A 56,764-nucleotide genomic window follows, 5' to 3' on the forward strand; every position below is an offset into this window, starting at 1 on the left:
CGGGTTCGCGTCGCAGACCTCGGAGACACCCGTCCGGCCCGAGTACACCTGGGCCAGCAGTGAGCGCCGCCGGAGCGCGTAATCCACCACTTGTCGCTGCAGTCGCACGCCCACCAGAGTACGTCGCCATCCCGAGCAGTGATACGCAACCGAAACCGTGGCGGTCGGGCCCGGGCACTCGACGGTGATTTCTGCGCCAAACCGACACCGGACTTCTACGATCATCCCCGTGGCGAAATGGCTCGGGGCACCGCTGGCCGGCGGGGTGACCACGACTACCCGCGCCAAGGACACCGATCGCCAAGACACCTGCACGGTCCTCGATGACGCGCTGGCCGACGGTGAGCTCTCCGCCGAGGAGCACCGGGAGAGGGTCAGCGCGGCCACCAAGGCGGTGACGTTGGGCGACTTGCGTGCCCTGGTGAGCGACCTGCAAACCAACTCCGGGCGGCAGTTGCCGGCGCTTGACTCGCGCCACAAGGTGCCCCAAGTCGGCGGGTGGGGAGTGCTGGCCGCCGCATTCGTCGTGTCCGTGCTGTTGGGCATGGGGATCGGGTGGGGCCTGTACGGCAACACCCGCTCGCCGCTGGACTTCACCGCCGACCCGGGAGCCAAGCCCGACGGAGTCAGCGCCGTGGTGTTGACGCCGCCCACCCAGCTGCACTCGGTCGGCGGGCTCACCGGACTGCTCGAACAGATGCGCAAACGATTCGGCGAGACCATGGGCTACCGGTTGGTGATCTACCCGACCTACGCGTCGCTGGACCGGCCGGACCCTTCGGACGACCGCCGGGTGCTGGCCTATACCTACCGCGGCGGCTGGGGCGATCCGACCAGCTCGGCCAAGAGTTCTTCGGACGGCCCAGTCCCGGTCGACCTGAGCAAGTTCGACGTCACGAAGACCGTCGGCATCATGCGCGGCGCCCCGCAGACGCTGCGCATGAAGCCCTCCGACGTGAAGACCACGTACTTGATCGTCGAGCCGGCAACCGACCCGACCACGCCGGGGGCCCTCACGCTGTCGCTGTATGTCTCCAGCGATTACGGCGGCGGCTACATCTCCTTCACCGGCGACGGCACCGTCAAGCAGATGAGCCTGCCGACGTAAAGACCGGTCCCCCCGGCGCACATTTCACACCCCTGCACTGTGACGAACTGCAAACCAACAGCCGGTGGTGTTGTGGCTAATATATCGAGACGATACGATTGCGCGAGGCGTCGGACCGTCGTAACCAGCCACGCAAAACTCTCAGGGAGGTGATTCGATTGCTGGAGCTTGCCATCCTCGGTCTCCTGATCGAATCGCCCATGCACGGCTACGAGTTGCGCAAACGGCTGACCGGTCTACTCGGCGCGTTCCGGGCGTTTTCCTACGGTTCGCTCTACCCGGCCCTGCGCCGCATGCAGGCCGACGGGTTGATCGCCGAGGACGCCGCCCCGGCCGGGACGCCGGTCCGGCGGGCCCGGCGCGTCTACCAGCTGACCGACGAAGGCCGCCGGCGCTTCGGTGAGCTGGTGGCCGACACCGGTCCCCACAACTACACCGACGACGGCTTCGGGGTACACCTGGCGTTCTTCAACCGGACTCCGGCAGAGGCGCGCATGCGCATTCTGGAAGGCCGCCGCCGTCAGGTCGAGGAACGGCGGGAAGGTCTGCGCGAAGCAGTTGCGCGGGCCAGTAGCTCGTTCGACCGCTACACCCGTCAGCTTCATCAATTGGGGCTCGAGTCCAGTGAGCGCGAAGTCAAATGGCTCAACGAGCTCATCGCTGCGGAGCGGGCGATGCCCGGCCTCTCCGAGCAAACGTAACCCCCTGCACGAACCCAGCATCCCAGTCAGAGGTCAGAGGTTAGGAGAACGCCCTTATGAGTGAGAACCAACCGCCGAAGGCGGCAGAAGCGCAGTCGGAGGTACGAGTCGCCATTGTCGGCGTCGGTAACTGCGCGTCTTCGCTGGTTCAGGGCGTGCAGTACTACTACGACGCCGACCCGAACAGCACCGTGCCCGGCTTGATGCACGTGAAGTTCGGCCAGTACCACGTCCGCGACGTGAAGTTCGTCGCCGCGTTCGACGTGGACGCCAAGAAGGTCGGCTTCGACCTGTCCGAGGCGATCTTCGCGTCGGAGAACAACACCATCAAGATCGCCGACGTGCCGCCCCTCAACGTGACGGTGCAGCGCGGCCCGACGCTGGACGGCATCGGCAAGTACTACGCCGACACCATCGAGGTCTCCGACGTCGAGGCAGTCGATGTGGTCCAGGCGCTGCGCGAGGCCAACGTCGACGTTTTGGTCTCCTACCTGCCGGTCGGCTCCGAAGAGGCCGACAAGTTCTACGCCCAGTGCGCCATCGACGCGGGCGTGGCGTTCGTCAACGCCCTGCCGGTGTTCATCGCCTCGGACCCGGTGTGGGCCAAGAAGTTCGCCGACGCCGGCGTGCCCATCGTCGGTGACGACATCAAGAGCCAGGTCGGCGCGACCATCACCCACCGCGTGATGGCCAAGCTGTTCGAAGACCGCGGCGTGCAGCTGGACCGCACCATGCAGCTCAACGTCGGCGGCAACATGGACTTCCTCAACATGCTCGAACGCGAGCGGCTGGAGTCCAAGAAGATCTCCAAGACGCAGGCCGTGACCTCCAACCTGCAGCGCGAGTTCAAGACCAAGGACGTGCACATCGGCCCCTCCGATCACGTCGGCTGGCTCGACGACCGCAAGTGGGCCTACGTGCGGCTGGAGGGCCGCGCCTTCGGCGACGTGCCGCTGAACCTCGAGTACAAGCTCGAGGTGTGGGACTCGCCGAACTCCGCGGGCGTCATCATCGATGCGGTGCGTGCCGCCAAGATCGCCAAGGACCGCGGCATCGGCGGCCCGGTGATCCCGGCGTCGGCGTACCTGATGAAGAGCCCGCCGCAGCAGCTGCCCGACGACATCGCGCGCGCCCAGCTCGAAGAATTCATCATCGAGGGCTGAGCCCCTCCACGCACCACCGTGTCGCGAGCGTAACGCCACGGCGATTTTCATCTCGAGAATCCGCCACAGCGTTACGCTCGCGGCCGTTGGGACCAAATCATCGACACGATGCTGTGCAGGTGCTTAGCATCATGTCTCGATGACCGTTCAGCCCGCGGCTTTCCTCCGCACGACGCTTCCCCTCGACCTGTCCCGGCTCGCGGAACTCGACAGCGGCCGGTATCACTCCATCTGGCTGCCCGATCACATGGTCAGCTTCTGGCCCGACTCGATCTGGACGCCCGAGTTCACCGACCTGGCCACGGCTTCCCCGTCACCGCACCGCCACCTGGACGGACTCGCGGTGGCGGCCGCGGCGGCCGTGCTGACCGAACGGGTCCCCCTGGTCAGCGCGGTCGTCGATACCGTGCGCCGCCATCCCGCGCTGCTCGCCCAAACCGCGCTGACCATCGATCACCTGGCCAAGGGGCGCTTCATCCTCGGGTTGGGCAGCGGCGAGAGCGAGAACACGCTGCCCTACGGCTTCGACTTCTCGCGTTCGGTCAGCCGGTTCGAGGAAGCGCTGGCGGTGATCCAGCTGCTGTGGCGCAGTGACGGGCCGGTCGACTTCGACGGCCAGTTCTACCAGCTCCACCACGCCCGATTGGACACCGAACCCTATGGGGGCCGGGTACCGCCGATCTGGATCGGCGCCAGCGGCCCGCGGATGCTCGACATCGCGGGCCGGTACGCCGATGGCTGGTGGCCGGCGGGTGCCTGGACTCCCGACCACTACGCCCAGATGCTCGCCGCGGTGCGAAGCTCCGCCGAACGCGCCGGCCGCGACCCCCTGGCGATCACGCCCTGCTTCATCCAGGTCTGCCTGATCGGTGCGGACGACGAGGCCCTCGCCGAGATCCTGCAGGCTCCCCTGGTCAAGGCCTTCCTGCTACAGGTCTCGGCAAAAACGTTGCACGACTTCGGCTTCGAACACCCCATGGGCGAGGGCTGGCGGGGATTCCAAGACATCGACCCGGCCGTACTCACCCGGGAGCGAATCCTGGAATTTCTGGACAACGCGCGGCCCGAGATGGTGCTGGCCGTCGTGCCGCATGGCACACCGAAAGAGGTCGCCAAGATCGTCAAGACCTACGTGGACGCGGGCCTGCGCGTGCCGAAAATACTCGACTACGGCGCCATGGCCGGGTTGAAATACGCACAGGCTTCGGCCGCGAATGTCCTTGCGGCCGAGGATGAGCTGGTGCGCCTCTGCGGAGGCCCGTCGTGACTGCACGTCTGGACGCCGCAGAGATGCTCGCCGCCGCCGAGGCCGAAACCGGGTTGCGCGACTACGGCGACCCCACCCTGCCGGAACGCTTCGCCGTGGCCGTCGACCACCTCAACGGCCTGGGCATGGATGCCGACGGCCGTTTCGAGGCCGCGCAGGTGTGTCGCTGGCTGCTGACGTCGCGCCTGGAGCTCATCGAGGACCGCAACCGCTACCCGATCGGCGCCGAAGTGATCGAGTCGCCGATGTTCGTCACCGGCGAACCACGCTCGGGGACAACGCTTATGCACGCCCTGATGTCGGTTGACCCGAACGCCCGCGCACTGCGCTTCTGGGAGGTGATGTACCCGTCACCGCCGCCGGGCCTGGCCGCGCCCGATGACGACCGCCGGGCGCGGGCCGACGCCGACTGGCGTGAGATCAACGCCAAGATGCCGAAATGGCTGCACAGTCACCCTTACAACGACATGCTGGGCGACGGGCTGCCCGAAGACGAACGAACCTGGGCGTTCGACTTTCGGGTGATGACCCCCACCGCGTGGTGGCGGGTGCCCATGCAGTCGCTGGTCGGCGGACTGGCCACCGACCCGGCCGCACAATACCGGTTACACAAGGCCATGCTGCAACAACTGCAGTACGCCCGCCCGCGAAAGTACTGGGTGCTGAAGGGTTTCCACGGATTCCGCCTCAAGGAGATGTTCGACACCTACCCCGACGCCACCCTGGTCTGGCTGCACCGCGACCCGGTTCAGGTCGCCGCATCGCGCACCATGATGATGGCCGACATCGCCGAGGGCATGGTCGGTCCCGTCGACCTGCACGCCTTGGCCAAGATGCACCTGGAGCTGACCCGCGCCAGCGTCGCCAACACGATGAGCAACCCCTGGGTCGACGACCCGCGCATCCTGCACATCCGGTACACCGATTTCATTGCCGATCAGATTGCGACGGTGCAGCGCTACTACGCATTCGCCGGACGTCGGGTCACACCCGAAGCCGAATCCGCCATGCGCGACTACCTGGCCCACAACCGCGGCGACCGATACGGCAAATTCCGCTACTCCACGCAACTGCTGACCGACATCGGCGAAGACCTCGATGCGCTGCACGCCGAATTCCGGCCCTTCCGTGAGCGATTCGGCGTCCAGATCGAGAACCGCGGCTGACATGGCGGCGACGCACAAACGGCTGTCGGTGCACAGCGTCACCTTCTACGGCGAGCCGCTGACCACGCTGGAGGCCCACTGGGCGGCGCTGGGAGTGTCGCGGCTGAGCATCCTGGACAGCCAGGTCCTTGATCCGCAACTTCCAAAGCTTCTGCAGCGCAACGACTATACGGTTGAGGCGGTCTGCCACATCTTCGGTGATGGCCGGCTGGACACCCGCGCAGAGGTGGCGCGCGACGCGCTGCTGACGGTGATCGACGCCGCGGCCGCGGTAGGGGCGCGCGTGATCTACATGTTGACCGGGGGTCGGGGCGCACTGGCCTGGCAGCACGCCGCCGATCGCTTCTGCGCCATGATCGCACCCTGCGTGGAGCACGCGAAGCAGGCGGGCGTGGCGCTGGCGATCGAGAACGCGTCGAGCCTCTACGCCGACATTCATCTCGCCCACACCCTGCGCGATACCGTCGCCCTGGCCGAGATGAGCGGGCTCGGCGTCTGCATCGAGCTGTTCCACTGCTGGGCGGAGGGCGATTTCGAGGCAATGGTGCAGCGGGCATTGCCACGAACCGAGCTCATCCAGCTCAGCGACTACGTGCTGGGCGACCGCGCGCTGCCGGGTCGCGCGGTGCCGGGCGACGGCGCGATTCCAATCGAAGCGTTCGTCGCCCAGGCGCTGGCCGGCGGCTATGCACATGGATTCGACCTGGAACTGATCGGTCCCCGCATCGAAGCGCAGGGCCGCCTGCAGTCCGCGCGACGAGCGTGCGACGTCATCGGGGCGATGCTGCAGAGATTGGGTGCGTGACAATGGGTTTCGGCGAAGGCTCCGACGACGCGGCGCTGCAATCGGCGTGGACCGATTTCTGCGCCCGGCTGCAACGCGCGGGCGAACAGGTCTTCAAAGACGCCAACCCCGCCGCCGCGCTGCAGCGCGTTGACGCCTACCGGTTCCTCACGCAGAACCTCGGCCAGGCCTTCGATCTGGCCCTCGAAACCCGCGACACCGGTTACCCGGTGCTGCACACCTTCTGCGGCCCGACCCGCAAGCTCGGCGGCGACTGCGCCGACTTCACCTATCAACAAGCCTGGATCGACGGGCAGTCGACCTATCGGCTGACCGGCACCCGCGGCACCTCGCGGTTTTTCAACGTCACCGTCCAAGGGCGGCGCACACCCGGCCCGGGCGTCTTGCACGAACCGTTCGGCGACACCCCACAGGCCAACCTGCTCGGCCATCAACTCGACGTCGGCGCCGACGGGCGATTCGAGCTGTACATCGGCGGCCCGGAGCGCGGGCCGAACTGGCTGCCGACCACGCCGGAGTCACGAAAGTTATTCATCCGGCAGGGTTTTGACCGCTGGGATGAGTCGCCGGCGCAGCTTCGCATCGAACGCGTCGACATGGACTCCCCTAAGCCGTTGCCCACGCCCGCCGACATGGTCGAGGCGATGAGCTGGGCCGGTGATTTCGTCACCGGCCTGATGTCCGATTGGCCCGAGTTCCCGTTCAAATACGGGGGTGTCGATGCCGAGCACCCGAACGCCTTCCCGCGTGTCGGAGCGACCGACGCCGACAGCAAGCGCGGGCGCGCCGCCGCCAACATGTATTGGGAGCTGGCGCCCGACGAGGCGCTGATCGTCGAATTCGCTGCGCACGACGGGCTGTGGATGTTCACCAACATGGGCGTCTTCTTCAACAGCATGGATTACCTATACCGGCCGGTGAGCTATACGCCGAGCCGCACCAAGATCGACCACGACGGCCGGATCCGGCTGGTTATGGCTCACCGTGATCCCGGCGTGCACAACTGGCTGGACACCCAGGGCTTCGAGCGCGGCAACCTGACCTACCGGCACATGCTCGAGGGCGAGCCCGCCGTGCTGGACACCCGGGTGGTCAAGCACGCCGACCTGCTCGGCGCCCTGCCCGTGGACACCGCCATGGTGGGCGCATCGCAGCGCGCCGCCGCGATGTGGGAACGCTTCCACGGCATTCGCCGCCGTTACGTCCTCTAGCCCGGTGGTGGCGGCCCGCCCCTAGACGCCGGGTCTAGGGTCAAAGATCGTGACCGAGATCTCCGAAGACGAACTGGCCGGGCTTTCCGAATTCTCGCTGCTGTCCGAAAACGCCGAGCAGGCCGGGGTCTCCGGCCCGCTGCCCGACGGCGAGCGGGTCGAGTCCGGCACGGGCGAAGCCAGGATCAGCGCACTGCGCTGGGGCAGCACCGCCCCGCGGATCGTGTTTCTGCACGGCGGTGGGCAGAACGCGCACACCTGGGACACCATCATCGTCGGCCTCGGCGAGCCCGCCCTGGCGGTCGACCTGCCCGGCCACGGCCACTCCGCCTGGCGCGAGGACGGCGACTACTCCCCGCAGCGCAACGCCGACGCCCTGCTGCCGATCCTGCGCGAGCATGCGGCCTCCGCCGACCTCGTCGTCGGCATGTCGCTGGGCGGGCTGACGGCGATCCGGGTGGGCGCGGTGGCGCCCGAGCTGGTCGATGAGCTTGTGCTGATCGACGTCACTCCGTCGGCGCTGCAACGGCATTCCGAGATGACCAAGGAGCAGCAGGGCACCGTGGCGCTGATGCACGGAGAACGCGAGTTCCCCAGCTTCCAGGCCATGCTCGACTTGACGGTCGCCGCCGCGCCGCACCGCGAGGTGAAGGCGCTGCGCCGCGGCGTCTTTCACAACTCGCGCAAGCTGGACAACGGCAACTGGACGTGGCGCTACGACGCCATCCGCACCTTCCCCGATTTCGCCGGGCTGTGGGACGATGTCGACGCCTTGTCCGCGCCCGTGACGTTGGTGCGCGGTGGCTCATCGGGATTCGTCAGCGACGAGGACGCGGCCGAACTTGCCCGTCGCGCAAGGCATTTCCGCTCGACGCACGTCGTGGAGAATTCGGGCCACTCCGTGCAGAGTGACCAGCCGCGCGCGCTGATCGACATCCTGCGTGGGGTGCTCGACGCGCGCTGAGCCTACGGTGGTCCCATGACCTCTGAGTTCGGAATCCGCATCGGTGTCCAGCTACAGCCGCAACACGCTCCCCAGTACGGCCAGATCCGCGACGCGGTGCGCCGCTGCGAGGACATCGGCGTCGACATCGCCTTCAACTGGGACCACTTCTTTCCGCTCTACGGCGACCCCGACGGCGCACACTTCGAATGCTGGACGATGCTCGGCGCCTGGGCCGAGCAGACCTCGCGCATTCAGATCGGCGCGCTGGTGACCTGCAACTCCTATCGGAATCCGGAGCTGCTGGCCGATATGGCCCGCACCGTCGACCACATTTCCGACGGCCGGCTCATCCTGGGTATCGGTTCGGGTTGGAAACAAAGGGACTACGACGAGTACGGCTACGAATTCGGCACCGCGGGCAGCCGCCTGGACGACCTGGCGACCGCACTGCCCCGGATCCGAAGTCGGCTGACCAAACTGAACCCGGCTCCCACCCGCGACATCCCGATCCTCATCGGCGGTAAGGGCCCGCGGAAGACCCTGCGGATGGTCGCGGAGTACGGCGACATCTGGCACGGCTTCACCACCGTCGACACCTACCCGGCGGCGGCCGCCGTGCTGGAAGAGCATTGCGCGGCCGTCGGGCGCGACCCGTCCACCATCGAGAGGTCGGCCGGCGTCGAGGACAACAGCGGAGTTCGTCGCGGCGAGGGCCTCGACGGGTTGATCGCCAACGCCGAAGGCCTCACCGCGCTGGGGGTCACGCTGCTGACCGTGGGCGTCAACGGCCCGGACTACGACCTGACCGCCGCCGAAGCGCTATGCAAGTGGCGCAATAGTCGTTAAACCGGCCGCGCCGCGTTCGCCCCAGGTTCATTGGCCAAACACCGAAACACGCGCGGCAATTCATGAGAAACTCTCACCGCCAGATGGTCAAACCCGGTGGGAAAGAGACGCAACAAAACGATGCCGAAGAAATACGGGGTCAAAGAAAAGGACCTGGTTGTTTCGCACATTCTCCACCTGTTGTTGACCGGAAAGCTGCGCAGCGGGGACCGCGTCGACCGCAACGAAATTGCACTGGGCCTCGGCGTGAGCCGGGTGCCCATTCAAGAGGCGTTGGTCCAACTCGAACACGACGGCATTGTGTCCACGCGTTACCACCGAGGCGCCTTCGTCGAGAGGTTCGATGAAGCCACCGTCCTCGAGCATCACGAGCTCGACGGGCTGCTCAATGGGATTGCCTCCGCACGCGCGGCCACCAATCCCACGCCGCGGATCATCGGACAGCTGGATTCGCTCATGCGCTCGCTGCGCACCGCCAAGGATTCGCGCGCCTTCACCGACATCGCGGCCGAGTATCGGCGCACCGTCAACGACGAGTACGCCGGACCGCGTCTGCACGCCACCATCCGCGCCTCACAGAACCTCATCCCCCGCCTCTTTTGGACCACCTATCAGGGCGGGCGCGACGAGATGCTGCCGTTCTACGAGGATGAGACCTCGGCAATACACCGACGTGACCCCGAAGCCGCGCGGGCGGCGTGCGTCGACCGTTCCTACCTGATGGCCCAGACCATGCTCGCCGAACTGTACCGGCGGCGGGTCTTCACACCACCCGACGATGTCAGCCGGGTCGTCGCCGGGCCACTGCAGGTAATCGCCGACGCCGACACGATCTGCGGCGAAGCGTCGCTGGCGCTGTAGAACCGACGCTGACCGGGCCGCGTCGCCGTTCAATCGTTACGGTGACACTGATGAGTTTGCGCGTGGTCCGGCACACCAAGCGCCGCGGAAGGGCCTTCGCCCTGGCCGCGACAATTCTCATGGTTTGCGGGCTCGCGCTGGCCGGACCGATGACGCCCGCTGCCGCGGACTGGAATCAATGCGCGCCGGCCGGGGTGGAGAGCGCCCGGGCCCTGCCCAAGGACGTGACCGACAACCCGACCACCGGTGAGGACGACCGCGACACGACGGCGTCGGTCGAGCCACTCGGCGCGGTCGACGCCGGCGCCTTGGGCCTCGGGGTGCCGGGAGTACTGACGGTCGGCACGCTGTCGGACGCCCCACCCAACATCTGCATCAACCCCACCGGCGAGTTCAGCGGCTTCGACAACCAACTGCTGCGCGCCATCGCCGACAAGCTGGGTCTGCAGGTCCGCTTCGTCAGCACCGACTTCTCCGCGCTGCTGGCCCAGGTGGCGTCGCGGCGCTTCGACGTCGGTTCGGCAGCGGTGAAAGCCACCGACGCCCGGCGGCGCACGGTTTCGTTCACCAACGGCTACGACTTCGGCTTCTATTCGCTGGTGGTGCCGCCCGGGTCCGCCATCCATAAATTCAGCGACCTCGCGGCCGGCCAACGCATCGGCGTCGTGCAGGGCACCGTTGAGGAGTCGTACGTCGTCGACGTCCTGCACCTGCAACCGGTGAAGTATCCCGGCTTCGCCACCTTGTACGCCAGCCTCAAGAGCCGCCAGATCGATGCGTGGGTGGCGCCGGGAACCCTCGCGGCGACCGTCATTCGCCCGGGCGATCCGGCGGTGGTCACCGCAAACACCTACAGCCCAGGCAATTTCGTGGCTTACGCGGTCGCTCAGGGCAACAAGCCGTTGATCGACGCGCTCAATTCCGGGCTGGACGCCGTCATCGCCGACGGCACCTGGGCGCACCTGTACAGCCAGTGGGTGCCGCGGTCGCTGCCGCCCGGCTGGAAACCCGGCTCCAAAGCCGCGCCCCTCCCCCAGTTGCCGGACTTCGCCGCGATCGCCAAACGACACCGCTCATCGGCGGGGCCGCCCGCCCCGAAATCACCACTGGCCCAGCTGGGTGATTCGTTCTTCGACTGGGACATGTACCGGCAAGCGATCCCGATGTTGTTCACCACCGGGTTGCCCAACACCCTGATCCTGACCAACAGCGCCCTCGCGATCGGTCTGGTGTTCGGCATGGTGCTCGCGATGGCCGGAATCTCGCACCGGCGCTGGCTGCGCTGGCCGGCGCGGGTGTACACCGACATCTTCCGCGGCCTGCCCGAAGTGGTGATCATCCTGCTCATCGGGATGGGCATCGGCCCATTGGTCAGCGGCCTGACCAACAAAAACCCGTACCCGCTCGGCATCGCCGCACTGGGACTGATGGCCGCCGCCTACATCGGCGAGATCCTGCGCTCCGGGATCCAAAGCGTCGACCCGGGACAACTGGAAGCGTCCCGGGCCCTTGGCTTCAGCTACGTCACCGCGATGCGGCTGGTGGTGGTACCGCAGGGAATCCGGCGCGTCCTGCCCGCCCTGGTCAATCAGGCCATCGGGTTGCTGAAGGCCTCCGCGCTGGTGTACTTCCTCGGACTGATCGCCGATCAGCGAGAGCTGTTCCAGGTGGGACGGGATCTCAACGCCCAAACCGGCAGCCTGTCACCGCTGGTGGCCGCCGGCCTCTTCTACCTGCTATTGACCATTCCGCTAACGCATTTGGTCAACTACATCGACAACCGGCTTCGCCGCGGACGACGGGCCGCCGCGCCAGCAGACGATGCCGACATGCTCGTGACGACGTTCGGCCAGGAGATCACGTGACCTCCGGCATCCACGGGCGTGCGTCAGTGTCGCTGGCGGCCAAAGACGTTCACCAAACTCTGGGCGGGAGCAAGGTGCTGCGCGGCGTCGACATCGAGGCACCCGCCGGCAGCACCGTGGCGATCATCGGGCCATCCGGCTCGGGCAAGTCGACACTGCTGCGCACGCTCAACCGCCTGTATGAGCCTGACAGCGGCGACATTCTGCTGGACGGCAGGTCGGTGCTGCGCGACGATCCCAACGAGCTCCGCCAGCGGATCGGCATGGTGTTCCAGCATTTCAACCTGTTCCCGCACCGCAGCGTGCTGGACAACGTGGCGATGGCGCCCCGGAAGTTGCGCCGCCTGCCCGCCGACGAGGCGCGCGACCTGGCGATGGCACAACTGGACCGAGTTGGCCTGAAGCACAAGGCCGCTGCACGCCCCAGCATGCTGTCCGGCGGCCAACAACAGCGGGTGGCGATCGCGCGCGCGTTGGCGATGGCTCCCCAGGTGATGTTTTTCGACGAGGCGACCTCGGCGCTGGATCCGGAAATGGTCAAAGGAATACTGCAACTCATTGCCGACCTCGGCGCCGATGGCATGACAATGGTTGTGGTAACCCACGAAATGGGTTTCGCGCGGTCGGCGTCCGACGCCGTGGTGTTTATGGATCACGGCAAGGTTGTGGAATCTGGACCGCCCGAGCAGATATTCGAAGCGGCCGAGACCCAACGGCTGCAGCGGTTTTTGTCCCAAGTGCTTTGATCCCACTAACTGGTGGGCAATAGCTCCCTCGTAAGCACCTCATATCGGGATAGACTCCCGATTTATGGCAGACAGCGAAACGAACCCGGCCGAGGTAGCCGAGCTCGCCGAAGGTTTGCACCGGGCGCTGTCCAAATTATTTGCGATTCTCCGCCGCGGCGACCCCAGCGGCGCGGCCGCCGGGGAGCTGACCCTGGCGCAATTGTCGATCCTGGTGACCCTGCTCGACCAGGGCCCGATTCGAATGACCGATCTCGCCGCACACGAACGGGTGCGAACCCCCACCACGACCGTGGCGATCCGGCGCCTGGAAAAGATCGGGCTGGTCAAGCGTTCCCGCGACCCGTCCGACCTGCGAGCGGTGCTCGTGGACATCACGCCACGGGGGCGTGCCGTTCACGGTGAGTCGCTGGCCAATCGGCGCGCCAGCCTGGCCGCGATGCTGAGCCAGCTCCCGACCTCCGACCTCAACACCCTGACGCAGGCGCTGGCGCCGCTGGAACGGCTGGCCTCCGGCGATCCGACGTCCGGGCCCGCCGGCGTGCCGCCCGCGCGCAAGGAAGCCTGAAAAGCCCGTCCTCTCAATGGTTTCCGCCTGCGATCGCGGCTGTCGGTAAACTGCCGGGCATGCCCAATGCACTCATCACCGGCGCCGGCGGCGGTATCGGTTCGGCCATCGCCGCGGCGCCGACCCCCACCCACACCCTGCTGCTGGCCGGGCGACCCTCCGATCGGCTCGACGGGGTCGCCGAGCGGCTCGGCGCCACCACCTTTCCGCTGGACCTCACCGACTCCGGCGACATCGAAGCCGCCTGCGAAATCGTGGACGAACTCGACGTGCTGGTGCACAACGCCGGATTGGCCATACCCGGCAGCGTTTCGGACTCGCATATCGACGAGTGGCGTGCCACCTTCGCCGTGAACGTCTTTGGGCCGGTAGAACTTACGCTCGCGCTGCTGCCGGCGCTGCGACGGGCGCGCGGCCAGGTGGTGTTCATCAACTCCGGCGCCGGGCGCACCGCCTCGCGGGGCATGGCTTCCTATTCGGCCAGCAAGTTCGCGCTGCGCGCCTTCGCGGATTCGCTGCGCAGCGACGAACCGGAGTTGCGGGTGACGACGATCTATCCGGGCCGGACCGACAGCGATATGCAGCGCGAACTCGTCGAGTTCGAGGGCGGCAGCTACGACCCGGCCAACTTCTTGAAACCCGAAACGGTCGCGGCCGCGGTCGTCCATGCGGTGAACACCCCGCCCGACGGCCACGTCCACGAACTGATGCTGCGACCCACCGGGCGCTAGTCGGCGCTAGACGACCAGGTTGACCAGCCGGCCGGCGACCACGATCACCTTGCGCGGGGTGGCGCCCGCCAGGAACGCCTGGACCTTTTCATCGGCGAGCGCGGCGGCCTTCAGCGTGTCCTGATCGGCATCGGCGGCCACCACGACTCGGCCGCGGACCTTGCCGTTGACCTGGACCGGGTACTCCACGGTGTCGTCGACCAGAAAAGCGGGATCGGCGATCGGGAACGGACCGTGCGCCAGCGGGGTCTCGTGACCCAGGCGCAGCCACAGCTCCTCGGCCATATGCGGGGCCAAGGGCGCCAACATCAACACCAGCGGCTCGACCGCCGCGCGTGGCACCGCGTCGCGGTGCTCCTTGGTGAGATGGTTGGTGTATTCGATCAGTTTGGCCGCAGCGGTGTTATTCCGCAGTGCCGCATAGTCTTCCGCGACGCCGGCGATGGTCCGATGCAGCACTCGCAGCGTCCCGGTCGCCAACTCCCGGGCGGGCCCGTCTACCACGCGGGTGTCGCCGGTCTGCTCGTCGACGACCAGACGCCACACGCGCTGCAGGAAACGGTGGGCTCCGACGACGTCCTTGGTGGCCCAGGGCCGGGACGCCTCCAGCGGGCCCATCGACATCTCGTAGACCCGCAGGGTGTCGGCGCCGTAGTCGTCGCAGATCTCGTCGGGTGAGATCGAATTCTTCAGGCTCTTACCGATTTTGCCGAACTCTCGGAAGACTTCGACCTCTCCCCCGGGCCCCGGATAGACGAAACGGCCGTCCCGCTCGACCACCTCTTCGGCCGGCACGTACGACCCTCGCGCGTCGGTGTAGGCGAAGGCCTGGATGTAACCCTGGTTGACCAGCCGGCGATAGGGCTCGCGAGAGCTTACGTGGCCCAGGTCGTACAAGACTTTGTGCCAGAACCGCGCATACAGCAGGTGCAGCACCGCGTGTTCGGCGCCGCCGACGTACAGGTCGACGCCACCGGGATCCTGCGGCCCGTGCTCGGCCGGGCGCGGACCCATCCAGTAGGCCTCGTTTTCCAAGGCGGCGAACCGCTCCGAGTTATGTGGATCGGTGTAGCGCAGTTCGTACCAGGAGCTGCCGGCCCACTGCGGCATCACGTTGGTGTCCCGGGTGTAGGGCTTCAGGCCGTCGCCCAGATCCAGCTCGACGTGCACCCATTCGGTGGCCTTGGCAAGCGGCGGTGAGGGCTCGCTGTCGGCGTCATCGGGATCGAACAGCACGGGTGAGTAATCCGGCACGTCGGGCAGTTCGACCGGCAGTGCGGCCTCGTCGAGTGCGTGCGCACGCCCGTCGGCGTCGTAGACGATGGGGAACGGTTCACCCCAGTACCGCTGGCGCGCGAAAAGCCAGTCGCGCAGCTTGAATTCGACGCGCGCCCAGCCGCGGCCTTCGGCCTCCAGGCGTGCGGTGATCTTTTCCTTGGCCGCGGCCACATCCAGACCGTCGAGGTAGCCGGAGTTGACCAGCACCCCGTCACCGGCGTAGGCCGCCTCCGAAATGTCGCCGCCCGCAATGACTTCCACGATGGGCAGGCCGAACTCGTGGGCGAAGTCCCAGTCGCGCTGGTCGTGGCCCGGGACCGCCATGATGGCCCCGGTGCCGTACCCGGCCAGCACGTAGTCGGCGATGAAGATCGGCACCGGTTTGCCGTTGGTGGGGTTGGCGGCGTAACCGCCCAGGAAGACACCGGTCTTGGCCTTGCTCTCCTGGCGTTCGAGGTCTGACTTCGACCCGATCGCCTGCCGGTAGGCGGCGACGGCCGCACCGGGCGTCTCAGCGCCATACGTCCAGCGCGGGTCGGTGCCGTCCGGCCAGGCGGCGGCGACCAACTCGTCGACCAGGTCGTGTTCGGGGGCCAGCACCAAGTAGGTAGCGCCGAACAACGTGTCGGGCCGGGTGGTGAACACCTCGATGTCGACCGTCTCGCCATCGGCCTTGGTCGCCGCAAACAGCGCCTTGGCACCGGTGGACCGGCCGATCCAGTTGCGCTGCATGGTCTTGACCGGCTCCGGCCAGTCCAGCACTTCGAGGTCGTCGAGCAACCGATCAGAGTAGGCGGTAATTCGCATCATCCACTGCCGCAACCGTTTCCGGAACACCGGGAAGTTGCCGCGGTCGCTGCGGCCGTCGGCGGTGACCTCTTCGTTGGCCAGCACGGTGCCCAGACCGGGGCACCAGTTCACCATCGAGTCGGCCCGGTAGACCAGCCGGTGGCCGTCGATCACGTCGGCCCGCTCCCCCGCCGAGAGCCCGGCCCAGTCCCGGCCGTCCTCGAGGCGGCGGGCCCCGGACTCGAACTCGGCGACCAGCTCCGCGATGGGGCGGGCCTTGTTGGCGGCGGTGTCGAACCAGGCGTTGTAGATCTGCAAAAAGATCCACTGGGTCCACTTGTAGAACTCGACGTCGGTGGTGGAGAAGCTGCGCCTGCTGTCGTGAGCGAGACCCAGCCGTCCCAGCTGGCGCTTGAAATTGACGACGTTGGCCTCGGTCCGGGTGCGCGGATGGGTGCCGGTCTGCACCGCGTACTGCTCTGCCGGCAGCCCGAAGGCGTCGAACCCCAACGCATGCAACACGTTACGGCCGGTCATCCGGAAATAGCGGGCGTACACGTCCGTCGCGATGTAACCGAGGGGGTGCCCGACGTGCAGGCCCTCCCCCGACGGGTACGGGAACATGTCCTGCACGAACAATTTGTCGTCCGGCACCGGGGATCCGTCTTCCGGCGCCAGCGAACCGACCGGGTTGGGCACGTTGAAGGTGCCGAGCTTCGCCCAGTTCTCCTGCCACACGCCCTCGATGCGACCCGCCAGCGCCGCCGTGTAGCGATATGGCGGCGCGTCGGAGTCGGGCGTGGCGGCGCCGGAGTTGCTTGCCGGCGAGGTGGTCGGGGAGTCGGTCACCTGAACAGGGTATAAGGGCGACACGGCGAGTACGCCGGCCACAGGTTGGTCTCGGTTCCGTTGCGCGCCGATCAGAGGTTCATCCCAGGTGTGTTTCGAGCCTATTCACCGCCTTTGACCTCTAGTTACAGTCAGCCCCTATCGACGGCTTCTGGTAGGCAGCCATTGGAAGGACCGACGCAGATGATTGAGATCGTCCCCGTCCACCGGGCACTCCTCGGCGGTATGGTCGCTGGCCTGATGGGCCTGGCGGTTGTTGCGGGCGGCACGGCATCGGCAGACCCGTTGCCCCCAGCGCCTGCGCCCGTCCCCGCGGTTCCCGCGCCGGCACCGCAGAACCTCGGGCCCGAGCTGGTGCCGCCGAGCAGATATCTCGCGGCCCCGCCCGCCGGCAACCAGATCGTCCCGCCGGCTACCGCCACGGCCCCCGGAACGACGGCCCCGGCCGCGGTCACACCGGCGGCGCCGGCTCCGGCTCCCGCGACGTCGGGAACGATCCGCGAATTCCTGCAGTCCAAGGGCGTGAAGTTCGAGCCGCAGAAGCCGCAGGGCTTCAAGGCGCTCGACATCACCCTGCCGGTGCCCGCCCGCTGGACCCAGGTGCCCGATCCCAACGTGCCCGATGCGTTCGCGGTGATCGCCGACCGGCAGGGCAGCAGTATCTATTCCTCGAACGCGCAGGTCGTGGTGTACAAACTGGTCGGCGCCTTCGATCCGAGGGAGGCCATCACCCACGGTTACGTCGACAGCCAGAAGCTTCCGGCGTGGCAGCCGACCAACGCGGCGATGACCGACTTCGGCGGCTTCCCGTCGTCGATCGTCGAGGGCACGTACCGCGACGGTGACCTCACCCTCAACACGTCGCGGCGCCACGTCATCGCCACGTCGGGGCACGACAACTACCTCGTGTCACTGGCGGTGACCACCGATCGCGCGGTGAGTGTCGCCGACGCACCGGCCACCGACGCCATCGTCAACGGATTCCGGGTGAGCGCACCCGGTGCGACCGCGCCGGCCCCGGCCCAGGCACCCGCCGCGTCGCCGGTGGGATTGCCGGCTCAGGCGCCCGCCGCCGCCCCGGTCGCCCCGGCACCGGCCGCGGCTCCCGTGGCCCCGGTCGCCCCGGCACCGGTTACGGCTCCCGTGGCTCCGGTCGCTCCGGCGCCCGGCGCGGCGCCGCTGGTACCGCTCGCCCAGACCGCGCCGGCGGCTCCCGTCGGACTGCCCGCGCAAACGCCGACGTTGACCCAGCAGCACGCTCCCAGCCTGCTGGCCATGGTGCCGGGCCTGCCCCCGCTGCCGAACTTCTCGTTCCTGCAGCACTGAGGACGCCTCGCCGAGCCGGATTCGCGGGTCGGTCACCCGGCTCGTATTGTGACCCCATGCTGATTGCGGGCGTGCTGTGCATGTGTGCGGCGGTGGCCTCGGCGGGGTTCGGCACCTGGTCGCTGGCGCACAACCAAAACGTCGGTGCCACTGCGTTGGCGCTGCGCGCGATGGCGCCGACCCAGTTGGCGGCGGCGGTGATGTTGGCCGCCGGCGGCGCGGTCGCCATGGCCGCCGTCCCGGACACCGCACTGGTGGTACTCATCGTGTGCGTGGTGGGCGCGCTGGGAACGCTGGCCGCGGGCTCGTGGCAGAGCGCCCGCTTCGCGCTGCGTCAGGAAGCGGCGGCGCCCGCCTGCGCCGGCAGCTGCGTCGGCTGCACGCAGTCGTGCCCCTGAACGAAAACCGGGGGAGCGGCCCTAGTTGCGGCTGATGTCGATGGGGTGGGTAGCCAGCAGCGACAGCGGCAGCGGCTGGCGCCGCAACACCTGGCCCCACAGGTCGGACCTCGGTCCGACCAGTACGTCGGATGGCAAGGCGGACAACACAATCCAGTCGTCGCGTTCGATCTCGCCTTCGAGCTGACCGATAGTCCAGCCCGAGTAGCCCGCGAAGATCCGCACCCCTTCGACCAGCGGCGCGATCAGCTCGGGGTCGGCGTCCAGATCAACCATGACCACCCGGCCGTCCACGTGCCGCAAGCCCGGCACGTCCCCGGGATCGGCGCCAACGCGCAGCGTCGCCAGGCACAGCGCGGCGTCGCGCTTCACCGGTCCGCCGATGAACATCGTCTTTGGCTTGGCCGAGAGCTTGGTCCATTGCGGCAACACGTTGTAGACCGCGGTTTCGCTGGAGCGGTTGAGCACGACACCCAGCGTGCCTCCGTCGTTGTGCTCGACGATGTAGATCACGCTGCGCCGAAACGTCGGCTCGAGAAGATCGGTGTTGGCGAGCAGCAAAGTGCCCGCGCGCACCCGTTGCGCGGCGGGTGCTACGTAGTCCTCTGGATCCTCCTGCGGGGGCACCAGACCATCATCGCATCCGGTGCATCGTGGCCCAGGGCAATCGCGGGGGTAGGCCCAGGAGATTTGTACTGTGGTTGGGACCGCTCTGATCGCGCGAGCTTTGCCAACCCCAATCCTGGAAGTCGGTTTCGGTGATCCCCACCCGGATGCAGTCCAGCGCACCCGTCGAGATTTGGCGGTCGGTGCGCGGTTTGCCCGATTTCTGGCGCCTGTTGCAGGTGCGCGTGGCGAGCCAGTTCGGCGACGGCTTGTTTCAGGCGGCGCTGGCCGGGGCGCTGCTGTTCAACCCGGACCGGGCCGCGGATCCGCTTTCCATCGCCCGCGCCTTCACGGTTCTGTTTCTGCCGTATTCGCTGCTGGGCCCGTTCGCCGGCGCGCTGATGGACCGTTGGGACCGGCGGCTGGTGCTGGTCGGCGCCAACATCGGCCGGCTGATCCTGATCGCCGCGATCGGCACCATCCTGGCGGTGCGCGCCGGTGACCTGCCGCTGTTGCTGGGTGCGCTGTTCGCCAACGGTTTGGCCCGGTTCGTCGGGTCGGGCCTGTCGGCGTCGTTGCCGCATGTGGTGCCGCGCGAGCAGGTGGTGACCATGAATTCGGTCGCCACCGCGTGCGGGGCCATCGCGGCGTTCTTCGGCGCGAACTTCATGCTGGTGCCCCGCTTCATCTTCGGCGCCAGCGACAAGGGCGCGTCGGCGATCGTGTTCATCACCGCGGTTCCGGTGTCGATCGCGCTGCTGCTGTCGTGGCGGTTCGGTGCCCGGGTGCTGGGCCCCGACGACACCTGGCGGGCGATCCACGGGCCGGTCATTTATGCGGTGATCACCGGTTGGCTGCACGGTGCGCGCACGGTGGCACAGCGCCCTACGGTCGCCGCCACCCTGTCCGGCCTGGCCGCCCACCGGATGGTCGTCGGCATCAACTCGCTGCTGGTGTTGTTGCTGGTCCATCACATGCCAAACCTCAAGGGCGGGGGATTCGGCACGGCCTTACTGTTCTTCGGCGCCGCGGGGCTGGGCGCCTTTCTGGCCAACGTCCTGACGCCGCCGGCGATACGCCGGTGGGGGCGCTACGCGACGGCCAACGGCGCGTTGGCGGCGTCGGCGATCATCGAGGTCGCCGGCGCCGAGCTATTGGTTCCGGTGATGGTCGCGTGCGGCTTCTTGCTCGGCGTCACCGGGCAGATGGTCAAGCTCTGCGCCGACACCGCGATCCAGATAGACGTCGACGACGCCCTTCGCGGGCACGTGTTCGCCGTGCAGGACGCGCTGTTCTGGGTCGCGTTCATCGTTTCGATCACGGTGGCCGGCATCTTGATTCCCGATGACGGGCACGCGCCCGCGTTCGCGCTGTTCGGCTCGGTGCTGTACCTGGTCGGGCTGGCCGTGCACGGTGTCATCGGGCGCCGCGGCGAGCAAGCGAACGATCGCTAAGGTACAGGCGTGCTTTGTCCGACGGCCGTACCCGACAGTCTGCGGCTCCGATGACCGGTCCCGCGCCCATGGTCGACGACCTGCGTGCCGAAAGCGACGAGCTCGACGAGCTGGTGGCGCCGTTGCCGCCCGAACGCTGGGCCGATCCGACTCCAGCGCCCGGCTGGACCATCGCGCATCAGGTCGGCCACCTGCTGTGGACGGATCGGGTCGCGCTGATCGCGGTCACCGACGAACCCGGCTTCGCCGAGGTGTTGGCGGGCGCGGCCGCGGACCCGACGGGCTTCGTCGACAAAGGCGCCGAAGAACTGGCGGCCCTGACGCCCGCCGAACTGCTCGCCGACTGGCGGGTCACCCGGGGACGGCTGCACGAGGCGCTGCTCACGGTCGAGGCGGGCCGCAAACTTCCGTGGTTCGGCCCACCGATGAGTGCGGCATCGATGGCCACTGCGCGGCTGATGGAGACCTGGGCGCACGGCCTCGATGTCGCCGACGCGCTGGGCGTGACGAGGCCGGCGACTGAACGCCTGCGGTCGATCGCTCACCTGGGGGTCCGCACTCGCGATTTCGCCTTCGCCGTCAACAACTTGGCGCCGCCGCCCGAGCCGTTCCTGGTCGAGCTGCGCGGACCCGGCGGCGACACCTGGTCGTGGGGGCCGCCCGATGCCGAGCAGAGTGTCCGCGGGTCCGCTGAGGATTTCTGCTACCTGGTCACCCAACGACGCCCGCTGAGCGCGCTCGACATCACCGCCGAGGGCGACGACGCTCAGCGCTGGTTGCGAATAGCTCAGGCTTTCGCGGGTCCTCCCGGCGCCGGGCGATGAGCGCGTGAAACGCGCGAAGAGAGCCGGCGCCCATCAACCCAAGCGCCGGGCGATGAGCGCGTCAAACGCGCGAAGAGAGCCGGCGCCCATCACGCAAGCGCCGGGCGATGAGCGCGTGAAACGCGCGAAGAGAGCCGGCGCCCATCAACCCAAGCGCCGGGCGATGAGCGCGTGAACTGGCCGATGAGCGCGTGAAACGCGTCAGTGCAGGGGACCGCCGTAACTCGCCTGGTTCTCCGCCTCGGCTTCCTCGCGCAGCGCGGTGATCGCGAGGTTCAGGCGTTCGGCCAGCTCTCCGTGGCCGTACCCGGTCATCACCCCGGGATGCAGAGTCAGCTCGAGCAGCCGGCCGTCGGAATTCGCGACCGCATAGACGTCGCCCAGGTCGACGCTGTAGGTGACGGCTTCGGCCTGCGCCACAAGGGCTTCCCACTTGTCGGCCGCCTCGCTCAGTTCCCGAAGAACCGATTCGACGAGATCCTTCTCGCTGAGATTCGCGCGACTGCCCGAACCCGCCACCCTGACAGTATCGTCGAGCCCTCCGACCAGCGTCAATTCAGACGCGGACAGCTGTGCAGCCGACCTGCCGGGCGGTCACGCGGCGAGCTTTTGGTACCACGCGAGGTGGTAATTCGCCGACACCGAGTCGCCGCTGGCAATGCCCTCGGTGGCGGCCATCAGGAGGCACTTGAGCAGAAGCGCGGGATTGACGTTCGGATACTGAACGAGGAGCTGGTAGCGGGCGGTATCGAGATGGACCCGCAGCACGTCGACCTCCTGGTCGACGACGACGGTTCCCGCGGCAGCGGCTTCCGCCAACCGGGGCACGATCTTGGGCAGGTCGTCACGCCCGCGCGTAGTCGCACTCAGCACGCTCGCCAGATCATCGATGACGGGCAGTGCCCGCGGCTCCCCCGACGATCGGGTGGCGGCGAAATCGACCGAGCGGCGCAATGAATCACCGGGAGTGTAAGTGACGACGCGGACCGTTTCGCCGATCAGCGCGGCGACCCTGCCGCTGCGGCGCTCGGGTTCCAGCAGCCGAACTCCGGCGGGAAGGCTGATGCCTGAGGGTATCCATCCGTGAGCGAGATCGGTGACCAACACCGTCGTGCCGTCGGCGCGATCTCCGATCGCCCAATTCAGGCGTGGCTCCTGCCGCACCACGAATTCGAGCAGCCGGTTCAGCCGCTGGTCGTCGAATCCCTTTGGTGGTGAAGGCTTTTCGATGTGTGGCCGGGCCGCGCCGAAGGCGGCCGTCTCGGGCTCGACCTCGGCCGGGGTGGCATCGGCGGTTGCCGGGGTGGCATCGGCGGTTGCCGGGATGGCTTCGGCGGCGGCCTCCCGCGGCGCCTCGGGCTCCGCGCTGGCGGTGACCGGCTCGTCGACGATCGCGTGGTGGCGGCCGGAGTCGGCCGGCTCGGGTGCCCGTTCGGGTGCACGCTGCACCGGCGCCCCGGGCGCCGGCTCCGCCTGCGTGATCACCGGAATGACCTGCGTCTGTTCGAGGTGGGATGCGTCGGTGGTCCCGACGGGCTCGTCGTCGGAAGTGGCCGGCTCGCTGGCCCCCTCCGGTTCGTCGCGAACGGCGGGCGGCTCGACCACCGCGTGATGGCGGCCGGAGTCGGCCTCGTCCGAAGGCGGCTCGGGTGCAGACCCCGGTGGCGCTGGCAGAACCGGCTCGGACCTGATCACCGGGATGACTTGTGTGTCGTCGAGGTGGGACGCGTCGGCGGGTTCCCGCCGAGCCGCCTGCGGCGATGCACTTTCGGCGACCGGGTCGGGCGCGGACTGGCGACGACGACGCCTTGGTGGTGTCGGATCTAGTCGACCCGGCGCGGGCGCTTCGGGGACGGCCCTGACCTCACGGATTGTGGGCAGCACCTGCGTCTTGTCCAGGTCCGCGCGGGGCGGCTCCGGCCGCGGTGGGGGAGGAGCGGGGGGTCGGGCTCCGCTCTTCACGGCATGCAGGTAGCGGGTCGTCGATTCGACTCGGCGCACGGCGCGAGCCCGGGCCTCCTCGATGACCCGCGCCTCGGCCGCCTGGCGCGACGGGTCGGTCATGCCCGCCCGCTTGAGTAACTTCAGTTCGTCGTTGGCGGCGTGCGCAATTCGTTGCAGGTCGGCCTTGAGATGTTCAGCGAGAGTTGCCGTTTCGGCCGTCACCGTCGACAACTCGGCAGGCCACAGCCCGCCTGTCACCCACGGGGTGCAGTCGATAGGAGAGCTGAAAGCCGGCGTCGCCAGTGATTCCCGGGTAGCTCTCCGGAGGCGCTGGCGCGCCGACATCCGACCGAAGACCGCCACCGGCTAAGCGTACCGGGACCCAGCCGACGACTTGTGCGGTCAGTGAATTGTGCGTTCGCAGGGCCCTGGGTAGCGTGAGGACATGGCTGATTCTGCACTGCAGCAGCAACTCGACGAGGTCCGCACCTTGCTGGCTCGCGCACGAGAGTTGTTCGGCCCCAACCCGGTAGAGCCGCCGACCGGTATCGCGCCCGATCCCAGCGTCGCCAAGCCGTGGCTCCGCTAGGCCGGCCGCGCGCATGACGGCCCGCTAGATCGCGCCGTTGCGGCGACGCAGTTTGTGCGCCAGCAACTTTTCGATGGCCGCGTCGAGGTCGCGCGGGGTCGGAACCTCCGCGGAGGGCGTATGCCCGGCGGCGACGATCTCGTCGCGAATTTCCAGCAACGCTTTGAGGCATGAGACGTCGGCGGTCAGCAGAATGCCCTGCGCCAGCGTCTCGGCATCGGTTTCCATCGCCTCTTCGCTCAGCGCGACGCTGTGCATGTAGCCGCCGCGGCAGGAGCGGACGAGGATGTGTCCACTCGGGTGAACAGTGTCGAAAGCGGGATTCGCGTCGGTCATCGACCGCGGTCGACGATGTCGCCGAACTTCCCGGCCGCCTCCTGCTCGTGCTGTTCCCACATCGCCGCCGAATCGGTCAGCTTGTCAGCCAAATCGGCGTGGTCGGCAGCTTGCTGCTCGTAGCACTGGCGTCGAAGTTCCAGCAGCTCACGGCCCGCGTCACGCAGCTCGCTGAAGATCGGCCCGAGCGAATCGAGGCTCTCTTGGATCGCGGGGTGCGACGACGGGACGGTACGCAGGTACTCCGAGGTGTCCTGGTGGTGCGCGGCAGCCTGACGTAGGTGCGCAGGCACTACATGAATCGAATCTGCCATCCGCTGTCTCCTGTTGACGACCGCCGGCACTGCCGACGAGTTCATTTTTGTCAGGTGGTCGACGAGGTCGCCGGCCGGGTAGGTGTCGGTGGGTCAGGCTTGGCCGGCGTCGCTGGTGCCGCGGTCGCCGCCGGCGGATGCTCCCAGCCTAGGAAGCTCGGCCCGCTCACGGTGGCGATGCGTTGAATTTGGCCGTCGAGAAGCGCCTTGCCGGGGCTGAGGGCCAGCGCGTGACGATCGGTGAACATCCCGATATCGCCCGGCGTCACCTGCAGGGAATCGATGGGGCTCGGGACCGCGGTTCCCGGCGGGGGGATGATCATTCCCTGCTGTTGGAAGGCCTCCGCTATCGGGGTGCCGGCGACGGCGGCCTTGATCGCGGCGGCCAACTGCGGGCTCGCAGCGGTGACCGTTTCACCGTCCGGCAGGGTCACCGGTGTGGGGCCGGCCGTCGGCTCATCCGACGAGCCCGGCTGATCGTCGGTCCCGTCGCCGGCCTCGTTCGAGGCGTCCTGCGCGCCCGGATCCTGGTCTTGGGCGTCGGGCAGTTCGTCGTCGGCCGGTTCTTCCAGAGCCGGGTCGGTCCCGTCGGCACCGCGTAAGCCGGAAAGGCCGCCGGCCCCGTCCCAACCGGCCATGGATCCGGGCACCGAGCCCAGCCCCGGCAGGGACCCGCCACCAAAGGTGGGCATGGCCGGTGCGAACGGCTGTTGCGACGCGGGCGGGATCGCGGCGCCGGCGGTTGGATCCAGGCCGGGAACATCGCCGGGCAGCAGACCATCATCGTCGCCGAATAAGGAGTCCAGCAGCGGATCCCACTCGGCGTCGGGATCGTCGGGCGCTCCCGCCGCCGGCGCATCGCCAACGGCCACCGCCGCCCGCGGTTGTTCGCCGACAGGCTTCGGGTCGCCCTTGGAGGCGTCGTACAGCGACGTCCAGGCGGCCATCAGCGCTGACTTCGACGTGTCGTCCAGGCTGGCGTTCAGGACGACCTCGCGGATATCGCGGAGCTTGCCGATGAGGAACCGCTGGAAGTCGCGCGCTCCCGCCGGTGTGTCCAGGTCTGACCTGGTCCGTACGGCTGCTTCGGTCTCTTGTTGCAGCCTGGTGAGCGCGTCTCTGCCGTCCACCGCGCGCAGGTGCGCGTTCAGGATGGCCGAGACCACCTGCATGTCCAGTTGGGAGCTAGCCGAGTTCTGTTGTGCCAGAGCGTCTTCGGCGTGCGCGATGGCATCGGCCGCCTCGCCCGATTCGCGATCCGGCGGCGGCGTGGTTTCGGCGGGAGGACGGCCCACGGGCGGGTTGGGGGTTGCTCCCGCGCCGAAGACGCCCGGGTGCTGTTGGCGGATCTTGCGCAAGATCGCCTCAACCTGGTCGGGCCGGGTGGTCGGGGTGATCACGGCGGTCACTTCGGCGGGTGCCAATCCCGTCTGCCATGCGTTCGGATCGCCGGTGCGGTCTCGCACGTATTTGACCGCGGCGAGCAGGTCGTCATACGCGGACATCAGCCGGGCGGGCGGCGGCGCAGCCCGCTCGAACGCTGCTGCCGGTAAACACGCGACCCCTCCATGTCGGGCGACGGTACTCACGGGCATGGTCGGTGACAATTCAGTGCGCTGGGCGGTGTGGACTAGTTCCGGTTAGCCGCTTTCGGCGGCGTACTGGTCCCGAAGACTCTGCAGCACAGCCTTTTTGGCCTGCCCGAATTCGCGCGCCTCGGCCACGACCGACGCGATCTCGCGTTGCTTGGCCAGCAGGAACTTCTGAAACTCACGCGCCCCCATGGGCGTATCGAGGGCGAGGTCCGCCTGGTGCACGGTCGCGTGGTCGATCTGTTCGGCGATGGAGTCCAGCCGCCTGACGCTCTCGCGCGCCGCATCGTGAGCGCTGGAAAGCACCTCGTTCAGCAAACGGTCGGCTTCGGACGCGGCGCCATGCTGACTCGCCAGTGCCGAGCGCCGCGCCTCGACGGCCTCTAACGAAGGTCCGGGTTGTTCCGGCATCGGCTCACCCTTCTCGTCGTGCCCGCGTCACCGGGCGCTCGTGTTCTGTCATATCGGTCGGCGGATCGCAACGTTGTTGCCCAGTCGGCTGATTCGCACCGAGGCACCCGAATAGGGCGCCTCCACAACGAGGTTGTTCCCGATGGCCAGCTGCACGTGACCGGCGTGCGGAAACACCAGATCCCCGGGCCGCACTTGCGTGCGGGCCACCGGGATACCGTCGTTGATCTGTTGATAGGTGGTGCGATCCAGGTGAATACCGGCCTGGGCGTAGCTCCACTGGACCAGGCCCGAACAGTCGAACTGGTCGGGTCCGGTCGCGCCCCACACGTACGGTCGGCCCAGTCGGGACAATGCCGCACGCACCGCCACCGCCGCTCGGTCGGCCGGCACGCCCCGCAGCCCCGAGATGCCCAGCCGCCGCAGCCGATAGCGCAAGGCGAGCAGTTCCGCATGGCGCCGTCGCGCGCGCAGGCGGGCCGACACGACGTGGGCCCGCTGCGCCCGTAGCCGAGTCGCGCGCCGCCGCAGCGCCTCTCGCTGGGCCAGCGGCGTCGACGGCGTCGTGGCGGCATCGGCGAGGGCCGCGTCCAGGACCGCCCTGGTCAGCTCGCGGGCCTGCGCCCGGTCGCGGTGCGCGCCGGCGATGATGTCACCGGCCGCGGCGTCGGTGCCGGCTGCCGCCGTGAGGCGTTGCCGGCTGTGGTCGACCGCGAGTTGGTAACCGCCGTGCGCCATCGTGTTACCCAACCGGGCGGCGCGCTGCAACACGTTGAGGTGATGCCCGGTCGCCGTATCCAGGGATGACGGCTCGGCGCGGCCGGCGAACAGTTGATGGGCCCGGCTCAGCGCCTCGACGTCGGCGTCATTCATGATGTCCCCCCGTCGTCGTCCTGGCTCGCACCTTCTGGTTGCGACTCGACGGCGTCGGTGAAGGCGCGCACGCGGGGGAGGGCGCCCGGCGGGATCGCTCCCCGGTTGCGGATGTCCCACATCTCGTCGACATCGACGCCGACGAGTGCGGCGATGACGGTCTCCGGCAATGACGACTGCGTGCACGCCCGGTCGAAGCGGGCGCCCAGGCTGTTCGGCATCCGCTTCAACAGCGCTGCGCGGGTCGCCTCCAAGGCCTGCAAATGCTCCATCAACCGGCCGGTCGAGTCGGCCCCGGCACCCAGCGCCACCCGCCAGGAGCTGGCGGCCAGCATCTCGGCCTTCACGCATTGCGCGATCACAGACAGAATATACGTCTCATATTCGTTTGATGTTGTCGCAGGCAGTCGATCGATGACGGATTTGAGGGCGTCGAGCTGTGCCTCGGCATAGCCTTCCAGCACTTCCGTGTCGCTGTGGCGGTCGACCACGACCGGCCCGCTGCGCCGCGCGGGCACCGGGGCGGGCGGCTGGGCGGCCATCAAACGCGCCAGCTCGGCCTCCGGATCGGCGGCCACCAGGAGCCGCGAATAGGTGCCCGGTGGCAGGCCAAGGCCGTTCTCGATCTTTTGAACTGTGCTTTTGTGCGGCTTGCGGGCGCCGCGCTCCAAAAAGCTCAGTCCCATGATGCTGACCCCGGTCGCGGCGGCGAGATCGGCTAGTGACCAATCGCGCGATTCACGCAACGCGCGGATAGCCGCACCAGCGGATTCACGGGTCACCGCACGCTCCGGCCATGGGCCGGATATTACACAGAGGCGGTCGTGGTTATCGGTTTATACGTTTCTGTCACGTTTCTCTTGCGCCGCGCGCCACCATCTGTATACGCTTCTGTCTACGTTTCACGCTCGACAAGGAGACCGACATGGGACACCCCTGCGCAGCCAACCCGGAACTTTGGTTCGGCTACCCCGACGACGACGGTGGTGACGGCGCCGCGAAGGCGCGCGCGTACGAGCGGTCGGCCACCGAGGCGCGAATCCAGTGCCTGCGCCGCTGCCCGCTGGCGCAGCAGCGTCGGTGCGCCGCACACGCCATCGCGCACCGCGAGGAGTACGGCGTGTGGGCGGGCGTGAAGCTACCGGGCGGCCAGTACCGCAAGCGGGAACAGCTCGCGCACGCCCACGAGGTCCTGCGACGCATCGCCTCCGGCGAGATCAATGCGCGACAGCTGCCCGAGAACGCGGCGCTGCTGGCGCGCCACGAACACGAGGCCGTCGCGGTGCCCGCGGTCGTGCTACACCTACCGTTGGCGCAAATCAAACCCCGTTCGGCCGCCTGACAATTCGGCGACACCCGGGGCGGCAGTTTGCTGAGCCGGTCAATGGGGTAGTCGGGGTCGGCAGGACCAGTCTGTCGACCCAGAGGCGCACCCATGACGTTCGACCTGACCCCGACGGCAGCACAGCACGACCTTGCCAGGCGCACACACGAGTTCGCCGAAGAATGCATCCGTCCGGTAGCGCTTGAGTATGACCAGCGCCAGGAGTTCCCGTGGCCGGTGCTGGAGGAGGCGGCTCGGCGCGGCTTTTACAGCCCGCTGTTTTACCGCGATCTGATCGGTGATCCGACCGGCATCTCCCTACCGATGTTCATGGAGGAGCTGTTTTGGGGTTGTGCCGGGATCGGTTTGGCGATTGTCATGCCGGCGCTGGCACTGTCGGCGATCGGGCAAGCCGCGTCTCCCGAGCAGATGCTGGAGTGGGCGCCCGAATGTTTCGGCACCCCAGGCGATCTCAAGCTCGCGGCACTGGCGATCTCGGAGCCCGAGGGCGGCAGCGATGTGCGCAACCTGCGTACCCACGCGCGTCGCGACGGTGACGACTGGATCATCGACGGCCATAAGATGTGGATCGGCAATGGCGGCATCGCCAACGTGCACGTGGTCAACGCCGTGGTCGACGAGGAGCTCGGCCACCGCGGTCAGGCCTTGTTCGTCGTGCCCGGTGGCACACCGGGCCTGAAGCTGGTGCGAAAGCTGGACAAGTTGGGTTGCCGGGCCTCCCATACCGCCGAGTTGCTCTTCGAAGGTGTGCGCGTTCCCGGAGCGAATCTGCTTGGCGGACAAGAGAAGCTGGAGCACAAGCTCGCCAAGGCCAGGGAGGTGGTGGCTGGCGGCAAGCGGTCCGGTTCGGCGACGCTGGGCACCTTCGAGCAGACCCGGCCCATGGTCGCCGCCCAGGCCATCGGCATCGCGCGTGCGGCACTCGAATACGCCACCACGTACGCCACTGAGCGCGAGGCCTTCGGCGGGCCGATCATCGACAACCAGGGCATCGCCTTCCCGCTGGCGGAGCTGGCCACCCAGATCGACGCCGCGCGGCTGCTGACCTGGCGTGCGTCGTGGATGGCGGCCAACAACGTTCCCTTCGAGCGGGGAGAAGGTTCGATGTCGAAGATGGCCGCCAGCGAAGTCGCGGTGAAGGCCACCGAACGTGCCATCCAGACCATGGGCGGCTGGGGCTACATCACCGACCATCCCGTCGAGAAGTGGTATCGGGATGCCAAGCTGTACACCATCTTTGAAGGCACCAGCGAGATCCAGCGGATGGTCATCTCCAACGCGCTGGGCGCCGCCGTCGGGACCCCGCCGCTGCATGTGGTCCTCGAGCCGTCCGGGGGAGCGCTGAACCGGGTCTTCGGGCGCGGCACCCCGTTGCGGTCACGGGCCGCCGATAGCGCGCTGTCGATGAAGGATCGGGTGCCCGAGCCTGTCATGCGGCTCGCCATGAAGGTGCTGCGGCCCCCGCGCAAGTAGGGACGCCGGGTACGGTCGCGGATGACGGCGCTGCGTGCGGGCCCCGCGACGGAGGATGGACGATGAGCAACCTAGAGGTCGCCCCGGCCGAACTCTCCTGTGCCGCTGCACAACACTCGGACACCCCCACGATGGTGGAAGTGCTGCATCCGCGCGAAGTGCCGTTGGGCGGCCCGAGGGCGATTCGGGTGCAACGCACGCTTCCGCAACGGCAGCGCTCACTCGTCGGCGCGTGGTGTTTCGTCGACCATTACGGGCCGGTGGCCGCGCGGATGGATGTGCCGCCGCACCCGCACACGGGACTACAAACCGTCAGCTGGTTGTTCAGTGGGGAAGTGGAGCACCGCGACAGCGCCGGCGTACTCGCGGCCGTTCGGCCCGGCGAGCTGAACCTGATGACCGCCGGGGCCGGCATTTGTCATTCGGAAGTGTCGGTGGATTCCGGCGCCCCCTTGCACGGTGTCCAGCTCTGGGTCGCGCTGCCCGCCTCCGACCGCGACACCGGGCGAGACTTCGCCCATTACACACCGCCGCCCGTGGCATTGCCGGGCGCGCGGGCGCACGTCTTTCTCGGTGAGCTGGCCGGAAGCCGTTCGCCGGTACCAACATTCACACCGCTATTGGGCGCCCAGATCGAACTCGACCCCGGGACCACGCTGGACGTTGACGTCGACCCGACCTTCGAGCACGGGGTGCTCTGTGACTTAGGGACCGTGCGCGTGGACGGGACGGCCCTGACGATCGCCGACCTGGCGTATCGAAGCCCCGGGCCGGCGCAGCTGCAGATGCACAACGCGGGGGAGGGGCCGGCACGAGTGCTGCTGCTCGGCGGCGCGCCCTTCACCGAAGAGCTGGTGATGTGGTGGAACTTCGTCGGGCGAAGCCACCAGGACATCGCCGAGTACCGCAGATTGTGGGAGGACGCCGACGATCGATTCGGCGCCGTCCAGGGCTACCGGGGAAACGTCGCCCGGCTGCCCGCGCCACCGCTGCCGACCGTTCGGCTCCGGCCACGGCCAGTACCGCAAAGGAAGGGAAATACAGATGACAACCGATAAGACCGGCGCCGAAGCCACGGTGCGCCTCGAGGACGGGAAGTACACGATCGCCGTCGACGGTAAGACGGTCGGGCTGGCCGATTTCGCCGACCGTGGCGATCAGCGCGTCTTCTACCACACCGAAATCGACCCGGCGTACGGCGGACGTGGGCTGGCGACCATCCTGGTCGAGGAGGCGCTCAACGAGGCGCGCGACGAGGGTAAGCGCATTGTTCCGGTGTGCTCGATGATCGGCACGGTGCTCAAGAAGCATCCCGAATTCAATGACATCACCGATCCCGTCACTCCGGAGATCTCCCGGTGGGTGCGCTCGTAAGGGGCAGGTGATAATCGTGGTTGGTTGCACCATCTTTGCACGTGGTTGAAGCGGGCACTTACTGCGGCCCGTCCCCGAACCACACTCTTACACAATGCTGGCAGGTGCGTAAAGAAAGGCAAGCGGCTATCTCTTCGAGAGCACTCAGATTGTCATATGCGGATTGCAACTAGTTGGCTTCGTCAGGTTTTGGCCACCCCCACCGTTTCCACGAGTTCGAGCGGCGTAGAGCGGCCAGCTCGTCGCAGACGCGCGCCGTGGTTGGCTTATCCGCGAATAGCTCTTCGACATCGCTCAGGTTTTGCGACAACCAATGGGCCTGGTCCACTGGCTGGATCTGTCCTGCGTCGTCGCCCCGCCCTAAGTACTGACGGATGAGTGAAAGCGCGAACCCGTCGGGGTCGGCTTGCAATACTGGTACTGCAACGAAATAAATAATGCCGCGGTCATTAACGATATTCCATTTGAGCACTTCACTCGAGAACATAATTGATGCGTCGATCTCCGCAAGACCTCGGTTAGACGAATCCGTGATCCTATATTTGGGGTTCAGATAAAGAACGCTGGCATAGCGAACGATGAATTCTAAAAGCGTCTTCATCGCTAACCTCCAATCTTGGGGGGTATGAGCGTATAGCCGTCGGTTACTTGATATCCGTGCGCCTTGAGGTAGTCGAGCTCGGCAGCCGTATATGTCTTGTCCAAAACCCTATCGATAGGAGTCGATAGTCTAATGGTGTCCCGATTCGCGATTGCAATGTCGAGGACATGCTGGTTTGCCGCAAGTCGCTCAACTGGTGTGGCGGAGTTCCATGCATCCCCGATGTCGAAGTAGCTTGCGCCCCGCTGTTGAGCGACGTCGATGTACGAAGGTCCGCCCTGCACCGGATTGTTATACGGTCCGAGGACGGTTTCGCCACTGCCGGTCAGATGCTGTTCAGATAGCGCTCGCAACTCGGGAGGCATGTAGCGCAGGGGGTCGTCGAGGATGAATTCCGGATGCGCTGGGTCAATCGCAACGGGCGGTGGGCTGTCGGGCAATACAGGTGCGTGAGGCCCAGCTGGCGCATGTTCGACCGGTGCGTCAGCGGCCGGCGGAGCGTGCTCGACCGGAGGCGGCTCAAGAGGATGCGTGCCGGGGACGGGTTCACCTCCGACCCCAGGTGCACCGTGCGGGGGGAGATCCGCCTCGGCCAGGGCGCCACGCAATTCTGGCCCGGTCATGCCACTGGCCGTCAGACTTTCGGACGTCAGGCCCTCAAACGCTTCTCGACCGAATAGCGCCTTCGCGCCTTGTAAAAGCGCCTCCCCGCCGGCCTTCAGCCCCGGCCCCCCGACCGCCAGGGTGATGGCGGTCCATAGCGGTTCGGGGGTGGCTTCCACTTGCCCGGGATCCGGTGTGCGCATGCCGGTCAACTTGCCGCCGTTGAAGCTGTAGTAGGTGCCGGTGGCCTGGTCAAAGAACTCGCCCGATCCGTTCTTGAGCTGGCCGATTACCTGTACGGGCTGTCCCTTGTCGTTGTAGGTGAACATGAAATGCCCGTCGGGGGTGATGCTCACCGACGCGAGATCGATGCCGGTGTAGTCGGGTATCTTGCGCAGGTCGTCGAGAGCCTTCGCAAGATCGTCCTTGAGCTTGGGCAGCTTGGCATTGGCGGCCTCGGCTTCCGGCGACCCTGGGCCGTGGGTGTACGCGTCGGCCGCGGCCTTATTGAGAGCGTCCCGCGCAGCACGTACCTTGGCCAGCTGGTCCGCCACCGCCTGTTTGGTGACTTGGCGGATCTCCGCCAGCGCGGCTTGTTGGGCGGGAGACGGCGGGGCGACACCGTCAGCGTCGGCGCCGTGGAGGGGCGCGCCGTCATACCCTTCGGCGTGAAGGCTATCCAGCGACTTCTTAAGGCCGTCGGAGTAGCCGTTGCGAATTGACTGCAGTGCGGCGAGCGCCGCCTTGGTGTCCCGGACGGCGTCGTCTTCACACGTGTTGATGAACGCATGCACTGCGTCCTTGTCGGCGGCGGTGAGGCTTTTGTCGTTGTTCAACAGGTTGACGGCCTGCACAACCGAGTCCGAGATGCTCTTCAACTGCGCGTCCAGAGCAGCGATCCGCGCCGCGCCGGCCTTCTGTGCGTCGGCCAACGCCGCGGCGATGTTCTCTAGGTCCGCTCCGATCTTGGGTAGCTGCAACGACTGCGCTCCAAGAGATTTCACCACCCGCTGGACTTCTTCGGAGTCGTTGATCGGATGACCGCCGTCCTGGTGGTTCCAGGCGGCTTCGAAGCGGCTGCGGGCTTGCTGGAAGGCGTTGTCAGACTCCGCGGTGCATCGGCCCGCGCGATGAAAGGCAGCGGCTAGATTCGAGATGTGCAACGGGCTGCCCGCCTGCAGGCTTGCATTAATCGCCCAGGGGTCGCCGCCAGCTTCGGCGACAAGCGCCTTCTCATCTATATAGGGAAGTCCCATGACACCGTCGATGACTCGCTTGCTTTAGGCAGCTCATCGCGGACAGAATTTCCACCCCGTACTGAGCTGTGAATAAGCGTACTAATGCGGACACCGAGGTCAATTCACTATGCGCCGCCGGGGCGCGATACCAGGGAATGTGCCGATAAGCGTTCCGTCCGTACGTTCTTTCGTGACGGTGGAAGCCGAGATCTAATGAGCCGTTGTCCGCTCCAGCGCGTACAGCGCCATGCGCCGGTTCGGCATGTCGTGTTCACCGAGGAATTCGCAACCCAGAAACTCGCAGAGCCGACGCACCGTCGTGTTGCGATGGTCCGGGTCGAACATAATCCGTTGGCACGCAGGGTCATTGACGATGATGCTGGCGATCACCTTGCGAAGTATCAGAGGGCCCAGGCCGCGGTTCACCATCTCCTCGTCCGCGATCGCCCCGTGCAGCCCCAGATCATGTGGCTGGCTGGGGTAACACCGGGCGATGGAGTCCTTGGCGGCCCGGTAGATCTCCAGGTATGCGCGATCCACACCCTTGATGCTGAGGATGAGCGGCCGCGAGTATGCGCCCTCGACCTGGGCGCGCAGATGGGTACGCCAACGGGCCACCGGCCAGTTGTACTCCCAGGTGGTGGCCAGATGCGGCCGGTTCATCCACTCCGCCACCATTTCCGCGTCCGGACCGTCGGGGTCGGCAACGCGAATCGTGTTGGGCCACGCCAATTCCGGTATCGGCGGGGGAGGAGCCTTGCGGACCGCCTCGCTGATGTCCGTGAGCTCCCGCGGGAGCACAGCCCCTGGGAGGCCGGTCGTCATGAAACCGCCGGCCTCAGGTGGCAAGCTGCCGGCCCACCTCGAGTCGCCGGAGCTTGCCCGAGGAGGTACGCGGCAGCGAGCCTGGCGGCATCAAAACGACGTCGGCCGGGGTCACACCGCACACCGAGATGACCCGCTTGATAACGGCGCTGCGGGTCACATCATGGTCTGAACCCAGGAACTCCGCAGCGATGAGCAACCGGGACTGGGCGGCCCCGGACCCGGACCCGACCGCCACCACCGCGCCTTGCCGCACGCCCTCGACTTGTCCGGCGACCTGTTCGATTTCGGTGGGAAAGATATTGCGGCCGGCGATGGTGATGACCTCCTTGGAACGACCACAGATCGTCAGCTCGCCGTCCACCAGATAGCCGATGTCTCCCGTGCGAAACCACTGCGTGTCGAGACCCGCGGCGGAGCCGGCGTCGCCGAAATAGCCGTCCATCATGGAGGTTCCACGGATCTCGACTTCTCCGATCCGATCGTCCGGCGTGTTCTCGGCTGGGCGTATCCGTAGCTCCATGCCAGGGATCGGCCGGCCCAGCAGGGCATATTTCTGGCGGGTCCCGGACTCGGTGCGCTCGTCGATGCGCAATCCCGTTGCGGGTTCGGGCATCGTGACGGCGCAGGTCGACTCGGCCATCCCGTAGGCCGGGGTGGCCGCCGACGCCCGGAAACCGAAGGGCGCCATGGCCGTTGCGAACTGGTCGAATCCCGCGCAGTCGACGGGTTCTCCGCCGTTGACCGCAATCCGAAGTGGTCCCAGGTCGACGTCCGACACCCGGCCCGAGAAGCGACCGAGCGTGGCATACCCGAAGTTCGGTCCGGCGGTGAACGTCGCCGCGCTGGCCGAAAGCCATTCCGCCCAGCGCAGCGGTGCGGCGGAGAACGCGCCCGTCGGCGCCTGCCATAACGGCATCCCGCTCAGCGCACAGCTGAGCAGGAAGGCCAAGCCCATGTCGTGATAGATCGGCAGCCACGAACAGCCGCGATCCGACGAGCCGTCGAGCTGGAGCCGGTCGGCGATGCCGCGCATGTTGTGCAACACGGCGGCAGGCGATAAGACGGCCGTGCGCGGATCGCCGGTCGAGCCGGCCGTCCCCTGCAGGATCGCGTGATTCGATTCCGCCTGTCCGTGAGGGCTGTTCGATGTTTGGGCGCGGGCGGCCTCGCGGAGGTCGCAGACGGTCAAGGCGGACTCGGCATCGCCGAGAAGGCGCAACGTGGACCCGTGGCTGAGGACCATGCTGACCCCGACTCCGCTGAATCGTGCCAACGTGCTGTGCGCCCAATCGGAAGGATCGGCCCCGCGCCGTGGGCGCGGGAGGATCGATACCGCCGCGCCCGCCAGCCACGCGCCCTGAATGGCGGCGACCAGCTCGACGGTCGGCTCGCCGACCAGCCCCACGGCCCCGACGTGATCCTGCTGCAGCAGCCGCGTAGCAATGCGTTCGGCCATCCCGTGGACTTCGGGCCACGGGTACGCCGTCCATTGGTCGGCCGCTTTGTCCAGGACCACCAAGTCGTGCGGTGACCGGGTCATCGCCTCACGCATCGCGGCGGCAAGGACGTTCATGCGCGGGGTCCCGCGCCAATCAAATCGTTTGTGACCGTGACGGATTCGCGATTCAGGGGGCGGTCATCATGGCGGGTACTGACCAATTGATCTTCGAGGGTGCGGGGCACAGGGGGATTGGAGAAGGTCATATGCGGGGACCATACCGCGCTGATTTAGGTAAGGCTACCCTCACCACAAAGTGTGGGTTGTGTCACCGTCGTCGCCGGCGCCCGCCAGAATGAGTTGCGACCCCGTCGCGACGCTTCCTATTACTCACGGCGACAACGCTTTTACGCCCGGTCGCGTAGCTCCTGCCGGGGTGGCTATTTTGCCCGAATGCCCCGGAGCCGGTCTGAAATGATGGTCTTGTGCCTGACCCCTGCGCCCACTGTGGATTCACCTACGACCTGCGGTGCGCCGTAACCGCCGCCGACGACACGCGCGGCCGCGCGGCGGAAGTTGTTGCGCTTCTGTGTAATAACGGCGTCGACGTGCGGCGGCGTCCGCGGCCGGACGTATGGTCTCCGCTGGAGTACGCGTGTCATCTGCGAGATGTGCTGCTCGTGCAGCGCGAACGGGTGCTTGCAGCCCGGCGCGTCAACGGCGCCGACTGCGCGCCCATGGGTCGCGAGGAGCGCGCGGAGCACGAGGGGTACAACGAGCAGGACCCCACCGCGGTCGCCCGTCAACTCACCGACGCCGCAGCGCTATTCGGCAATGTGCTGACGCGGCTCTCCGCCGCGGACTGGGATCGCACGGTCGTCTATCACTATCCCGAGACCAGTGAGCGGTCGTTGCGCTGGGTCGCCGTGCACACCGTGCACGAACTGCAGCATCACCTCCTCGACATCCGGCGCCAATTCTGAGCCCCGGCGGGCAGGAAACCCGCTGGGCCGCCGAATCGCCCGGTTCTACGGTGCAGTAAGGACGCGTTGCGGCGGTACTGGGCCGAGGCGGACCGGTCACGATCTAGCGGCTTTATCAACCGTTTCGTTCGGGGATGTCGGGCAACAGCTCGACATCTGCATATAGTCCCCAACCCCGGAGTTCTGCCGCGGTTTCACGCACGCAGCGCTTGGCCCATCGTGGGTTGAGTCGGTTCAGCAGCTCATACTGCTTTGCCCACAGCAATCTGCGGGAGTCCTGCTGAGGGGCGCTGTGCCGGGCGGCGAAGAATCCGCCGACATCGAACGCGGCATCTTTGGCGAACCAATAGAGCGCCTCGTCGATGTCACCGACACGGTCGAATTTTTGCCTACCGCGCTCCCAGTAGTCGTAGTGATACCGGCCGTCGTCATCGATGTAGATGTTGCGGTCGTCGTTCTTCAACACGATGCCGACCTCGATTGCTGGAGCGTTCAGCATCGCTGCGAGGCGATTGACCTCGGCCTGCAATCGGGCAATCCTGCCATCGCCCATGGCGCCCGACTTTACGTCGCGCCGGCACATCCACCCCCACGCACGAAAAAAGTCACGACCTCTTGCGAGGCCGTGACTTTTCGTCGAACCGCTCTGTGGGCGAAGGGGGACTTGAACCCCCACGTCCCGAAGGACACTGGCACCTGAAGCCAGCGCGTCTGCCATTCCGCCACTCGCCCGGAAAAACAACCGATGGACCATATCACTCTAATGGCCCGATCCCCGAACCGCCGCAGCGGGCCCGCACAACGTCCCGCGCGCGCACCCGTTCGCCGGGAATGCGCTGAGCTGGGCCGATGCAGTTCTCACGATTTCGAAAGTGCCGCGGCGGCACGATGTCCCGATACCATGCGGGAGTGATCCAGCACCGGGGTGATTCGTTTGCCGTCCACCGGCAATACCTCATGGCAAGTGCACGCGAACGGTAGGACATGAGTAGCCAACGGGGGCTGGTTGCGCGGATCGAGCGCAAACTCGAGGCGACGGTAGACAATGCCTTCGCCCGGGTATTCGGTGGATCGATCGTTCCGCAAGAGGTCGAAGCCCTGTTATGCCGCGAAGCGCGCGATGGGGTGCAGAAGCTCCACGGAAATCGCCTTTTGGCCCCCAACGAATACATCATTACCCTCGGTATGCACGACTTCGAGAAGGTGAGCGCCGATCCGGATCTCACGTCGAGCGCTTTCGCGAGGTACTTGGCTGACTACATCCACGAACAGGGGTGGCAAACGTATGGTGAGGTGGTCGTCCGGTTCGAGCAGTCGACGAACCTGCACACCGGCCAGTACCGCGCCCGTGGTGCTGTCAACCCTGATGTTCAGCCCCGCCCGACGGTCGACGACCCCGTCCGGCCACAATCAAATAACGCGTTCGGCGAAGAACGAGGAGTAGCAGCAATGACTGACAATTCTGGCTACCGCGGGGCTCAGGGGCCGGGGCGGCCCGGCGACGAGTACTACGACGACCGCTACGGGCGTCCCCAGGACGAGGCGCGCGGTGGCCCGGACCAGCAGGGCGCACCCGACCAGCGGGGTGGATACCCGCCCGAGCAGGGGGGCGGCTATCCACCCCAGCAGGGCTACCCGCCGCCCCGGCATCCCGAGCAGGGCGGCTACCCGGACCAGGGCGGCTACCCCGATCAGGGGCATGGTGGCTACCCGCCTCAGCAGGGTTACCCAGACCAGCGCGGCTACCCCGACCACCAGGGTCAGGGCGGCTATCCCCCTCAGCAGGGTTACCCAGACCAGCGCGGCTACGCCGAACAGGGACAGGGCGGTTACCCGCAGTCCTATGAGCAGCGTCCGCCCGCCCCCGGCGGCTACGGCGGCCAAGGCTACGACCAGGGGTATCGGCAGGGCGGCGGCTACGGCCCGCCCGGCGGTCCGCAGGGCGGCGGTCAGCAGGGCTACGGCGGATACGGCGATTACGGTCGGGGTCCGGCCCGCCAGGACGAGGGCGGCTACGCCCCGCCGGAGCAGCGCCCGGCCTACCCCGAGCAGGGCGGTGGCTACGACCAGGGCTACCAGCAGGGCGGCGGATACGGCCGCCAGGACTACGGCTCGAGCGAGTACACCCAGTACTCCGAACCCGTGCAGGGCGGCACGTACGGCGGTCAGGGCGGCGGCTACCCCGAGGCGGCCAGCCCCGAGTACGAGTACGGCCAACAGGCGGAGTACGGCCAGCCGGCGGAATACGGCCAGCAGGCCGACTATGGGCAGCAGGCCGACTACGGCCAGCCCGCCGACTACGGCCAAGCCGCGGGCGGTTACGGCGGCTACGGCCAGGGCGGCTACGGCGCCGGCGGGACCACGATCACCCTGCAGCTCGACGACGGCAGCGGTCGCACCTATCAGCTTCGCGAGGGCTCCAACATCGTGGGCCGCGGCCAGGACGCTCAGTTCCGGTTGCCCGACACCGGCGTGTCACGCCGTCACCTCGAGATCCGCTGGGACGGACAGGTCGCGCTGCTCTCGGATCTGAATTCGACCAACGGCACCACGGTGAACAACGCACCGATTCAGGAGTGGCAGCTCGCCGACGGCGACGTGATCCGCTTGGGCCATTCGGAGATCATCGTCCGGATCCACTAAGCCACTGGGCTTAACGCTGCCGTGCTTCGCCCCGTGTCGACCGCCGTCCAAGTATCGTGACGTAGCCGATGTGCTCGGAGTCACGGGCACCAGGGATGCGACGTTAGGACGGAAAGGACGCCAGATGCAGGGACTGGTACTGCAGCTGACGCGCGCCGGATTTTTGATGCTGCTGTGGGTATTCATCTGGTCCGTGCTGCGGATCCTTCGGACAGACATCTACGCGCCCACCGGTGCTGTCATGGTGCGACGGGGATTGGCTTTGCGCAGCACGCTGCTACCTTCTCGTCAGCGCCGGCATGCGGCCCGTTATCTGGTGGTCACCGAAGGGGCGCTGGCAGGCGGACGCATCACACTGAGCGGACAGCCGGTACTGATCGGACGGGCCGACGACTCCACGCTGGTGCTCACCGACGACTACGCCTCGACGCGGCACGCCCGGCTGTCTCAGCGCGGCTCGGAGTGGTACGTCGAGGATCTAGGATCGACCAACGGTACTTACCTTGACAGGGCGAAGGTGACGACTGCGGTACGAGTTCCAATCGGAACGCCGATTCGGATCGGCAAAACGGCGATCGAGTTGCGCCCGTGACACTGGTTCTGCGATACGCCGCGCGCAGTGATCGCGGCCTGGTCCGCGCCAACAACGAAGACTCGGTCTATGCCGGCGCGCGACTGCTCGCGCTGGCCGACGGCATGGGTGGTCACGCCGCCGGGGAGGTGGCGTCCCAGCTGGTCATCGCCGCGCTGGCCCACCTCGACGACGACGAGCCGGGCGGCGACCTGCTGGCCAAGCTCGACCATGCGGTCCGCTCCGGCAACGCGGCCATCGCCGCGCAGGTCGAAGCCGAACCAGAGCTGGAGGGGATGGGCACCACCCTCACCGCGATCCTGTTCGCCGGCGACCGCATCGGGTTGGTGCACATCGGCGACTCGCGTGGCTACCTGCTGCGCGACGGTGAGCTCACCCAGATCACCAAGGACGACACGTTCGTCCAGACCTTGGTCGACGAAGGCCGGATCACCCGGGAAGAGGCCCACAGCCACCCGCAGCGGTCGTTGATCATGCGGGCGCTGACCGGTCACGAGGTGGAGCCGACGTTGACCATGCGCGAGGCGCGCGCCGGCGACCGTTATCTGTTGTGCTCCGACGGGTTATCGGATCCGGTCAGCGACGAGACCATCCTCGAGGCGCTGCAGATCCCCGACGTCGCCGAGGCCGCCTACCGCCTCATCGAGTTGGCGTTGCGCGGCGGCGGCCCGGACAACGTGACGGTGGTGGTCGCCGACGTGGTCGACTACGACTACGGGCAGACCCAGCCGATCCTCGCCGGGGCGGTGTCGGGCGACGAGGATCAGATGACCCTGCCCAACACCTCCGCCGGACGCGCCTCGGCGATCCGGCCGCGCGACGAGTCTGCCAAACGCGTTGCGCCGCAACCGGAAACACCGAATCGGCCGCGTTGGTCGCGCCGGAAGATGTTCCTGGCGGTCGGGCTGGCGGTGCTGTTGGTATTCGCCGGCCTCACCGTTGGATGGTGGGTCATCCAGCGCAACTACTACGTCGCGGAATACAGCGGCAAAATCTCCATCGTCCGCGGGATCCAGGGCACCCTGTTGGGCGTCCCGTTGCAGCAGCCCTACCTGGTGGGCTGCCTCAACACCCGCAACGAGCTGTCCCTGGTCAGCTACGGCCAATCCGGCCACTCCAACTGCCAGCTGATGACGCTGCAAGACCTGCGCCGCCCGGGACAGGTGCAGGTGCAAACCGGGCTGCCGGGCGGCAGCCTGGACCAGGCCGAATCGCAACTGCGGCAACTGCTGGCGGAATATCTGCTGCCGATCTGTCCGCCCCCGCGCGCCACGTCGCCGCCCGGATCGCCGGCCCCCCGCAGCGGAACACCAGAATCCGGCACCACCGCATCACCAGCACCGCCGACCTCCAGCTCTTCGAGCGCCAGCCCCCCACCGAGCACGAGCGCCAACGGCCCCGCGAACTCTGCGCCGGCAGGTCCGACGACCACGTCGCAGACAGTCACCGCGCTTCCCGGGCCGCCACTTCAACCAGGCATCGATTGCCGGACGGTGGCATGACGACACAGCTTCAGCCGCCGGTCGCGGTCACCCCCCCGTTGCCCACCCGGCGCAACGCCGAGTTGCTGCTGCTGGGCTTCGCCGCACTGATCACCGTCGCCGCGCTGCTGATAGTCGAAGCCAACCAAGAGCGCGACCTGCACTGGACCGCCATCAGCTACGGGCTGGTGTTCCTTGTCGTCTTCGGGTCCGCACACATGGCCATCCGGCGCTTCGCGCCCTACACCGACCCGCTGCTGTTGCCAATTGTGGCGTTACTCAACGGTCTTGGCCTAGTGATGATTCACCGCCTCGATCTGGTCACCAATCAGCTCAGCGGCCGGCACCACCCCAGCGCGACCCAGCAGATGCTGTGGACCCTGATCGGCGTGGTGACCTTCTCCCTGGTGGTCACGTTCTTGAAGGACCATCGGCAACTGGCGCGCTACGGCTACATCTGCGGACTGGTCGGCCTGATCTTTTTGGTGATCCCCGCCCTGTTGCCGGCATCGCTGTCCGAACAGAACGGCGCCAAGATCTGGATTCGCTTGCCCGGCTTCTCAATTCAGCCCGCCGAGTTCTCCAAGATTCTGCTGCTCATCTTCTTCTCCGCAGTGCTGATCGCCAAGCGCGGCCTGTTCACCAGCGTCGGTAAGCATTTCATGGGTTTGACGCTGCCCCGCCCCCGCGACCTCGCGCCCCTGCTGGCGGCGTGGGTGATCTCCGTCGGCGTGATGGCCTTCGAAAAGGACCTCGGCACTTCGCTATTGCTGTACACGTCGTTTCTGGTGGTGGTGTACCTGGCCACCCAGCGCTTCAGTTGGGTGGGCATCGGCCTGGTCCTGTTCGTCGCGGGAAGCGTTGTCGCGTATTACATTTTCGCCCACGTTCGGGTGCGGGTGCAGATGTGGTGGGACCCGTTCTCCGACCCCGACGGCAGCGGCTACCAGATCGTCCAGTCGCTGTTCAGTTTTGCCACCGGCGGCATCTTCGGCACCGGCCTCGGTAACGGCCAGCCGGACACCGTGCCCGCCGCCTCGACCGACTTCATCATCGCCGCGTTCGGCGAAGAGCTCGGGCTGGTGGGCCTGGCCAGCATTCTGATGCTCTACACCATCGTCATCGTGCGCGGGCTGCGCACGGCCATCGCCACCCGCGACAGCTTCGGCAAGCTGTTGGCCGCAGGTCTGGCGTCGACGCTGGCGCTTCAGCTGTTCATCGTCGTCGGCGGCGTAACCCAGCTCATTCCGCTGACCGGGTTGACCACGCCGTGGATGTCCTACGGCGGCTCGTCCTTACTGGCGAACTACGTGCTGCTGGCAATCCTGGTGCGCATCTCGCACAGCGCCCGTCGTCCCTTGCGCACCCGCGCACGCAACCAGCCGTCGATCGCGGCGGCCGGCACCGAGGTGATCGAGAAAGTATGAACGCCTCCCTGCGCCGGATCTCGGTGACCGTGATGGCGTTGATCGTGTTGCTTCTGATCAACGCCACGATGACGCAGGTCTTCGCCGCCGATTCGCTGCGTGCCGACCCGCGCAACCAGCGGGTCCTACTCGACGAGTATTCACGCCAGCGCGGCCAGATCGTGGCCGGCGGCCAGCTGTTGGCCTACTCGGCCGCCACCGACAACCGCTACCGCTTCCTGCGCGTCTACCCCAACCCCGCGGTGTACGCGCCGGTCACCGGTTTCTACTCGCTGCGCTATTCCAGCACCGGTCTGGAACGCGCCGAGGATCCGCTGCTGAACGGCTCCGACGAGCGGCTGTTCGGGCGCAGGCTGGCCGATTTCTTCACCGGGCGCGATCCACGCGGCGCAAACGTCGACACCACGATCAAGCCGCGGGTCCAGCAGACCGCCTGGGACGCGATGCAACAGGGCTGCGGCGGTCCGCCCTGCAAGGGCGCCGTGGTCGCCCTCGAGCCGTCGACCGGCCGGATCTTGGCGATGGTGTCGTCGCCGTCGTACGACCCCAACCTGCTGTCGTCGCACGATCCCGAGGTGCAGGCGCAGGCCTGGCAGAAGTTGCGGGACGACCCGGACAATCCGCTGGCCAACCGGGCCATCTCGGAGACCTACCCGCCCGGGTCCACCTTCAAAGTGATCACCACCGCGGCCGCGCTGCAGGCCGGTGCCTCCGACACCGAGCAGCTGACCGCCGCCCGTTCGATTCCGCTACCCAACAGCACCGCCACTTTGGAGAACTACGGTGGGGAGTCGTGCGGAAACGAGCCGACGGTGTCGCTGCAGCAGGCGTTCGCCCTGTCCTGCAACACCGCCTTTGTCCAGCTCGGTCTCCTCACCGGATCCGACGCGCTGCGCAACATGGCGCACTCGTTCGGGCTGGACAGCACGCCCAGCGTCATCCCACTGCAGGTCGCGGAGTCGACCATCGGGATCATTCCGGACGCCGCGGCGCTGGGCATGACGAGCATCGGGCAGAAGGATGTCGCTATGACACCCCTGCAAAACGCCGAGATCGCCGCGACCATCGCGAACGATGGGGTGACGATGCAGCCCTACCTGATCGACAGCCTCAAGGGGCCCGACCTGACCACCATCAGCACCACAGCACCCTATGAGCAGCGGCGCGCCGTGTCGCCGCAGGTCGCCGCTAAGCTAACAGAGCTGATGGTCGGCGCCGAGAAGGTCGCACAGCAGAAAGGGGCCATTCCCGGCGTGCAGATCGCATCGAAGACTGGTACCGCAGAGCATGGCAGCGATCCGCGGCACACCCCGCCGCACGCGTGGTACATCGCGTTCGCGCCCGCGCAGACCCCGAAGGTCGCCGTGGCGGTGTTGGTGGAGAATGGCGCCGACCGCCTGTCCGCGACGGGGGGTGCACTCGCCGCGCCGATCGGACGGGCTGTGATCCAGGCTGCGCTACAGGGAGGACCATGAGCCCGCGAGTTGGTGTGACGCTGTCTGGCAGATACCGCCTTCAGCGCCTGATCGCCACCGGCGGCATGGGTCAGGTGTGGGAGGCGGTGGACAGCCGGCTGGGCCGGCGCGTCGCGGTCAAGGTCCTCAAGCAGGAGTTCTCCCAGGACCCGGAGTTCATCGAGCGGTTCCGCGCCGAAGCGCGCACCACCGCCATGCTCAACCACCCCGGCATCGCCGCCGTCCACGACTACGGCGAGAGCCAGCTCGACGGGGAGGGCCGGACCGCCTACCTGGTGATGGAGCTGGTCAACGGTGAGCCGCTGAACTCGGTGCTCAAGCGCACCGGCCGACTGTCGCTGCGGCACGCGCTGGACATGCTCGAGCAGACCGGTCGGGCCCTGCAGGTTGCGCACGCGGCCGGCCTGGTGCACCGCGACGTCAAACCCGGAAACATCCTGATCACCCCCACCGGCCAGGTGAAGATCACCGACTTCGGTATCGCCAAGGCCGTCGACGCCGCACCGGTGACCCAGACCGGGATGGTGATGGGGACCGCCCAGTACATCGCGCCCGAACAGGCCCTGGGTCACGACGCCACCCCGTCCAGCGACGTGTACTCGCTGGGAGTCGTTGGCTACGAGGTTGTTTCGGGCAAGCGGCCGTTCACCGGCGACGGCGCCCTGACCGTGGCGATGAAGCACATCAAGGAACCGCCGCCGCCACTGCCCGCGGAGCTGCCGCCCAACGTGCGCGAACTGATCGAGATCACGCTGGTGAAGAACCCCGCGATGCGCTATCGCAGCGGGGGGCCGTTCGCCGACGCCGTGGCCGCGGTGCGCGCCGGCCGTCGGCCGCCGCGGCCCAGCCAGTCACCGCCTCCGGGCCGCGCATCGCCGGCGGCCATTCCGTCCAGCCCCACCACCCGCGCCGCCGCGGTGTCGCCGGGCCGCAGTGCCGCACCCCGCCGGTCGCGGCCGACCACGGGCGGCCATCGCCCGCCGCCGGCCAGGCGGACCTTCTCGTCGGGCCAGCGGGCCCTGCTGTGGGCCGCCGGGGTGCTCGGCGCGCTCGCGATCATCATCGCGGTGCTCATCGTTATCAACTCGCGGGCGGACCAGCAGCAACAGCCGCCGACCGTGACCGATACCGGAACCCCACCCGCGTCCGCGCCGCCGGCGAGCAAGACGCCGAGCGGTTCGGGGGCACAGCCCGGCATGCGGCTCAATTGGCCGGATAACGGGACAATAGGGACTTCCGGCTTCCACCACGCGCCGGCCCGACACGGAACACCGCAATGACCACGCCGCAGCACCTGTCCGACCGCTATGAACTGGGCGAAATCCTCGGCTTCGGGGGTATGTCCGAGGTTCACCTGGCCCGCGACGTCCGCTTGCATCGCGATGTCGCGGTCAAGGTGCTGCGCGCGGATCTGGCCCGCGACCCCAGCTTCTACCTTCGCTTCCGGCGCGAGGCGCAAAACGCCGCCGCGTTGAATCACCCGTCGATCGTCGCCGTCTACGACACCGGCGAGGCCGAGACGCCCACCGGGCCGCTGCCCTACATCGTGATGGAGTACGTCGACGGCGTCACCCTGCGCGACATCGTGCACACCGATGGGCCGCTGCCGCCGCGGCGGGCCATCGAGATCATCGCCGACGCGTGCCAGGCGCTGAACTTCAGCCACCAGAACGGCATCATCCACCGCGACGTCAAGCCGGCCAACATCATGATCAGCACCACCAACGCGGTCAAGGTGATGGACTTCGGCATCGCCCGCGCGATCGCCGACAGCGGCAACAGCGTCACCCAGACCGCCGCGGTGATCGGAACCGCGCAGTACCTGTCCCCCGAACAGGCCCGCGGCGATACGGTCGACGCGCGTTCCGACGTGTACTCCCTGGGTTGCGTGCTCTACGAAATCCTCACGGGTGAACCGCCTTTCACCGGCGACTCACCCGTTGCCGTTGCTTACCAACATGTTCGGGAAGACCCGGTCCCCCCCTCGCAGCGGCACGACGGCATCTCCGCCGACCTCGACGCCGTGGTGCTCAAGGCGCTGGCCAAGAATCCCGACAACCGCTATCAGACGGCGGCGGAGATGCGGGCCGATCTGATCCGGGTGCACAACGGCGAGAGGCCCGAAGCTCCCAAGGTGCTCACCGACGCCGACCGCAGCTCGCTGCTGTCCTCGGGGCCCGCCGGCGTCGGCCCGACGCGTACCGACCCGCTGCCGCGTCAGGTTCTCGCCGACGCGGGCGAGGACCGCAGCGTCGGTTCGGTCGGCCGCTGGATTGTCGCGGTGGCGGCGTTGGCCGTCCTGACGATCGTTGTCGTCATTGCTTTCAACACCTTTGGGGGGAGCGCCCGGGACGTGCAGGTGCCCGACGTGCGTGGGCAGGTGTCCGCCGATGCCATCGCGGCGCTGCAGAACCGGGGGTTCAAGACCCGCACATTGCAGAAGCCGGATTCGACGATCCCGCCCGATCACGTCATCGGTACCGACCCGGGCGCCAACGCGTCGGTCAATGCGGGCGACGAGATCACCATCAATGTCTCCACCGGCCCCGAACAGCGCGAGGTGCCCGACGTGTCCTCGCTGAGCTACGCCGACGCGGTCGCCAAGCTGAAGGCCGCGGGCTTCAGCAAGTTCAAGCAGGCCAACTCGCCGTCGACCCCGGAATTGCTGGGCAAGGTGATCGGGACCAACCCGCCGGCCAACCAGACGTCGGCGATCACCAATGTCGTCACCCTCATCGTCGGCTCCGGGCCCGAGACAAAGCAGGTCCCCGACATCGCCGGCCAGACCGTGGACATCGCGCAGAAGAACCTGACCGTCTACGGCTTCAGCAAGGTCACCCAGGTGCAGGTGGACAGTACTCGCCCGGCCGGCGAGGTGATCGGCACCAATCCGCCCAAGGGCCAGATGATTCCGGTGGACTCGGTGATCGAGCTGCAGGTGTCCAAGGGCAACCAGTTCGTCATGCCTGACCTGTCCGGCATGTTCTGGACGGACGCCGAACCGCGGCTACGGGCGCTGGGCTGGACGGGCATCCTGGACAAGGGCGCCGACGTCGACGCCGGCAGCTCCCAATCGCATCGGGTGGTGTATCAGAACCCGCCGGCGGGCGCCGGGGTCAACCGCGACGGCATCATCACGCTGAAGTTCGGTCAGTAGCCGTCGGATCGGCCGGGAAATACGGCCGCACCGCGGCGTGCACGTCATTCTCGAGCCGGCGCACCAACGTGTCGTCGCGCTCCCACCCGCAATCGGCGAGCCAGTTCGCCAGCATGCGGTGGCCACCCTCGGTGAGGATCGACTCCGGGTGGAACTGGACGCCGTGGATCGGTAGATCGGTGTGCCGCACGCCCATGATCACGCCGCTCGGGGTGTGGGCCGTAACCTGCAGCACCGGCGGCAGCGACTCGGGCAGGATGGTCAGCGAGTGGTAGCGGGTTGCGGTGAATGGATCCGGAAGACCTTGCAGCACACCGGCATTGGTGTGATGGACGCTGCTGGTCTTACCGTGCAGCAGTTCGGGGGCGCGGTCGACGGTGGCGCCGAATGCGACGCCGATGGCCTGGTGCCCCAGGCAGACCCCGAGCAGCGGCGTCCGCTCGGCGGCGCAGGCACGAACCATCGGAATCGAGGCGCCCGCGCGTTCCGGGGTGCCCGGCCCCGGACTGAGCAGCACCCCGTCGAACTGCCGGGCGACGGCGGACTGATCGGCGAGCCGGGTGTCGTCATTGCGCCAGACTTCGGCGTCCACACCCAGCTGACCGAGGTACTGCACCAGGTTGAACACGAAGCTGTCGTAGTTGTCGACAACCAGGATCCGCATCGTGTCAGGTTACCGTCCGCGGCCGCCGGTGTGACTGGTCAGTGGACGTCAGTAGCCGATGGGGCCGTTGGGCTGCGCGAAATGCAGCCGGTCGGGCTCGGTATGACCGACGACCTGCACGTCGGACTTCACCTGTTCGTCGTAGCCGAGGCCGAAGCGGACCACGTATTGCTTGTACAGGAGCACCAGGGGAGCGGCTGCCAGGGCGGCTTGCATGGCCGCCGCGTTGCCGATCGCCGTGATCGTGTACGGCGGGCTGTAGGTCCGCCCGTTGAGCAGCAGCGTGTTGCCGACGCAGCGCGGCACCGACGTGGCGATGATCCGCTGGTCTTGCATCTGGATCGCCTCGGCGCCGGCGCTCCACAGCGCGTTGAGCACGGCCTCGATGTCTTGCTGATGCACCACCAGGTCGTCGGGGGAGGCGTCGCGCGGGAAGCGACCGTTGGCGTCGCGCTGGGCGTCGGCCAGCGTGACCACCAGGCCCGGCCCGTGCACCGGGCTCATCCCCGCCTCGCCCGCGAGTTGCGTGGAACGCCGCAGCATGGCCGACAGTGCGGCGTCCGAGGAGCGGCCGTGCGCGGCATCGATCTTGGCGGTCAGTTGCTCGCGTTGGGCGCTGAGACGGTTCACCGACGACTGCGTCTCACGGACCAGGTCCACCAGGCGCGGGGCGTCGCTGCGGCGGATCTCGGCGCCGCCGGAGACTCCGTGGGTTGCGGCGAGCAACAAGCCGGCCAGCAGACACACCACCGGGACGCCGAAGCGCCATGGCGACCGGCGCGTCTGGATCATCGAGTCTCCATTTCCTGGTCACCGTCCCAGGTGAGTTAGTCTCGTAGCCAAGCTATGGGTGCGACTGCACTGTTTATCGTTGCACCCCGTCCCGCTCACCGTGTCGTTGAGGTAATCCGCGAGGTAATCATGCCCAAGTCCAAGGTCCGCAAGAAGAACGACTTCACCGTCGGCGCGGTCAGCCGCACGCCGGTGAAAGTCAAGGTCGGGCCGTCGAGCGTGTGGTTCGTCGCGCTGTTCATCGGTCTCATGCTGATCGGCCTCGTCTGGCTGATGGTGTTCCAGCTGGCCGCCGTCGGGAGCCAGGCCCCGGCCGCCCTGAACTGGATGGCGCAACTGGGTCCGTGGAACTATGCGATCGCGTTCGCTTTCATGATCACCGGTTTGTTGCTCACGATGCGCTGGCACTGAGCGGGACGGTCGGTGTAATGAATTCATTTCCGGGTTGATTTGGTACGGCGTCAGCAACTTTCCGGCCACCCAATCACACGCGTGTGATTTATCCCCACTGTTGATAGCTGATGTGGATAACTGCATAGCCGGTGGTGGGAGGGGTTAAGGACCGCATGCAGCAAACACAATGGCAGCCGCAAACGGCGGGAATCGCTGGTTGTGGAGCCGCGGGCGTTTTGATGGCTATCGCGGCTGTGACCGTGGTCACAGACCCGCCCGGGCGGATTCTGGCGGGCGTTGCCGCGGCGGGTCTGCTCTTGTTTGCCGGCGTGTCGTGGCGCGCGCGTCCCAAGCTGGCAATCACAACCGGCGGGCTGATGCTGCGCGGCTGGTTCCGAACGCAGGTATTGCAGCATTCCGACATCAAGATCATCCGCATCATGGAGTTCCGCCGCTACGGGCGCAAGGTGCGGTTACTCGAGGTCGAGACCGCCGACGGCGACCTGGTGCTGTTCTCCCGATGGGACCTCGGGACGGACCCGGTGGAGGTGCTCGACGCGCTCACCGAAGCCGGCTACGCGGGCCGCCAGCAGCCCTGAGCGGCCCGCGGCTGGTGCCGGGTTCAGGAGATGGTGATCGACTCGATGACGACCGGCTCGGTCGGACGGTCGTTGCCGTCGGTGCTCGTCGTGGAGATGGCGTCGACGACCTTTTGCGACTCCGGATCGGTCACTTCGCCGAAGATCGTGTGGCGCCGGTTCAGGTGCGGGGTCTGCCCGACGGTGATGAAGAACTGCGAGCCGTTGGTGCCGGGGCCCGCGTTGGCCATCGCCAGCAGGTAGGGCTTGTCGAATTGCAGTTCGGGGTGGAACTCGTCGGCGAACTTGTAACCCGGGCCGCCGCGACCGGTTCCGGTCGGGTCGCCACCCTGAATCATGAAGCCCCGGATCACCCGGTGGAAGACCGCGCCGTCATAGAAGGGGCCCGAAGAGCCTCCCGATGCGTTCTGCGTCGAGTACTCCTTGGTGCCCTGCGCCAGGCCGACGAAGTTGGCAACGGTCTTGGGCGCGTGGTTTCCGAAGAGGGCGACCTTGATGTCGCCGCGGTTGGTGTGGAGCGTCGCGGTAGCAGTCTGAAAGGGGCTGTTGGTCACGGCATGAGAGTCTGCCACTACGGGTGGGCGTTGCCGCACGCGGTGTCACCCAACGCGGACCGTCATCGAAATCGCCGCGCGCGCGCACGACCGACGACGACGTCCCTATGCTGGCAGTCTGTTCAGTTACCCGGTCGGTGTCACGGCCGGCTCGTTCCACGGGACAGAAAGGCGACAGATGAGCGCGAAGGCGGATTCCCGGCTGACGCCGCGGCAGCGATTGGCCCGCGGCCTGAGCTATTCGGCGCAGGGACCGGTAGACCTCACCCGTGGGGTGGTCGGCCTGAGTGTCCAGTCCGCGCAGTCGACCGCGGCGCAGCTGCGCCGCCGGTATCAAGAGGGGCGGCTGGCCCGGGACCTCGCCGCGGCCCAGGAGACCCTTGCCCAGGAGCTGGCCGCCGCACAGGAAGTGGTGACGAGCCTGCCCCAGGCCCTGCAGGACGCACGGCGCGCGCAGCGTCGTGGCAAGCGCCCCTTGGTCTTCGCGGGTGTCGCCGTCGCCGTCCTCGCCGGCGGCGCCGCGGCGTTCAGCATCATCCGGCGCTCGGTGCGGGCGAAGCCCCAGGATCCCCAGTCGCGGCCGCCCAGCGTCGAGGTGCAGCCGCGGCCCTAGATCACCGCACAGCCAGCTGAAGCCGTTCGCGGCGACGGACCAGGACGCTCGGCAGCCATTCGCCGACGTCGGTCGCATCGATCCATGAAGTGCGCTCGAGCAGCATCCGCAGCACGATGTGGGCCTCCAAGCGGGCCAGCGCGGCACCCACGCAGAAATGCACGCCCTTACCGAAACTCACGTGGCCCTTGGCGGACGCGCGATCGAGCCGAAACTCGTTCGGATCCACGAAGTGTGTCGGGTCGCGGTTCGCCGCTCCCCACATCAGTAACAAGTGCGCGCCGGCCGGCACCTCGACCCCACCCAGCGTGGTGTCGCGCCACACGTGGCGGTAATGGCCGCGAAACGGCGACTCAAAGCGCAGCGTCTCTTCGATGAAACTACTTAGCAATTGCGGGTTTTCGCGAAGTTGTTGTTGGATCCCGGGGCGATCGGCAAGTATCCAGGCCGCGCTGCCGAGCAGCGACGCCGTCGATTCTCCCGCGGCACTGAAGAGGGTGAGCATGATGCCGAGCGCTGGCAGCTGTTCAAGTTCACCCGATGTGCAGCGCGCTGCCAGATCGGCGATCAGACCGTCTTCACTGTTGTCGCTTGACTTTTCGAAGTGCTCGAGGACATAGCCGGAGAGTTCCATTGCGGCGACTCCGGCCGCTGTGAGCTGGTCGGGTGTGACGATCCCGTCGAGCAAGGTGGTGGTGGCGTAGCCGAGCCGAATGAGCCTGTCGACATCATCGTCGGGCAGACCCAACAGCTTGCAGACCACCATCATCGGCAACCGGTTGGCGACCGCGCTCATCCACTCGATCTGACCATCGCGCAGATTCTCCTCCCAGAGAAGGTCCGCGGTCTGTGCGGCGAATTCTTCAATGATCCGAACGCGTTTGGCCGACAAATGGGGTAGCAGGATCTTCCGGTGCATCGCATGAATTGGGTCGTCCGCGGTGGCCAATGTATGCATCGAGGCTCCCGGCGGTCCCATATCGAACGGTGTAACGCTGCCGTCCTCGTGAAACACCATGGTCGCCGTGAGGTTCGACGAAAAGTCTCCTACCCGATCGACGGCCTCAAGAACCGCGTCCCAACCGCATACCGCGTAAAAGACGGAGTCGCCGATGCGGTGCACCGGCGCCTCGGCGCGCATCCGGTCATACAGCGGGTACGGGTCCTGGATCGCCTCGCTGCCGAAGAATCGGATCGCCTTGTCCAACACGGCCATGCGTTTCAGGCTCGATGCAGCTCACCGGCGGGTCAATGGCATGCGGGAAAGTTGAGGAACGTTCGCGGCTCGCGGCCGAACGCCGCTGGCGGCGCCCACCAGTCGCCAGCAGCAACTTCGGCTGAGAAATCTGCGTAGTGAATTCTCGGCCTGAGAAAAGCGTTTCCGTAGCCCGCAGGCGGTGCAGCATGGACGGATGACTGGGAGTGATTGGTTGGTGGGCCGCGACCGCGGTAGCGAAGCCGCCGAACGGATCTATACCGCGGCGGCCGACCTCATCGCCCGCCGGGGATACGAGGATTTCTCGATCGAAGCCCTGGCCGCCCGGGTGCATTGCTCACCGGCGACGATCTATCGCCATGCCGGCGGCAAGGCGACGATCCGCGACGCCGTGATCCGCATCCAGGCCGCCCGCATCGTGGACACCACCCGTGACGCCATCGAGGACCTTCGAGGCCCCCAGCGGGTCGTGACCGCCACCATCATGGCGCTCGAACGGCTGCGCTCCGATCCGCTGGCCCAGCTCATGCGCTCGATCCACGCCGCCCCGGTCAGCGATTGGGTCATCAACTCACCGATCGTGACGGCCCTGGCCGCCGAGATGCTGGGGCCCGGGCACGACGATCCGCTGGCGGCGCAGTGGCTGATCCGCGTTTTCCTGGCGCTGTGGGGCTGGCCGCTCAAAGATGCCGCCGCCGAGCGGGCCCTGGTGGAACGCTTTCTCGGCTCGTCCTACGCGGGAGCCGGGGAAGGGGCGTGACTTGTGGAGCCTAGGGGAATCGAACCCCTGACACCCGCCTTGCAAAGGCGGTGCTCTACCAACTGAGCTAAGGCCCCTCATCGTGACTGGGTGGTTGACCTTGGTCATCCACAGCCACGTGCCAGACCTCGACTCCGCGTCGGGACCACGCCACCGCTGCCAATACGGCGATAAGTCCCAGCGGCAGTGCGAGTCTTACGCAACGTCTTGACGGGCACATGGTTGTGGGCCTAGGAGGACTCGAACCTCCGACCTCTTCGTTATCAGCGAAGCGCTCTAACCGCCTGAGCTATAGGCCCGTACTCGCGTACGGCCGAGCGACGAGATTACCGCACTCCCCGCCCGACTCCCAAAAACGCAGCGTCCACTGCTAGTCCCGATCCGCCAACGTCACCTCGACACCGCCGATCAGATCGGTGGTCAGGTTGTAGACGAACGCAGCGATGGTGGCCATCGCGGTCAGCAACACGATGTTGACCAGCCCGATCAGGACCGCGCCGCCGAAAATCGTGCCGCTGGACACCAGTTCGCCGCTGCTGCCGCTGGTGTTGTTGAGCAGGTCACCGACGTTGCTGTTCAACTTCGACCACACGCCCATGCCGCCGAGCACCAGGTAGAGGAACGCGACGGCGATCATCCAGACGAAGAACAGCGCCACCGAGAGCAGCAGCGACACCTTCAGGGTGCTCCACGGATCGATGCGGCGGATCTGCATGCTGGCCCGCACCGGGCCCCGCGTTCGCCGTGACACCTGCACCCGGTTGTCCCGGTTATCCCGGCCTTCCCGGCTTTCGGCGGTGGCCGACCGTCCGGACCCCGACGCGCTCGGCGACTCGGCGGGGCGCTCGGGCGCGGGTTTGCGGTGCGGGCCGCGCGGCACTCCACCGGACAGGTCCGGCAACTCGCTCGCGTAGGCCTCGGTCGCAGAGGTCTCGGCGCGGGCGGGCGCGGGCTCAGGCTCCTTGGCGTGCGCCGGAGCGCCGGCGCCGGGCGCCGCGGTGCCGGAGATGAAGCGGTTCAGCCGGGCCTCGACGCCGCCGGCCTGGCCCGAGGGCCGCTTCTCGGTGGGCGGTTCGTTATGCCGAGGACCCGGCTGCTGGGGTCGGGTGCCGCCGCGCTGCCACGGTGGCCCGTCCCCACCGTCTTGGGCGCGGCCACCCGGTGCCGGTGGCGCCGCGCGGCGCACACCGGCTCGCTCAACCGAACCATCCCCGTTGGGGGCATCCCCCTTTTTGGGGGCGCCCGGCTCGTTCGGTGAGGTCACCCCGACTCCTTAGGTCTCCTACTCGGCCCGCCACGCGGCCCGACCGTCATCGGGCTGAGTCTAGTGGCTCGCTACCGACTAGCTGTCCGACTCCGTGGCACCGTCGATTTCCTCGACGACTTCGTCCGCGTTCGCCTCGGCGTTGCGGGCGATGGCCAGCAGCGTGTTCTCTTCACCGAGGTTCATCAGGCGCACGCCCTTGGTCTGCCGTCCCGCCTTGCGGACCTGGCCCGCTGCGGTGCGGATGACGCCGCCTCCCGAGGTGATCGCGTACAGCTCGCTGTCCTCATCGACAATCAACGCACCAACCAGCCTGCCACGCCGGCGGTCGTACATCACCGTCAGGACGCCCTTGCCGCCGCGGCCCTGCACCGGATATTCCTCGATCGCGGTGCGCTTGGCATACCCACCAGACGTTGCCACCAGCAGATAGGTTCCCTCGCGGACCACGTTGAGCGACAACAGGTAGTCGTCAGCGTTGAACCGCATGCCCTGCACACCCGAGGTGGCTCGGCCCATCGGCCGCAGCGCATCGTCGGTCGCCGAGAACCGGATGGACTGGCCGTTGGCCGAGACCAATAGCAGGTCCTCGTCGGCGGAGCAGAGCACCGCGCCGACGAGCTCGTCGTTGTCGCGCAGGTTGATCGCCACGATTCCGCCCGAGCGGTTGGAGTCGAAGTCGGTCAGCTTGGTCTTCTTCACCAGCCCGTTGCGGGTGGCCAGCACCAGGTACGGGGCATCCTCGTAACCGCGGATCTGGATGACCTGGGCGATGCGCTCCTCGGGTTGGAACGCCAGCAGGTTGGCGACGTGCTGACCGCGCGCCGTTCGCGACGCCTCCGGCAGTTCGTACGCCTTGGCCCGGTAGACCCGGCCCTGGGTGGTGAAAAACAGGATCCAGTCGTGCGTGGAGCACACGAAGAAGTGCCGCACGATGTCGTCCTGCTTCAGGCCGGCGCCCTGCACACCCTTGCCGCCGCGTTTCTGGCTGCGGTACAGGTCGGTCTTGGTGCGTTTGGCGTAACCGGTCTCGGTGATGGTGACGACGACGTCCTCGCGGGCGATCAGGTCCTCGTCGTTGACGTCACCGTCGGCGGCGATGATCCGGGTCCGGCGCTCGTCGCCGTGCTTGTCGACGATCTCGGCGAGCTCGTCGTGCACGATGCGGCGCTGCCGCTCCGGCTTGGCCAGGATGTCTTCCAGGTCCGCGATCTCGGCTTCGATCTTGGCCAGGTCGTCGACGATGCGCTGGCGCTCCAGGGCGGCCAGCCGGCGCAGCTGCATGTCCAGGATCGCCTGGGCCTGGATTTCGTCGATGTCCAGCAGCTCGATCAGGCCGGCCCGGGCGATCTCCACGGTCTCCGACGCGCGGATCAGGGCGATCACCTCGTCGAGCGCGTCGAGCGCTTTGACCAGACCGCGCAAGATGTGCGCGCGCTCGTTGGCCTTGCGCAACCGGTAGGTGGTGCGGCGGACGATCACGTCGAGTTGATGCGCGACGTAGTGGCGGATCATCTGGTCGAGGCGCAGCGTGCGCGGCACCCCGTCGACGATCGACAACATGTTCGCCCCGAAGCTGGTCTGCAGCTGGGTGTGCTTGTAGAGGTTGTTCAGCACCACCTTGGCGACGGCGTCGCGCTTGATCTCCACCACGATGCGCAGGCCGACGCGGTCGCTTGACTGG

56 protein-coding genes, 3 tRNA genes and 1 pseudogene (1 of these 60 cut by a window edge) are annotated in these 56,764 nt (G+C 67.2%); 35 read left to right on the forward strand and 25 right to left on the reverse strand.

Features of this window, described 5'->3' with window-relative positions:
- On the reverse strand, positions 1-225 hold a 225-nt coding region (locus A5622_RS30750), incomplete at its 3' end, for a DUF5318 family protein (RefSeq protein WP_369829239.1).
- Positions 226-229: 4 nt separating this feature from the next.
- On the opposite strand from A5622_RS30750, the gene A5622_RS12785 reads away from it, so the two are divergent.
- From A5622_RS12785 to A5622_RS12850, 14 genes are all read left to right on the forward strand, one after another.
- On the forward strand, positions 230-1,108 hold the full coding sequence (locus A5622_RS12785; RefSeq protein ID WP_066878858.1) for a DUF1707 domain-containing protein: 879 nt from the start codon (positions 230-232) through the stop codon (positions 1,106-1,108).
- A 158-nt stretch (positions 1,109-1,266) separates the two neighbouring features.
- Positions 1,267-1,809, forward strand: coding sequence for a PadR family transcriptional regulator (locus A5622_RS12790; RefSeq protein WP_066861963.1), 543 nt, complete (start codon positions 1,267-1,269; stop codon positions 1,807-1,809).
- A gap of 56 nt (positions 1,810-1,865) precedes the next feature.
- Positions 1,866-2,972, forward strand: a complete 1,107-nt coding sequence (locus tag A5622_RS12795) for an inositol-3-phosphate synthase (protein ID WP_066861679.1) — start codon at positions 1,866-1,868, stop codon at positions 2,970-2,972.
- Positions 2,973-3,111: 139 nt separating this feature from the next.
- The gene (locus A5622_RS12800) at positions 3,112-4,239 is read left to right on the forward strand and encodes an LLM class flavin-dependent oxidoreductase (protein ID WP_066861681.1); all 1,128 of its coding nucleotides are present in this window, start codon (positions 3,112-3,114) and stop codon (positions 4,237-4,239) included.
- A complete protein-coding gene (locus A5622_RS12805; RefSeq protein WP_066878859.1) occupies positions 4,236-5,405 on the forward strand; it encodes a sulfotransferase in 1,170 nt (389 codons plus the stop codon). The genes A5622_RS12800 and A5622_RS12805 overlap by 4 nt, the downstream gene beginning before the upstream one ends.
- Before the next feature lies 1 nt (position 5,406).
- Positions 5,407-6,210: a sugar phosphate isomerase/epimerase gene (locus A5622_RS12810; protein WP_066861687.1), complete on the forward strand. Its 804-nt coding sequence runs from the start codon at positions 5,407-5,409 to the stop codon at positions 6,208-6,210.
- Positions 6,211-6,212: 2 nt separating this feature from the next.
- Positions 6,213-7,421 (forward strand): DUF1214 domain-containing protein, encoded by a 1,209-nt coding sequence (locus A5622_RS12815; protein ID WP_066878862.1) that lies wholly within the window; start codon positions 6,213-6,215, stop codon positions 7,419-7,421.
- Between the two features lie 49 nt (positions 7,422-7,470).
- Complete coding sequence (locus A5622_RS12820; RefSeq protein WP_066861694.1) at positions 7,471-8,385, forward strand: alpha/beta fold hydrolase; 915 nt, start codon at positions 7,471-7,473, stop codon at positions 8,383-8,385.
- Positions 8,386-8,400: 15 nt separating this feature from the next.
- Entirely contained in the window at positions 8,401-9,213 is an 813-nt protein-coding gene (locus A5622_RS12825) for an LLM class F420-dependent oxidoreductase (protein ID WP_066878864.1), read from the forward strand.
- Positions 9,214-9,333: 120 nt separating this feature from the next.
- Positions 9,334-10,074 carry a GntR family transcriptional regulator gene (locus A5622_RS12830; protein WP_066861701.1) on the forward strand — a complete coding sequence of 247 codons (741 nt, stop codon included), beginning with the start codon at positions 9,334-9,336 and terminating at the stop codon, positions 10,072-10,074.
- A 50-nt stretch (positions 10,075-10,124) separates the two neighbouring features.
- Entirely contained in the window at positions 10,125-11,939 is a 1,815-nt protein-coding gene (locus tag A5622_RS12835; RefSeq protein ID WP_066878866.1) for an ABC transporter substrate-binding protein/permease, read from the forward strand.
- The gene (locus A5622_RS12840; RefSeq protein WP_066878868.1) at positions 11,936-12,685 is read left to right on the forward strand and encodes an amino acid ABC transporter ATP-binding protein; all 750 of its coding nucleotides are present in this window, start codon (positions 11,936-11,938) and stop codon (positions 12,683-12,685) included. Before A5622_RS12835 ends, A5622_RS12840 begins: the two co-directional genes overlap by 4 nt.
- A gap of 64 nt (positions 12,686-12,749) precedes the next feature.
- Positions 12,750-13,253 (forward strand): MarR family winged helix-turn-helix transcriptional regulator, encoded by a 504-nt coding sequence (locus tag A5622_RS12845; protein WP_066878870.1) that lies wholly within the window; start codon positions 12,750-12,752, stop codon positions 13,251-13,253.
- A 59-nt stretch (positions 13,254-13,312) separates the two neighbouring features.
- Positions 13,313-13,984 (forward strand): SDR family oxidoreductase, encoded by a 672-nt coding sequence (locus A5622_RS12850; RefSeq protein ID WP_066878871.1) that lies wholly within the window; start codon positions 13,313-13,315, stop codon positions 13,982-13,984.
- Between the two features lie 6 nt (positions 13,985-13,990).
- Here the strand turns inward: A5622_RS12850 and leuS are convergent, their stop codons facing one another.
- Positions 13,991-16,900: a leucine--tRNA ligase gene (gene leuS, locus A5622_RS12855; RefSeq protein ID WP_066878873.1), complete on the reverse strand. Its 2,910-nt coding sequence runs from the start codon at positions 16,898-16,900 to the stop codon at positions 13,991-13,993.
- A 183-nt stretch (positions 16,901-17,083) separates the two neighbouring features.
- Between leuS and A5622_RS12860 the strand changes: the two genes are divergently transcribed.
- Positions 17,084-18,226: an LpqN/LpqT family lipoprotein gene (locus A5622_RS12860; protein WP_066878929.1), complete on the forward strand. Its 1,143-nt coding sequence runs from the start codon at positions 17,084-17,086 to the stop codon at positions 18,224-18,226.
- A 56-nt stretch (positions 18,227-18,282) separates the two neighbouring features.
- Complete coding sequence (locus A5622_RS12865; RefSeq protein ID WP_066861720.1) at positions 18,283-18,624, forward strand: hypothetical protein; 342 nt, start codon at positions 18,283-18,285, stop codon at positions 18,622-18,624.
- A gap of 21 nt (positions 18,625-18,645) precedes the next feature.
- Here A5622_RS12865 and A5622_RS12870 read toward each other — a convergent pair whose 3' ends face one another.
- A complete protein-coding gene (locus tag A5622_RS12870) occupies positions 18,646-19,254 on the reverse strand; it encodes a YqgE/AlgH family protein (protein WP_156748789.1) in 609 nt (202 codons plus the stop codon).
- Between the two features lie 97 nt (positions 19,255-19,351).
- On the opposite strand from A5622_RS12870, the pseudogene A5622_RS12875 reads away from it, so the two are divergent.
- Positions 19,352-20,684 (forward strand): annotated as a pseudogene (locus A5622_RS12875) (MFS transporter).
- A 50-nt stretch (positions 20,685-20,734) separates the two neighbouring features.
- A complete protein-coding gene (locus tag A5622_RS12880) occupies positions 20,735-21,508 on the forward strand; it encodes a TIGR03084 family metal-binding protein (protein ID WP_066861726.1) in 774 nt (257 codons plus the stop codon).
- Between the two features lie 201 nt (positions 21,509-21,709).
- Here A5622_RS12880 and A5622_RS12885 read toward each other — a convergent pair whose 3' ends face one another.
- On the reverse strand, positions 21,710-22,027 hold the full coding sequence (locus A5622_RS12885; protein WP_066861731.1) for a DUF2710 family protein: 318 nt from the start codon (positions 22,025-22,027) through the stop codon (positions 21,710-21,712).
- Positions 22,028-22,102: 75 nt separating this feature from the next.
- Positions 22,103-23,815 (reverse strand): DUF5632 domain-containing protein, encoded by a 1,713-nt coding sequence (locus A5622_RS12890; RefSeq protein ID WP_066878877.1) that lies wholly within the window; start codon positions 23,813-23,815, stop codon positions 22,103-22,105.
- Between the two features lie 82 nt (positions 23,816-23,897).
- Between A5622_RS12890 and A5622_RS29680 the strand changes: the two genes are divergently transcribed.
- Positions 23,898-24,041, forward strand: a complete 144-nt coding sequence (locus A5622_RS29680) for a hypothetical protein (RefSeq protein ID WP_170880091.1) — start codon at positions 23,898-23,900, stop codon at positions 24,039-24,041.
- Between the two features lie 24 nt (positions 24,042-24,065).
- Here the strand turns inward: A5622_RS29680 and A5622_RS12895 are convergent, their stop codons facing one another.
- The 6 genes from A5622_RS12895 to A5622_RS12920 form a co-directional block, all read right to left on the reverse strand.
- Positions 24,066-24,377 (reverse strand): DUF2694 family protein, encoded by a 312-nt coding sequence (locus A5622_RS12895; RefSeq protein WP_066861738.1) that lies wholly within the window; start codon positions 24,375-24,377, stop codon positions 24,066-24,068.
- On the reverse strand, positions 24,374-24,691 hold the full coding sequence (locus A5622_RS12900) for an ESX-1 secretion-associated protein (RefSeq protein WP_066861971.1): 318 nt from the start codon (positions 24,689-24,691) through the stop codon (positions 24,374-24,376). Before A5622_RS12900 ends, A5622_RS12895 begins: the two co-directional genes overlap by 4 nt.
- A 50-nt stretch (positions 24,692-24,741) precedes the next feature.
- Positions 24,742-26,196, reverse strand: coding sequence for a DUF4226 domain-containing protein (locus A5622_RS12905; RefSeq protein ID WP_066878879.1), 1,455 nt, complete (start codon positions 26,194-26,196; stop codon positions 24,742-24,744).
- Positions 26,197-26,331: 135 nt separating this feature from the next.
- Positions 26,332-26,694 (reverse strand): DUF4226 domain-containing protein, encoded by a 363-nt coding sequence (locus A5622_RS12910; protein WP_066878880.1) that lies wholly within the window; start codon positions 26,692-26,694, stop codon positions 26,332-26,334.
- A 48-nt stretch (positions 26,695-26,742) separates the two neighbouring features.
- Positions 26,743-27,567 (reverse strand): C40 family peptidase, encoded by an 825-nt coding sequence (locus A5622_RS12915; protein ID WP_066878882.1) that lies wholly within the window; start codon positions 27,565-27,567, stop codon positions 26,743-26,745.
- A complete protein-coding gene (locus tag A5622_RS12920) occupies positions 27,564-28,349 on the reverse strand; it encodes a helix-turn-helix domain-containing protein (RefSeq protein WP_066878884.1) in 786 nt (261 codons plus the stop codon). The genes A5622_RS12915 and A5622_RS12920 overlap by 4 nt, the downstream gene beginning before the upstream one ends.
- 143 nt (positions 28,350-28,492) lie before the next feature.
- On the opposite strand from A5622_RS12920, the gene A5622_RS12925 reads away from it, so the two are divergent.
- The 4 genes from A5622_RS12925 to A5622_RS12940 all read left to right on the forward strand — a co-directional run bounded on the left by A5622_RS12925 (position 28,493) and on the right by A5622_RS12940 (position 31,759).
- Entirely contained in the window at positions 28,493-28,909 is a 417-nt protein-coding gene (locus A5622_RS12925) for a WhiB family transcriptional regulator (RefSeq protein WP_066861759.1), read from the forward strand.
- Positions 28,910-29,002: 93 nt separating this feature from the next.
- A complete protein-coding gene (locus tag A5622_RS12930) occupies positions 29,003-30,385 on the forward strand; it encodes an acyl-CoA dehydrogenase family protein (RefSeq protein ID WP_066861762.1) in 1,383 nt (460 codons plus the stop codon).
- Positions 30,386-30,447: 62 nt separating this feature from the next.
- Positions 30,448-31,443, forward strand: coding sequence for a pirin family protein (locus A5622_RS12935; RefSeq protein WP_066878886.1), 996 nt, complete (start codon positions 30,448-30,450; stop codon positions 31,441-31,443).
- Positions 31,430-31,759 (forward strand): GNAT family N-acetyltransferase, encoded by a 330-nt coding sequence (locus tag A5622_RS12940; protein ID WP_066861766.1) that lies wholly within the window; start codon positions 31,430-31,432, stop codon positions 31,757-31,759. The genes A5622_RS12935 and A5622_RS12940 overlap by 14 nt, the downstream gene beginning before the upstream one ends.
- A 169-nt stretch (positions 31,760-31,928) precedes the next feature.
- Here A5622_RS12940 and A5622_RS12945 read toward each other — a convergent pair whose 3' ends face one another.
- From A5622_RS12945 to mbtM, 4 genes are all read right to left on the reverse strand, one after another.
- Positions 31,929-32,360: a hypothetical protein gene (locus A5622_RS12945; RefSeq protein WP_066878889.1), complete on the reverse strand. Its 432-nt coding sequence runs from the start codon at positions 32,358-32,360 to the stop codon at positions 31,929-31,931.
- Positions 32,361-32,362: 2 nt separating this feature from the next.
- Positions 32,363-34,219, reverse strand: coding sequence for a hypothetical protein (locus tag A5622_RS12950; RefSeq protein WP_066878890.1), 1,857 nt, complete (start codon positions 34,217-34,219; stop codon positions 32,363-32,365).
- Positions 34,220-34,411: 192 nt separating this feature from the next.
- Positions 34,412-35,002, reverse strand: coding sequence for a GNAT family N-acetyltransferase (locus A5622_RS12955; protein ID WP_066861772.1), 591 nt, complete (start codon positions 35,000-35,002; stop codon positions 34,412-34,414).
- 37 nt (positions 35,003-35,039) lie between these two features.
- Positions 35,040-36,602, reverse strand: a complete 1,563-nt coding sequence (gene mbtM / locus A5622_RS12960) for a long-chain-fatty acid--ACP ligase MbtM (protein WP_066878892.1) — start codon at positions 36,600-36,602, stop codon at positions 35,040-35,042.
- 389 nt (positions 36,603-36,991) lie between these two features.
- Between mbtM and A5622_RS12965 the strand changes: the two genes are divergently transcribed.
- Entirely contained in the window at positions 36,992-37,450 is a 459-nt protein-coding gene (locus tag A5622_RS12965; RefSeq protein ID WP_066861977.1) for a DinB family protein, read from the forward strand.
- A 115-nt stretch (positions 37,451-37,565) separates the two neighbouring features.
- Here the strand turns inward: A5622_RS12965 and A5622_RS12970 are convergent, their stop codons facing one another.
- Together A5622_RS12970 and A5622_RS12975 are read right to left on the reverse strand one after the other, a co-directional pair.
- Positions 37,566-38,003 (reverse strand): Imm63 family immunity protein, encoded by a 438-nt coding sequence (locus A5622_RS12970; RefSeq protein WP_066878894.1) that lies wholly within the window; start codon positions 38,001-38,003, stop codon positions 37,566-37,568.
- 96 nt (positions 38,004-38,099) lie between these two features.
- A tRNA-Leu gene (locus A5622_RS12975) sits at positions 38,100-38,182 on the reverse strand.
- A gap of 252 nt (positions 38,183-38,434) precedes the next feature.
- Between A5622_RS12975 and A5622_RS12980 the strand changes: the two genes are divergently transcribed.
- The 7 genes from A5622_RS12980 to pknB all read left to right on the forward strand — a co-directional run bounded on the left by A5622_RS12980 (position 38,435) and on the right by pknB (position 48,225).
- The gene (locus A5622_RS12980; RefSeq protein ID WP_066878896.1) at positions 38,435-40,093 is read left to right on the forward strand and encodes a DUF3662 and FHA domain-containing protein; all 1,659 of its coding nucleotides are present in this window, start codon (positions 38,435-38,437) and stop codon (positions 40,091-40,093) included.
- Positions 40,094-40,217: 124 nt separating this feature from the next.
- Positions 40,218-40,685: an FHA domain-containing protein gene (locus A5622_RS12985; RefSeq protein ID WP_007771646.1), complete on the forward strand. Its 468-nt coding sequence runs from the start codon at positions 40,218-40,220 to the stop codon at positions 40,683-40,685.
- Positions 40,682-42,187, forward strand: coding sequence for a PP2C family serine/threonine-protein phosphatase (locus A5622_RS12990; protein WP_066861784.1), 1,506 nt, complete (start codon positions 40,682-40,684; stop codon positions 42,185-42,187). Before A5622_RS12985 ends, A5622_RS12990 begins: the two co-directional genes overlap by 4 nt.
- Positions 42,184-43,593: an FtsW/RodA/SpoVE family cell cycle protein gene (locus tag A5622_RS12995; protein ID WP_066861786.1), complete on the forward strand. Its 1,410-nt coding sequence runs from the start codon at positions 42,184-42,186 to the stop codon at positions 43,591-43,593. The genes A5622_RS12990 and A5622_RS12995 overlap by 4 nt, the downstream gene beginning before the upstream one ends.
- Complete coding sequence (gene pbpA, locus A5622_RS13000) at positions 43,590-45,068, forward strand: D,D-transpeptidase PbpA (protein WP_066861789.1); 1,479 nt, start codon at positions 43,590-43,592, stop codon at positions 45,066-45,068. The genes A5622_RS12995 and pbpA overlap by 4 nt, the downstream gene beginning before the upstream one ends.
- Positions 45,065-46,348, forward strand: coding sequence for a serine/threonine-protein kinase (locus A5622_RS13005; protein WP_066861792.1), 1,284 nt, complete (start codon positions 45,065-45,067; stop codon positions 46,346-46,348). The genes pbpA and A5622_RS13005 overlap by 4 nt, the downstream gene beginning before the upstream one ends.
- Positions 46,345-48,225, forward strand: coding sequence for a Stk1 family PASTA domain-containing Ser/Thr kinase (gene pknB, locus A5622_RS13010; protein WP_066878898.1), 1,881 nt, complete (start codon positions 46,345-46,347; stop codon positions 48,223-48,225). Before A5622_RS13005 ends, pknB begins: the two co-directional genes overlap by 4 nt.
- Here pknB and A5622_RS13015 read toward each other — a convergent pair.
- Both A5622_RS13015 and A5622_RS13020 read right to left on the reverse strand, forming a co-directional pair.
- Positions 48,203-48,889, reverse strand: a complete 687-nt coding sequence (locus tag A5622_RS13015) for an aminodeoxychorismate/anthranilate synthase component II (protein ID WP_066878900.1) — start codon at positions 48,887-48,889, stop codon at positions 48,203-48,205. The genes pknB and A5622_RS13015 overlap by 23 nt on opposite strands.
- Before the next feature lie 48 nt (positions 48,890-48,937).
- Positions 48,938-49,681, reverse strand: a complete 744-nt coding sequence (locus A5622_RS13020) for a DUF881 domain-containing protein (protein ID WP_066878901.1) — start codon at positions 49,679-49,681, stop codon at positions 48,938-48,940.
- Positions 49,682-49,810: 129 nt separating this feature from the next.
- Between A5622_RS13020 and crgA the strand changes: the two genes are divergently transcribed.
- The gene (gene crgA / locus A5622_RS13025) at positions 49,811-50,092 is read left to right on the forward strand and encodes a cell division protein CrgA (protein WP_066861804.1); all 282 of its coding nucleotides are present in this window, start codon (positions 49,811-49,813) and stop codon (positions 50,090-50,092) included.
- Positions 50,093-50,247: 155 nt separating this feature from the next.
- A complete protein-coding gene (locus A5622_RS13030; protein WP_066878903.1) occupies positions 50,248-50,673 on the forward strand; it encodes a PH domain-containing protein in 426 nt (141 codons plus the stop codon).
- A gap of 23 nt (positions 50,674-50,696) precedes the next feature.
- Here the strand turns inward: A5622_RS13030 and A5622_RS13035 are convergent, their stop codons facing one another.
- Positions 50,697-51,245, reverse strand: a complete 549-nt coding sequence (locus A5622_RS13035) for a peptidylprolyl isomerase (protein ID WP_066861810.1) — start codon at positions 51,243-51,245, stop codon at positions 50,697-50,699.
- A gap of 160 nt (positions 51,246-51,405) precedes the next feature.
- Here A5622_RS13035 and cwsA point away from each other — a divergent pair, with 160 nt between their 5' ends.
- Positions 51,406-51,840 carry a cell wall synthesis protein CwsA gene (gene cwsA, locus A5622_RS13040; protein ID WP_066878905.1) on the forward strand — a complete coding sequence of 145 codons (435 nt, stop codon included), beginning with the start codon at positions 51,406-51,408 and terminating at the stop codon, positions 51,838-51,840.
- Between the two features lies 1 nt (position 51,841).
- Here the strand turns inward: cwsA and A5622_RS13045 are convergent, their stop codons facing one another.
- Positions 51,842-53,056 (reverse strand): cytochrome P450, encoded by a 1,215-nt coding sequence (locus A5622_RS13045; protein WP_066878907.1) that lies wholly within the window; start codon positions 53,054-53,056, stop codon positions 51,842-51,844.
- Positions 53,057-53,252: 196 nt separating this feature from the next.
- Here A5622_RS13045 and A5622_RS13050 point away from each other — a divergent pair, with 196 nt between their 5' ends.
- On the forward strand, positions 53,253-53,816 hold the full coding sequence (locus A5622_RS13050; protein ID WP_066861819.1) for a TetR/AcrR family transcriptional regulator: 564 nt from the start codon (positions 53,253-53,255) through the stop codon (positions 53,814-53,816).
- Positions 53,817-53,820: 4 nt separating this feature from the next.
- Here the strand turns inward: A5622_RS13050 and A5622_RS13055 are convergent.
- The 4 genes from A5622_RS13055 to gyrA all read right to left on the reverse strand — a co-directional run.
- Positions 53,821-53,893, reverse strand: a tRNA-Ala gene (locus tag A5622_RS13055).
- Positions 53,894-54,041: 148 nt separating this feature from the next.
- Positions 54,042-54,115: transfer RNA gene (locus A5622_RS13060), tRNA-Ile, on the reverse strand.
- Positions 54,116-54,186: 71 nt separating this feature from the next.
- Positions 54,187-55,080: a DUF3566 domain-containing protein gene (locus tag A5622_RS13065; protein ID WP_066878909.1), complete on the reverse strand. Its 894-nt coding sequence runs from the start codon at positions 55,078-55,080 to the stop codon at positions 54,187-54,189.
- A 78-nt stretch (positions 55,081-55,158) separates the two neighbouring features.
- Positions 55,159-56,764: the 3' portion of a DNA gyrase subunit A gene (gyrA, locus tag A5622_RS13070; RefSeq protein ID WP_066861826.1), read on the reverse strand. 914 nt of this gene lie beyond the right edge of the window; 1,606 of the gene's 2,520 nt are visible here — the last part of the coding sequence; its start codon lies off the right edge, out of view — the gene reads right to left on this strand; its stop codon occupies positions 55,159-55,161.

The organism is Mycobacterium sp. 1245801.1 (assembly GCF_001673055.1).
GTDB classification, from domain to species: Bacteria; Actinomycetota; Actinomycetes; order Mycobacteriales; family Mycobacteriaceae; genus Mycobacterium; species Mycobacterium europaeum_A.

Excerpts from the sequence above, each read along its gene's own strand:
- A5622_RS12795 (WP_066861679.1), top strand. The coding sequence starts at position 1,866 with ATGAGTGAGAACCAACCGCCGAAGGCGGCAGAAGCGCAGTCGGAGGTA.
- A5622_RS12800 (WP_066861681.1), top strand. The coding sequence starts at position 3,112 with ATGACCGTTCAGCCCGCGGCTTTCCTCCGCACGACGCTTCCCCTCGAC.
- A5622_RS12810 (WP_066861687.1), top strand. The coding sequence starts at position 5,407 with ATGGCGGCGACGCACAAACGGCTGTCGGTGCACAGCGTCACCTTCTAC.
- A5622_RS12815 (WP_066878862.1), top strand. The coding sequence starts at position 6,213 with ATGGGTTTCGGCGAAGGCTCCGACGACGCGGCGCTGCAATCGGCGTGG.
- A5622_RS12825 (WP_066878864.1), top strand. The coding sequence starts at position 8,401 with ATGACCTCTGAGTTCGGAATCCGCATCGGTGTCCAGCTACAGCCGCAA.
- A5622_RS12830 (WP_066861701.1), top strand. The coding sequence starts at position 9,334 with ATGCCGAAGAAATACGGGGTCAAAGAAAAGGACCTGGTTGTTTCGCAC.
- A5622_RS12835 (WP_066878866.1), top strand. The coding sequence starts at position 10,125 with ATGAGTTTGCGCGTGGTCCGGCACACCAAGCGCCGCGGAAGGGCCTTC.
- A5622_RS12845 (WP_066878870.1), top strand. The coding sequence starts at position 12,750 with ATGGCAGACAGCGAAACGAACCCGGCCGAGGTAGCCGAGCTCGCCGAA.
- A5622_RS12850 (WP_066878871.1), top strand. The coding sequence starts at position 13,313 with ATGCCCAATGCACTCATCACCGGCGCCGGCGGCGGTATCGGTTCGGCC.
- A5622_RS12860 (WP_066878929.1), top strand. The coding sequence starts at position 17,084 with ATGATTGAGATCGTCCCCGTCCACCGGGCACTCCTCGGCGGTATGGTC.
- A5622_RS12865 (WP_066861720.1), top strand. The coding sequence starts at position 18,283 with ATGCTGATTGCGGGCGTGCTGTGCATGTGTGCGGCGGTGGCCTCGGCG.
- A5622_RS12880 (WP_066861726.1), top strand. The coding sequence starts at position 20,735 with ATGACCGGTCCCGCGCCCATGGTCGACGACCTGCGTGCCGAAAGCGAC.
- A5622_RS29680 (WP_170880091.1), top strand. The coding sequence starts at position 23,898 with ATGGCTGATTCTGCACTGCAGCAGCAACTCGACGAGGTCCGCACCTTG.
- A5622_RS12895 (WP_066861738.1), bottom strand. The coding sequence starts at position 24,377 with ATGACCGACGCGAATCCCGCTTTCGACACTGTTCACCCGAGTGGACAC.
- A5622_RS12900 (WP_066861971.1), bottom strand. The coding sequence starts at position 24,691 with ATGGCAGATTCGATTCATGTAGTGCCTGCGCACCTACGTCAGGCTGCC.
- A5622_RS12905 (WP_066878879.1), bottom strand. The coding sequence starts at position 26,196 with ATGTCCGCGTATGACGACCTGCTCGCCGCGGTCAAATACGTGCGAGAC.
- A5622_RS12910 (WP_066878880.1), bottom strand. The coding sequence starts at position 26,694 with ATGCCGGAACAACCCGGACCTTCGTTAGAGGCCGTCGAGGCGCGGCGC.
- A5622_RS12915 (WP_066878882.1), bottom strand. The coding sequence starts at position 27,567 with ATGAATGACGCCGACGTCGAGGCGCTGAGCCGGGCCCATCAACTGTTC.
- A5622_RS12925 (WP_066861759.1), top strand. The coding sequence starts at position 28,493 with ATGGGACACCCCTGCGCAGCCAACCCGGAACTTTGGTTCGGCTACCCC.
- A5622_RS12930 (WP_066861762.1), top strand. The coding sequence starts at position 29,003 with ATGACGTTCGACCTGACCCCGACGGCAGCACAGCACGACCTTGCCAGG.
- A5622_RS12935 (WP_066878886.1), top strand. The coding sequence starts at position 30,448 with ATGAGCAACCTAGAGGTCGCCCCGGCCGAACTCTCCTGTGCCGCTGCA.
- A5622_RS12940 (WP_066861766.1), top strand. The coding sequence starts at position 31,430 with ATGACAACCGATAAGACCGGCGCCGAAGCCACGGTGCGCCTCGAGGAC.
- A5622_RS12945 (WP_066878889.1), bottom strand. The coding sequence starts at position 32,360 with ATGAAGACGCTTTTAGAATTCATCGTTCGCTATGCCAGCGTTCTTTAT.
- A5622_RS12950 (WP_066878890.1), bottom strand. The coding sequence starts at position 34,219 with ATGGGACTTCCCTATATAGATGAGAAGGCGCTTGTCGCCGAAGCTGGC.
- mbtM (WP_066878892.1), bottom strand. The coding sequence starts at position 36,602 with ATGAACGTCCTTGCCGCCGCGATGCGTGAGGCGATGACCCGGTCACCG.
- A5622_RS12970 (WP_066878894.1), bottom strand. The coding sequence starts at position 38,003 with ATGGGCGATGGCAGGATTGCCCGATTGCAGGCCGAGGTCAATCGCCTC.
- A5622_RS12980 (WP_066878896.1), top strand. The coding sequence starts at position 38,435 with ATGAGTAGCCAACGGGGGCTGGTTGCGCGGATCGAGCGCAAACTCGAG.
- A5622_RS12985 (WP_007771646.1), top strand. The coding sequence starts at position 40,218 with ATGCAGGGACTGGTACTGCAGCTGACGCGCGCCGGATTTTTGATGCTG.
- A5622_RS12995 (WP_066861786.1), top strand. The coding sequence starts at position 42,184 with ATGACGACACAGCTTCAGCCGCCGGTCGCGGTCACCCCCCCGTTGCCC.
- pbpA (WP_066861789.1), top strand. The coding sequence starts at position 43,590 with ATGAACGCCTCCCTGCGCCGGATCTCGGTGACCGTGATGGCGTTGATC.
- A5622_RS13005 (WP_066861792.1), top strand. The coding sequence starts at position 45,065 with ATGAGCCCGCGAGTTGGTGTGACGCTGTCTGGCAGATACCGCCTTCAG.
- pknB (WP_066878898.1), top strand. The coding sequence starts at position 46,345 with ATGACCACGCCGCAGCACCTGTCCGACCGCTATGAACTGGGCGAAATC.
- A5622_RS13015 (WP_066878900.1), bottom strand. The coding sequence starts at position 48,889 with ATGCGGATCCTGGTTGTCGACAACTACGACAGCTTCGTGTTCAACCTG.
- A5622_RS13020 (WP_066878901.1), bottom strand. The coding sequence starts at position 49,681 with ATGATCCAGACGCGCCGGTCGCCATGGCGCTTCGGCGTCCCGGTGGTG.
- crgA (WP_066861804.1), top strand. The coding sequence starts at position 49,811 with ATGCCCAAGTCCAAGGTCCGCAAGAAGAACGACTTCACCGTCGGCGCG.
- A5622_RS13030 (WP_066878903.1), top strand. The coding sequence starts at position 50,248 with ATGCAGCAAACACAATGGCAGCCGCAAACGGCGGGAATCGCTGGTTGT.
- cwsA (WP_066878905.1), top strand. The coding sequence starts at position 51,406 with ATGAGCGCGAAGGCGGATTCCCGGCTGACGCCGCGGCAGCGATTGGCC.
- A5622_RS13045 (WP_066878907.1), bottom strand. The coding sequence starts at position 53,056 with ATGGCCGTGTTGGACAAGGCGATCCGATTCTTCGGCAGCGAGGCGATC.
- A5622_RS13050 (WP_066861819.1), top strand. The coding sequence starts at position 53,253 with ATGACTGGGAGTGATTGGTTGGTGGGCCGCGACCGCGGTAGCGAAGCC.